The sequence below is a fragment of the Halomonas campaniensis genome (assembly GCF_002211105.1).
Lineage (GTDB): Bacteria > Pseudomonadota > Gammaproteobacteria > Pseudomonadales > Halomonadaceae > Vreelandella > Vreelandella campaniensis_A.
On sequence record NZ_JPUA01000034.1, the window covers coordinates 963,871 to 1,011,735 of the forward strand.

Annotated in this window: 43 protein-coding genes; 25 read left to right on the forward strand and 18 right to left on the reverse strand. The window is 55.9% G+C overall.

The window, feature by feature from the left end; translation table 11 throughout:
• The 3 genes from JI62_RS22965 to JI62_RS16765 all read left to right on the forward strand — a co-directional run.
• Positions 1-354 (forward strand): Hsp33 family molecular chaperone HslO (locus JI62_RS22965; protein ID WP_240513276.1); only part of this gene is annotated, 354 nt, incomplete at its 5' end.
• A gap of 301 nt (positions 355-655) precedes the next feature.
• Complete coding sequence (locus JI62_RS16760; protein WP_088701222.1) at positions 656-2,212, forward strand: phosphoenolpyruvate carboxykinase; 1,557 nt, start codon at positions 656-658, stop codon at positions 2,210-2,212.
• 131 nt (positions 2,213-2,343) lie between these two features.
• Positions 2,344-3,564 (forward strand): alpha-hydroxy acid oxidase, encoded by a 1,221-nt coding sequence (locus JI62_RS16765; protein ID WP_240513277.1) that lies wholly within the window; start codon positions 2,344-2,346, stop codon positions 3,562-3,564.
• A 338-nt stretch (positions 3,565-3,902) separates the two neighbouring features.
• On the opposite strand, the gene JI62_RS16770 is transcribed toward JI62_RS16765, so the two are convergent.
• Positions 3,903-4,763 carry a LysR substrate-binding domain-containing protein gene (locus JI62_RS16770; RefSeq protein WP_088701224.1) on the reverse strand — a complete coding sequence of 287 codons (861 nt, stop codon included), beginning with the start codon at positions 4,761-4,763 and terminating at the stop codon, positions 3,903-3,905.
• A gap of 121 nt (positions 4,764-4,884) precedes the next feature.
• Here JI62_RS16770 and JI62_RS16775 point away from each other — a divergent pair, with 121 nt between their 5' ends.
• The 5 genes from JI62_RS16775 (at position 4,885) to JI62_RS16795 (ending at position 10,775) form a co-directional block, all read left to right on the forward strand.
• Positions 4,885-5,115, forward strand: coding sequence for a DUF1127 domain-containing protein (locus tag JI62_RS16775; RefSeq protein ID WP_088701225.1), 231 nt, complete (start codon positions 4,885-4,887; stop codon positions 5,113-5,115).
• A gap of 87 nt (positions 5,116-5,202) precedes the next feature.
• Positions 5,203-7,584 (forward strand): Tex family protein, encoded by a 2,382-nt coding sequence (locus JI62_RS16780; protein ID WP_088701226.1) that lies wholly within the window; start codon positions 5,203-5,205, stop codon positions 7,582-7,584.
• Between the two features lie 147 nt (positions 7,585-7,731).
• Positions 7,732-9,375, forward strand: coding sequence for a glutamate--cysteine ligase (gene gshA / locus JI62_RS16785; RefSeq protein WP_088701227.1), 1,644 nt, complete (start codon positions 7,732-7,734; stop codon positions 9,373-9,375).
• Positions 9,372-9,872 carry a disulfide bond formation protein B gene (locus JI62_RS16790; protein ID WP_088701228.1) on the forward strand — a complete coding sequence of 167 codons (501 nt, stop codon included), beginning with the start codon at positions 9,372-9,374 and terminating at the stop codon, positions 9,870-9,872. The genes gshA and JI62_RS16790 overlap by 4 nt, the downstream gene beginning before the upstream one ends.
• Before the next feature lie 27 nt (positions 9,873-9,899).
• Entirely contained in the window at positions 9,900-10,775 is an 876-nt protein-coding gene (locus JI62_RS16795; RefSeq protein WP_088701229.1) for an alpha/beta hydrolase, read from the forward strand.
• Between the two features lie 221 nt (positions 10,776-10,996).
• Here the strand turns inward: JI62_RS16795 and JI62_RS16800 are convergent, their stop codons facing one another.
• The 13 genes from JI62_RS16800 to JI62_RS16860 all read right to left on the reverse strand — a co-directional run bounded on the left by JI62_RS16800 (position 10,997) and on the right by JI62_RS16860 (position 23,770).
• Entirely contained in the window at positions 10,997-11,410 is a 414-nt protein-coding gene (locus JI62_RS16800) for a RidA family protein (protein WP_088701230.1), read from the reverse strand.
• Between the two features lie 11 nt (positions 11,411-11,421).
• Positions 11,422-11,829: an acyl-CoA thioesterase gene (locus tag JI62_RS16805; RefSeq protein ID WP_088701231.1), complete on the reverse strand. Its 408-nt coding sequence runs from the start codon at positions 11,827-11,829 to the stop codon at positions 11,422-11,424.
• Positions 11,830-11,843: 14 nt separating this feature from the next.
• The gene (locus JI62_RS16810) at positions 11,844-12,524 is read right to left on the reverse strand and encodes an ABC transporter ATP-binding protein (RefSeq protein ID WP_088701232.1); all 681 of its coding nucleotides are present in this window, start codon (positions 12,522-12,524) and stop codon (positions 11,844-11,846) included.
• A complete protein-coding gene (locus JI62_RS16815; RefSeq protein WP_088701233.1) occupies positions 12,517-13,269 on the reverse strand; it encodes an ABC transporter ATP-binding protein in 753 nt (250 codons plus the stop codon). The genes JI62_RS16810 and JI62_RS16815 overlap by 8 nt, the downstream gene beginning before the upstream one ends.
• Positions 13,262-14,326: a branched-chain amino acid ABC transporter permease gene (locus JI62_RS16820; RefSeq protein ID WP_170938573.1), complete on the reverse strand. Its 1,065-nt coding sequence runs from the start codon at positions 14,324-14,326 to the stop codon at positions 13,262-13,264. The genes JI62_RS16815 and JI62_RS16820 overlap by 8 nt, the downstream gene beginning before the upstream one ends.
• Positions 14,319-15,239: a branched-chain amino acid ABC transporter permease gene (locus JI62_RS16825; protein WP_088701234.1), complete on the reverse strand. Its 921-nt coding sequence runs from the start codon at positions 15,237-15,239 to the stop codon at positions 14,319-14,321. Before JI62_RS16825 ends, JI62_RS16820 begins: the two co-directional genes overlap by 8 nt.
• 63 nt (positions 15,240-15,302) lie before the next feature.
• On the reverse strand, positions 15,303-16,445 hold the full coding sequence (locus JI62_RS16830; protein WP_088701235.1) for an ABC transporter substrate-binding protein: 1,143 nt from the start codon (positions 16,443-16,445) through the stop codon (positions 15,303-15,305).
• Positions 16,446-16,470: 25 nt separating this feature from the next.
• The gene (locus JI62_RS16835) at positions 16,471-18,183 is read right to left on the reverse strand and encodes a benzoate-CoA ligase family protein (protein ID WP_088701236.1); all 1,713 of its coding nucleotides are present in this window, start codon (positions 18,181-18,183) and stop codon (positions 16,471-16,473) included.
• A 127-nt stretch (positions 18,184-18,310) separates the two neighbouring features.
• A complete protein-coding gene (locus tag JI62_RS16840; protein WP_088701237.1) occupies positions 18,311-19,444 on the reverse strand; it encodes an acyl-CoA dehydrogenase family protein in 1,134 nt (377 codons plus the stop codon).
• Complete coding sequence (locus JI62_RS16845) at positions 19,444-20,256, reverse strand: enoyl-CoA hydratase family protein (protein WP_088701238.1); 813 nt, start codon at positions 20,254-20,256, stop codon at positions 19,444-19,446. The genes JI62_RS16840 and JI62_RS16845 overlap by 1 nt, the downstream gene beginning before the upstream one ends.
• Positions 20,257-20,280: 24 nt before the next feature.
• Positions 20,281-20,748 carry a MarR family winged helix-turn-helix transcriptional regulator gene (locus JI62_RS16850; protein WP_088701239.1) on the reverse strand — a complete coding sequence of 156 codons (468 nt, stop codon included), beginning with the start codon at positions 20,746-20,748 and terminating at the stop codon, positions 20,281-20,283.
• Positions 20,745-21,488, reverse strand: coding sequence for an SDR family NAD(P)-dependent oxidoreductase (locus JI62_RS16855; RefSeq protein WP_088701240.1), 744 nt, complete (start codon positions 21,486-21,488; stop codon positions 20,745-20,747). Before JI62_RS16855 ends, JI62_RS16850 begins: the two co-directional genes overlap by 4 nt.
• The gene (locus JI62_RS16860; protein WP_088701241.1) at positions 21,485-23,770 is read right to left on the reverse strand and encodes a bifunctional salicylyl-CoA 5-hydroxylase/oxidoreductase; all 2,286 of its coding nucleotides are present in this window, start codon (positions 23,768-23,770) and stop codon (positions 21,485-21,487) included. The genes JI62_RS16855 and JI62_RS16860 overlap by 4 nt, the downstream gene beginning before the upstream one ends.
• A gap of 390 nt (positions 23,771-24,160) precedes the next feature.
• On the opposite strand from JI62_RS16860, the gene rsd reads away from it, so the two are divergent.
• A complete protein-coding gene (gene rsd / locus JI62_RS16865) occupies positions 24,161-24,649 on the forward strand; it encodes a sigma D regulator (RefSeq protein WP_088701242.1) in 489 nt (162 codons plus the stop codon).
• A gap of 193 nt (positions 24,650-24,842) precedes the next feature.
• Here the strand turns inward: rsd and JI62_RS16870 are convergent, their stop codons facing one another.
• Complete coding sequence (locus JI62_RS16870) at positions 24,843-27,914, reverse strand: efflux RND transporter permease subunit (protein ID WP_088701243.1); 3,072 nt, start codon at positions 27,912-27,914, stop codon at positions 24,843-24,845.
• Complete coding sequence (locus JI62_RS16875; protein ID WP_088701244.1) at positions 27,898-29,016, reverse strand: efflux RND transporter periplasmic adaptor subunit; 1,119 nt, start codon at positions 29,014-29,016, stop codon at positions 27,898-27,900. The genes JI62_RS16870 and JI62_RS16875 overlap by 17 nt, the downstream gene beginning before the upstream one ends.
• 259 nt (positions 29,017-29,275) lie before the next feature.
• Between JI62_RS16875 and JI62_RS16880 the strand changes: the two genes are divergently transcribed.
• The 3 genes from JI62_RS16880 (at position 29,276) to JI62_RS16890 (ending at position 31,013) form a co-directional block, all read left to right on the forward strand.
• On the forward strand, positions 29,276-30,250 hold the full coding sequence (locus JI62_RS16880) for a malate dehydrogenase (RefSeq protein WP_088701245.1): 975 nt from the start codon (positions 29,276-29,278) through the stop codon (positions 30,248-30,250).
• Positions 30,251-30,421: 171 nt separating this feature from the next.
• On the forward strand, positions 30,422-30,655 hold the full coding sequence (locus tag JI62_RS16885; RefSeq protein WP_088701246.1) for a hypothetical protein: 234 nt from the start codon (positions 30,422-30,424) through the stop codon (positions 30,653-30,655).
• Positions 30,645-31,013 carry a type II toxin-antitoxin system VapC family toxin gene (locus tag JI62_RS16890; RefSeq protein ID WP_088701247.1) on the forward strand — a complete coding sequence of 123 codons (369 nt, stop codon included), beginning with the start codon at positions 30,645-30,647 and terminating at the stop codon, positions 31,011-31,013. Before JI62_RS16885 ends, JI62_RS16890 begins: the two co-directional genes overlap by 11 nt.
• Positions 31,014-31,109: 96 nt before the next feature.
• Here JI62_RS16890 and JI62_RS16895 read toward each other — a convergent pair whose 3' ends face one another.
• The gene (locus JI62_RS16895) at positions 31,110-31,766 is read right to left on the reverse strand and encodes an HAD family hydrolase (RefSeq protein ID WP_088701248.1); all 657 of its coding nucleotides are present in this window, start codon (positions 31,764-31,766) and stop codon (positions 31,110-31,112) included.
• Between the two features lie 225 nt (positions 31,767-31,991).
• Between JI62_RS16895 and rppH the strand changes: the two genes are divergently transcribed.
• Positions 31,992-32,483, forward strand: coding sequence for an RNA pyrophosphohydrolase (rppH, locus tag JI62_RS16900; protein WP_088701249.1), 492 nt, complete (start codon positions 31,992-31,994; stop codon positions 32,481-32,483).
• An 88-nt stretch (positions 32,484-32,571) separates the two neighbouring features.
• Entirely contained in the window at positions 32,572-34,833 is a 2,262-nt protein-coding gene (gene ptsP / locus JI62_RS16905; RefSeq protein WP_088701250.1) for a phosphoenolpyruvate--protein phosphotransferase, read from the forward strand.
• Positions 34,834-34,859: 26 nt separating this feature from the next.
• Here ptsP and JI62_RS16910 read toward each other — a convergent pair whose 3' ends face one another.
• Positions 34,860-35,660, reverse strand: a complete 801-nt coding sequence (locus tag JI62_RS16910; RefSeq protein WP_088701251.1) for an NRDE family protein — start codon at positions 35,658-35,660, stop codon at positions 34,860-34,862.
• A 202-nt stretch (positions 35,661-35,862) separates the two neighbouring features.
• Here JI62_RS16910 and JI62_RS16915 point away from each other — a divergent pair, with 202 nt between their 5' ends.
• The 11 genes from JI62_RS16915 (at position 35,863) to JI62_RS16965 (ending at position 47,721) form a co-directional block, all read left to right on the forward strand.
• Positions 35,863-37,110, forward strand: a complete 1,248-nt coding sequence (locus tag JI62_RS16915) for a response regulator (RefSeq protein WP_088701252.1) — start codon at positions 35,863-35,865, stop codon at positions 37,108-37,110.
• 152 nt (positions 37,111-37,262) lie between these two features.
• Positions 37,263-38,057 carry a prolipoprotein diacylglyceryl transferase gene (lgt, locus tag JI62_RS16920; protein ID WP_088701253.1) on the forward strand — a complete coding sequence of 265 codons (795 nt, stop codon included), beginning with the start codon at positions 37,263-37,265 and terminating at the stop codon, positions 38,055-38,057.
• A 353-nt stretch (positions 38,058-38,410) separates the two neighbouring features.
• Positions 38,411-39,229, forward strand: coding sequence for a thymidylate synthase (locus tag JI62_RS16925; RefSeq protein ID WP_088701254.1), 819 nt, complete (start codon positions 38,411-38,413; stop codon positions 39,227-39,229).
• Complete coding sequence (locus tag JI62_RS16930) at positions 39,226-39,765, forward strand: dihydrofolate reductase (protein ID WP_088701255.1); 540 nt, start codon at positions 39,226-39,228, stop codon at positions 39,763-39,765. The genes JI62_RS16925 and JI62_RS16930 overlap by 4 nt, the downstream gene beginning before the upstream one ends.
• Before the next feature lie 20 nt (positions 39,766-39,785).
• The gene (locus JI62_RS16935; protein WP_088701256.1) at positions 39,786-40,631 is read left to right on the forward strand and encodes a ProQ/FINO family protein; all 846 of its coding nucleotides are present in this window, start codon (positions 39,786-39,788) and stop codon (positions 40,629-40,631) included.
• 264 nt (positions 40,632-40,895) lie between these two features.
• Positions 40,896-41,969: a porin gene (locus tag JI62_RS16940; RefSeq protein ID WP_088701257.1), complete on the forward strand. Its 1,074-nt coding sequence runs from the start codon at positions 40,896-40,898 to the stop codon at positions 41,967-41,969.
• A 224-nt stretch (positions 41,970-42,193) separates the two neighbouring features.
• On the forward strand, positions 42,194-43,219 hold the full coding sequence (locus JI62_RS16945) for a porin (protein WP_088701258.1): 1,026 nt from the start codon (positions 42,194-42,196) through the stop codon (positions 43,217-43,219).
• A gap of 284 nt (positions 43,220-43,503) precedes the next feature.
• The gene (locus tag JI62_RS16950) at positions 43,504-43,911 is read left to right on the forward strand and encodes a DVU3141 family protein (protein ID WP_088701259.1); all 408 of its coding nucleotides are present in this window, start codon (positions 43,504-43,506) and stop codon (positions 43,909-43,911) included.
• Entirely contained in the window at positions 43,911-45,644 is a 1,734-nt protein-coding gene (locus tag JI62_RS16955) for a polysaccharide biosynthesis/export family protein (protein ID WP_088701260.1), read from the forward strand. The genes JI62_RS16950 and JI62_RS16955 overlap by 1 nt, the downstream gene beginning before the upstream one ends.
• A 160-nt stretch (positions 45,645-45,804) precedes the next feature.
• Positions 45,805-46,617 (forward strand): ABC transporter permease, encoded by an 813-nt coding sequence (locus tag JI62_RS16960; protein WP_088701261.1) that lies wholly within the window; start codon positions 45,805-45,807, stop codon positions 46,615-46,617.
• 3 nt (positions 46,618-46,620) lie between these two features.
• Positions 46,621-47,721 carry a chain-length determining protein gene (locus tag JI62_RS16965; RefSeq protein ID WP_088701262.1) on the forward strand — a complete coding sequence of 367 codons (1,101 nt, stop codon included), beginning with the start codon at positions 46,621-46,623 and terminating at the stop codon, positions 47,719-47,721.
• The last annotated feature ends 144 nt before the right edge of the window (positions 47,722-47,865 follow it).

Genomic DNA, 47,865 nt, shown 5'->3' on the forward strand with positions numbered 1-47,865 from the left:
GAGTCACAAAACCAGGATGTTGATGCCTGGGATCGCAGCGTACAGCTAGCCGATACGATCAAAACGGAAGAGCTGCTCGGCCTGGAGCAGCGCGAGGTGCTGCATCGTCTCTATCACGAAGAGACCGTGCGCGTTTTTGAACCCAAAGCCCTGCGCTTTGGCTGCACCTGCTCCCGGGAGCGTATGAGCTACGCGTTGCACTCTCTAGGCAAGGAGGAACTGCGCGATATTTTGCACGAGCAGGGGGCTATTGATACCCAATGCCACTTTTGCCACACGAAATATCACTACACAGCAGCGGATATTGAAACTTTGTTGGACGACCCTGAAGCCCCATCGCCTACGATTCACTAACTTTGTAGTCGAAAGCATATGCCAGGGCGACTAACAGCTGTACTGGGAGCGCCATTGTATTCAATGATTTTGACGGTTCTTGCAAACGGCTGTTTGAATTATTACTGCGCTGCAACACAAAATGTAGTGTCTTTGTAGTAGTTTAACTACAAGATATTTGATCTTCGCCCCCGTTTCCTGGGGGCTTTCTTTTTGCCATAATGCGCCGGACTTCAGCGCGCCCAGCCGGTTTTTCAGTGGTTGGGATGAACATTAAGGCGTCGGTGACGCCCGGTAAATCGAGAGAAGCCCAGGAATCGACATGACCACGACTCAAGCCGCTCCCCAATCCCACGTTAATCTCAGCAGCGCCGAACTAGTTGAGCGCGCAGTGGCACGTGGCGAAGGCCGCCTCTCAGCCAACGGCGCCTTGGTAGTCAATACCGGCCTGCGTACCGGCCGTTCACCGAAAGATCGCTATATCGTCGATGAACCCTCCACTAGCAGCCAAATCGACTGGGGTAACGTTAACCAGCCCTTCGACGCCGCCAAGTTCAATGCCTTGTGGGATCGGGTCAATGACTACCTGGTCAACCAAGAGCATTTTGTCTCTGAACTGCACGTGGGCAGTGATTCCACTCACTATCTACCGGTGCGCGTCACCACTGAAACTGCATGGCAAAACCTGTTTGGCCGTACCATGTTTGTGCGCCCTCAGGCCTATAATTCAGCGGTTAAAGACGAGTGGACAATTCTCAACGCCGCGGGCTTTGAGTGCGACCCTTCTCGTGACGGCACCAACTCTGATGGCTGTGTGATCATCAACTTCGCCGACAAAAAAGTGCTGATCGCAGGCATGCGCTACGCCGGCGAAATGAAAAAAGCCATGTTCTCGGTGCAGAACTTCCTGCTGCCGGCCGCTGACGTGCTGCCCATGCACTGCTCGGCGAACGTGGGTGAAGATGGTGAAACCTGCCTCTTCTTCGGTCTCTCCGGCACCGGTAAAACCACGCTTTCTGCGGATCAGGCGCGCTTCTTGATCGGTGACGACGAGCACGCTTGGGGCGACGGCATTGTCTTCAATATGGAAGGCGGCTGTTACGCCAAATGTATCGACCTCTCCGAGAAGAATGAGCCGGTCATCTGGAACGCCATCAAGTTTGGTACCGTGCTGGAAAACGTAGTGCTGGATGACCGCCGTGAGCCTAACTACGCTGACGATAGCCTGACCCAAAACTCCCGCGCCGCGTACCCGCTAGAGCACGTTGAGAAGCGCGTAGCGGAGAATCTGGCTGGCGAGCCGAATGCCATCGTGTTCCTGACCTGCGATATGTCCGGCGTACTGCCCCCGGTTTCTATTCTTTCCAAAGAAGCCGCGGCGTACCACTTCCTATCAGGCTACACCGCCAAAGTGGGCTCTACTGAAATGGGCTCATCTGAAGGCTTGGCCGCCACATTCTCTACCTGCTTTGGCGCGCCGTTCTTCCCGCGCCCGGCCCGTGAGTATGCTGACCTGCTGATCAAGCGCGTCGAGAAGAAAGACGCCCAGGTATACCTGGTTAATACCGGCTGGACAGGTGGTGCTTATGGCGAAGGCGGCGCACGCTTCTCCATTCCGACCACCCGCGCTATCATTAGCGCCATTCAGTCTGGCGTGCTGCGCGACATCGATACCAAGCACATCGATGGGCTCAATCTGCAAGTGCCGGTAGCCGTGCCAGGCGTTGACTCCAGCCTGCTCGACCCGCGTGAGACCTGGCAAGACCGTGATGCCTATGACCGCCATCTAAAAGAGCTGGCGACCAAATTCGTCGATAACTTCAAGAAGTTTGAAGGGGTTAACGAAGCGATCATTAAGGCAGGCCCTCAGCTAGGCTAAGATTCAGCTGAACTAGGTTTATAAAAATAAGTGTCTAAAAAGGGGCAGTGCCAAGGCACTGCCCCTTTTTTTGACGGCGTTTTTTGGCTACTGACGGTATGTTGGTGGTTAAAAAGACTAAGGAGCCTAACGTGCATTTCTGGACTCAAAAAAAACTCGCCACTATTCATAATCTGCACGATGTTGAGCGGCTGGCACGGCGCAAGCTGCCCAGGCCCATTTTTGGCTATATTGACCATGTCGCCGAGGATGGGCGTACCCAGCGCGCGAACCTGAGCGCTTTTGATGAGTACCGCTTTTTGCCCAAGGCGTTTGTTAATGTCTCGCAAATTGATCTGCACACCGAGCTCTATGGCAAACGCTACGCCGTGCCTTTCGGCATCGCCCCCATGGGGATCAGTGCGCTTTCGACTTACCAAGGGGACTTAGTGCTGGCGCGGGCAGCGGCGAAGCGCAACCTGCCAATGATTATGAGCGGGTCGTCTCTGGTGCCTATGGAAGAGGTGGCCAAGGTCGAGGGCGCCGACTGGTTTCAGGCCTATCTGCCGGGAACCCCGGAAGGTATCGAGGCGCTATTGGCGCGTATCCAGCGGGCCGGTTTCAAAAAACTAGTGGTAACACTCGATTACCCGGTACCCCCAAATCCCGATAATTTCCGCCGTGCGGGGTTTTCCTCGCCGCTGGAGCCAAGCCTGCGCCTCGCCTTCGATGGCTTGCTGCGCCCAGGCTGGCTGTGCAACACCTTTCTGCGCACCTTGTGGAAGCATGGTATGCCGCATTTCGAAAACAATTTCGCTGAGCGGGGCGCACCTGTTATTTCCCGCCAGGCAGCGCGGGATTTCTCGGGGCGGCGTCATTTTGACTGGGGCTATCTCGATTTGGTGCGGCGCCTGTGGCCCGACACCCTGATCGTTAAAGGAGTGCTCAACCCTGAGGATGCGGTACGTGCTCAACAGGCAGGGGTTGATGGCATTATTCTTTCCAACCACGGCGCCCGCCAGTTGGATTGCACTATTTCACCCCTCCAGGTGCTGCCTGAGATTAAGCGCAGGGTTAGCGATATTCCGATAATGATCGACAGCGGCTTCCGGCGTGGCACCGATGTGATAAAGGCGCTGGCATTGGGGGCTGATTTTGTCTTTGTGGGGCGCCCCTTCAACTACGCCGCCGCCTGCGCAGGGCAGGCCGGGGTAGAGCATGTTGCCGATCTTCTAAAGCGTGAGGTTGAACGCAATATGGCACTGCTGGGGCTGACCAGCCTCTCGCAGCTAGACTGTACCTGCCTCTACCAACCAACAGCCGGTGAAGTACCGCAGTCATTGTCGTCCATGCACAAAAGCATCAGCGGATGAAACTGAACCACGGTTTAGATCCGTACACCCCCCATTTTTAGTGCCACCGGGCGTCGTGCCGACGCCTCCCGCGGGTGCCTACGAACGCTCGCCGATCTCGCGTTCTTCGTTACCACGCGCTACGGATGTGCACGAAGCAGAATCGATGGATTTTCGTAGCGCGGCGTAAGCGTCAGCGCACCCGCAGCGGCGGCCCGGCGCGAAAGCAGCGCGCAGCGGTGCCGGGTTTAGCGTGGTGCCCACTGGGCGTCGTTCCGCCGCCTCCCGCGGGTGCCTACGAACGCTCGCTGAACTCGCGTTCTTCGTTACCACGCGCTACGGGATGTGCATCTGTCTGATCAAAGCCTAAACCCTTCAACAATATGCTCAGCCAAACTATCAATAATGGGTGACTGTGTAGAAGCGGTGCGCAGTAGCACGATGGAGGATTCGGGTAATTCGGGAAACCCCTCTTTTTCACCCAGTATCTGCATATCGGCGGTAACTAAGCTGCGCATCCAGGCAGAAACGGCCAATCCTGCCCCAACAACGGCTTGCAGCGTTGCCAGGCTGGGGCTGCTGTAAGCGATTCGATACGCTCGGTCTGCGCGATCAAGGGCATTACAGGCATGGCGGCGACAAAAGCAGGGGGCTTCAAACAGGGCAAGCGGCACCGGCGTTTGTAAATGTGTGCAATGACTCTCAGCCGAGACCCACACGGTAGCCTCACGCCTTAAAATAGTGCCAATTTCGTCACCTATCTCCCGGGTCATAATAATTAGATCCAGACTACCTTGCGGCTGCTGTGAAAGCACTGACGAGGGCGCGCAGTGGACATCCACATCCACTAGCGGCCAGGCTTGGGAAAAGGTTTTCAGAATACCAGGTAAAAAACGCATCACGTAGTCATCCGGCACGCCCAGACGAACCCGGCCGACCATATCGGGCTGGCGTAGAAGTGTCAGCGCCTCTCCCTGCAGCGATAGAATTTTACGCGCATAGCCCAGCAGTGTATGGCCTTCGCTGGTCAGCTGCAGCGGCTTACTCTGCCGTACAAAAAGTGGGCGCTGAATCACATCCTCTTCCAGCCGCTTCATCTGCATGCTTACCGCCGATTGTGTGCGGTTCACCGTTTGCGCGGCACGGGTAAACCCCCCTTGGTCGATAATGGCAACAAAGGTGCGCAATAACTCGTGATCAATCGTGGGTAGCAGAGCCATAGGTATCAACCTTATTGATGTCTTGCATAAGGAGTATTCGTTGGATTGATTGTAGTGGTTGCTCAATACTTCTTTCAACGCTTATCTGGTATGCCGCGTTAAGCGGCTAGAGGAGGTTGAAATGGAGTGCTCAGTTGCAGCTCATCAAAACGTACAGCGCCAAGAGGCAGAACAGCGTGCGGGTAAAGTCACCTGGCGGGAAAGGCTCTATCGTTGGCGGCAACTGCGTCGCGAGCGCTATGCACTGCGCCATTTAAGCGACGACATGCTAAAAGATATTGGCCTTAGTCGCGAAGCTATTCAACGCGAAGCGCATCGGCCGTTTTGGGATGACCGAGGCTGGCGCCGCTAGCCGGTGCTCTTTAAGGTCATGCCAGCCGTAGCGGGTTTGTGATACCTTGTTGGCACTTAAAAATGCTGCATGAGTTAGTTGCAATTTATGGATGTCAATCAGCGTATTATTTCCCGCCTGGCCACTGAGCTTGGTGTGCGTCCCGAGCAAGTAGCGGCCACGGTGGAGCTACTGGATGGCGGCGCCACCGTGCCGTTTATTGCCCGTTACCGTAAAGAAGTCACCGGCGCGCTGGACGATATCCAGCTGCGCCAATTGGATGAGCGTCTTCGCTATCTGCGTGAGTTGGAAGAGCGCCGTGCCGCGGTACTTGTCGCCATTGATGAGCAGGGCAAACTCGATGCTACGCTGAAAGCCAGCATTGACGCTGCTGAAACCAAGCAGCGGTTGGAAGATTTATACCTGCCGTTTAAGAAAAAACGCCGCACCAAAGCGCAAATTGCCCGCGAAGCAGGGCTGGAGCCGCTGGCGGATGCGTTGCTTGCCGACCCAAGCCTCGACCCTGAAAGCGAAGCGGCCAACTATCTGCGTCCGGCTGAGGGCGATATTCCCGCCATTGAAGATGCCAAGGCTGCCCTGGATGGCGCCAAGCAGATCTTGATGGAGCGCTTTGCTGAAGACCCAGAGCTGATTGGCCAACTGCGCGAACGGCTGTGGCAAGAGGGCGAACTAAGCGCCCGCGTGCTGGAGGGCAAGCAGCAGGAGGGCGCTAAGTTCTCCGACTACTTTGAACACGATGAAAAGCTCGCCAAAGCGCCGTCACACCGCGCTCTGGCCATGTTTAGGGCGCGTAACGAAGGTGTGCTGAGTCTGTCGATTCGCCTACCCGGCGAAGAAGAAGCCCCCGTCCATCCTGCTCAAGTCGCGATTGCCAAGCAGTTCGGTATCAGCGACCAGGGCCGCCCGGCGGATAAATGGTTAGCCGAAGTGGTGCGCTGGACATGGCGGGTGAAGCTCTACACAGCCCTGGAGACCGAGCTGCTGGGGCGCCTGCGCGAACAGGCCGAATTGACCGCGATAGACGTGTTCGCGGCCAACCTAAAAGACCTGCTTCTGGCGGCCCCGGCGGGGCAAAAAGTCACCCTGGCCATCGACCCCGGCCAGCGCACCGGCTGTAAGGTTGCGGTAATTGATGCCACCGGGCAATTTGTCGATCACACCACTATCTATCCCCATGCGCCGCAAAACCAGTGGAATGAAGCCCTGAGCGTGCTGGCGAAGCTGGTAAAACAGCACGGCGTCGAGCTGATTGCAGTGGGCAACGGCACCGCGAGTCGCGAAACCGATAAGCTAGCGGGAGAACTACTCAAAGCACTGGCCCCCGCGCATCGGTTAAGCAAAGTGATGGTCTCTGAGGCGGGGGCTTCGGTTTACTCCGCCTCTGAGTACGCCTCGCGGGAAATGCCGGATCTCGATGTCACCGTACGCGGCGCGGTCTCTATCGGCCGCCGCCTGCAGGATCCGCTGGCCGAGCTGGTGAAAATCGAGCCCAAGTCGATTGGTGTGGGCCAGTATCAGCACGATGTTTCTCAGGTGCAGCTCTCCCGCAGCCTGGAAGTGGTGATAGAGGACTGTGTTAACGCTGTGGGCGTCGATCTCAATACCGCCTCCAGCGCACTGCTTTCACGAGTGGCTGGCCTTAGCACGGCCTTGGCGGAAAATATCGTTGCCCAGCGTAACGTCAAAGGCGCCTTTAAAAGCCGTAAAGAGCTGTTAGAAGTGAGCCGTCTGGGGGCTAAAACCTTTGAGCAGTGCGCGGGCTTCTTGCGTATTCACAATGCTGACAACCCCTTGGATGCCAGCGCCGTACACCCGGAAGCCTACCCGCTGGTGGAGCGCATCGCCAAACAGAGTGGCCGTGAGGTACGTGGCCTGATTGGTGATAGCGCCGCACTCAAAGCGTTAAAACCTGCCGATTTCGCCGATGAGCGCTTCGGGGTACCCACGGTGAACGATATCCTCAAAGAGCTGGATAAGCCTGGCCGCGACCCGCGCCCTGAGTTTAAAGCCGCTGAGTTCCGTGAAGGGGTCGAAACCTTAAATGATCTCAAGCTCGGCATGGTGCTGGAAGGCACCGTGACCAACGTCACGCATTTTGGCGCTTTTGTGGATATCGGCGTCCATCAGGATGGTTTGGTGCATATTTCGGCGCTATCGGATCGCTTTATCGAGGATCCGCGCAGCGTGGTGAAGGCTGGTGATATCGTTACCGTTAAAGTGATGAGCGTGGATATTCCTCGCAAGCGGGTAGGGCTTTCAATGCGCCTTGATGACCAGCCAGAGGCTGAAAACGATGTTAAGAGCGATGCGAATAGAAACGATACAAACAAGAACAACGGCTCGCCTAAAGATCAGCGTAACGCCAACCGAAAGTCGCCTCGCAGCCAGCGTAATAGCGCCAAGCCCGACGAACCAGCGCCCATGGGCGCGTTGGGGGCTGCCTTGCTAAAAGCGCGTGGCGGCAAATAGTCGCGCTTCTTGAAGCGTATGCGACTTGAAAATAATATCGTTGCCGCCATATCCTGCCTTCTATTTGCAAGACAGCGATGATGGCGATGCCACCTGACTACACCAAGGCCCGCTCACGGCGGGCCTTACTGACAAGGAGTGTTCACCTTGCCTGAACCACTCACTGTGCCATCCGCGCTGACTGCGCAAGTTGAGCGTCTGATCCCCAGTGCGCGCCTTGGTCGGTTGGGCCGCCTGCGGCGTGGGCTTGAAAAAGAGGGGCTGCGGGTTGATGCCAATGGCCACATCGCCCAAACGCCGCATCCGCATGCACTGGGCTCTAAGTTAACCCACCCGCATATCACCACTGACTATTCAGAGTCACTGTTAGAGTACATTACGCCGGTATACTCTCAGCCGGGCGAAGCGCTCTGTTTTCTGTCTGATCTGCACACCTTTACCTACCACCACTTGGAAAACGAGTGGATCTGGCCCGGCAGCATGCCATCAAGGCTCTCTGGCAACGACAGCGTGCCAATTGCCGATTACGGCAGCTCCAACGTGGGCACCATGAAGCATGTCTACCGCAAAGGGTTGGACATGCGTTATGGCCGCATCATGCAGGCAATTGCCGGTGTTCACTACAACGTATCGCTGCCGGATGATATGTGGCATGGCCTGCGTGAGCTTGAGAAAGCCACCAACATCCCGTTCAACGACTACCGCTCCACCCGCTATTTCGGCATGATTCGTCACTTCCGCCGCCATAGCTGGCTGCTGCTCTACCTGTTTGGCGCTTCCCCGGCCATCGATAAGAGCTTTTTGCCTGACGGGCAGAAAGTGCCCGAAAAGCTTCAGTCGCTTAGTGACGATACGTACTTTGCCCCCTATGCAACGACGCTACGTATGTCGGATCTGGGTTATCAAAACAAAGTACAGTCGCAGCTTAAAATCTGTTTTAACTCGCTCTCTAACTACGTGAACACCCTGCGTCACGCCATCTCTTCACCGTGGCCCGACTATGAAAAAATGGGTGTTAACGTGGATGGTGAGTGGCGTCAGTTAAACGCCAATATTCTGCAGATCGAAAACGAGTACTACAGCGATATTCGCCCCAAGCGAGTCGCCAAGCACAACGAAACCCCCAGCCAGGCCCTCGAAGCCCGCGGCGTGGAGTACATTGAAGTGCGCTGCTTGGACTTAAATCCCTTTGATCCTCTCGGCGTCACTGAAGAGCAGATGCGTTTTGTAGACACTTTCTTAATGTGGTGTCTACTCAGCGACAGCCCGTGGATCTCCGACGAAGAGTGTGACCGCCTGGACGATAACCGTCGCTGGGTGGTTGAGCGTGGCCGCGATCCGGAACTGCAGTTATTCAACCACGGTGAAACCACCTCGGTGCGTGAGTGGGGCGAACAGATATTTGCCGAGATGGGCGAGGTTGCCCGCCTGCTGGACGCAGTCGAAGAGGGCACACCTCATGCCGATGCACTGGCAAGCCTAGCGCCACGCCTGGCAGACCCTTCCCTCACGCCTTCTGCCCAGGTACTCGAACGTCTCAAAGCGAACGGTGGATCACTTAGTGATTTGATGCTTAGTCTGGCCAAAGAGCAGGCGGAGCAGCTAAAAGCTGCCCCCATGCAGCGCTGTCGGGAAGCACTGTTAGCTCAGCTGATTGAGACTTCTCACCAACAGCAGCACGATATCGAAGCCGCTGACCAAGAGACCTTTGAAGAGTTCTTGCAGGTCTACTTCACCAAAGCTCGTGAGTCCCGCGCTCTTTCTGCGCTGCCATCTGAGGTTCGTCAATGATTCTGCACTCCTTTCGTTCGGTGGCCCTGGCCGGTTTAGCCTTCTGCGTTCTAATGATGGCGGTAGCCCTGGGCTTAGAGCATATCGGCGGTTATGAACCCTGCCCGCTGTGTATCTTTCAGCGCGTAGCGGTGATCGCCGCTGGTATTGTGTTTGCGATAGCCGCCATTCACAGCCCAGCAGGGCGTGTGGGCAAAGTGATTTACGGTTTGCTGTCGCTGGCGGCCGTTGGAACCGGTGCCTTTATCGCCGGGCGTCACGTTTGGCTGCAAGGTTTGCCCGCCGATGAAGTGCCTTCCTGCGGCCCTGGGCTGGATTACATGATGGATATCCTGCCCATGCAGGATGTCGTTGCCATGGTGCTAACGGGGTCTGGCGAGTGCGCCAATATCGATTTTTCCTTGCTAGGCCTCTCACTACCCGCCTGGACGTTAATCGGTTTCGCCATTCTGGCAATCGCCCCGCTGCGTATGCTGTTGATGAAAAGCCGGGGTTAGTAGGGCGTCAGCGATAAGGAGTGCGCCATGCTTTATCAACATTTTGCGACTCAAGAAGAGATCGACCGCGCCTACGACCCGATGATGGGGCGAGACCCGGCGGTGTTGGTTAAGGCATGGCGTGAGCGTAGTGAAGCGTCGCGGGCGCTTCACCGTACAACGCTCGATTTATCTTATGGCCCCTCACTGGCAGAACGCATGGATATCTTTCATGCCGATGCGCCTGATACCAATAGCCCACACGCCCCCGTACACGTGTTTTTCCACGGTGGCTACTGGCGCTCACTGAGCCACCGAGAATTTAGCTTTATCGTCGATGATTTGGTCAAAGCCGGTATCACGGTGGCCGTGGTTAATTACGCACTCTGCCCCCAGGTTCGTTTTAGTGAGCTAGTGCGTCAGGCACAGGCAGCCGTGGCCTATGTTTACACCCATGCCGCTGAGCTAGGCGTTGACCAAGAGCAGTTGAGTATTTCGGGGCATTCGGCGGGTGGGCATCTATGCGCCATGCTGATGTCTACGGATTGGCAAGGAACCTTTGGCTTACCGAGCCAACTGATTCGTGGCGCGCTATGTGTGAGCGGGCTCTACGACTTGCGGCCTTTTCCCTGGTCGTGGCTGCAACCCAAGCTTCAGCTAACGGGCCGCGATGTACAGGATTTCAGTCCGCTATGGCAGCCGTGCCAAGTGGCTGCACCGATAAAGTTGGTAGCAGGGGCCTTAGAGTCTGACGAGTTTGCACGGCAGATGAGTTGCTATGCTGAGCATGTGAGCGAGCAAGGCCAAACGGTCACCCAGCAGCTACTCCCCAACGACGATCACTTCTCGATCCTTGAGCACTATCTTAACGATGGTTGTTTTGTGGAGTGGATTAAAGCGTTTCACGCTAGCGATAAGATTTGATTAAAATCTAACCCGACTTCTCATTACAGGATCGAAATAGCCTGAAGCGGGGGTCTTTTTCCAGGGCCGGAAAATGTTCCCGACAATTCCGGCATTTCCGCCATCCATGGCGGTCAGATGGAAAAAGTAGCGCCCAAGGATGGGTTCACAGCGCCCCCGCGGAAGGTTGTTTCGATCCGGCGCACCTCTTAGTACTCTGCTAGAGGCACTTTTGATTGTCCTTAACCAGCCGGAATCACAGCGGTCGCTTCGATTTCCACCTTAGCCTGATCCTCCACAAGCCCCGCCACCTGCACCATGGTCATCGCCGGGAAATGCTTGCCAAGTACTTCGCGATAAGCGCCGCCCACCTCCTTAAGCCGTGCCAAGTACTCCCGCTTGTCGGTCACATACCAAGTTAAACGGACGATATGCTCAGGGCCTGCGTTGGCCTCTTTTAAGATCGCCACGATATTCTGCAGCGCCTGGTTCACTTGAGCGACAAAGTCATCGCTTTCAAATACCTGATCGGCATTCCAACCAATTTGACCGCCGACAAAAACTGTCTGGCCTGAAGCGAGCACGCCGTTAGCGTAGCCGATGGCCGGTTTCCAATGGGAAGGGTGAAGAAGCTGATGAAAGTTGGCGTCACTCATGATGGCTATCCTTATTGGTTATCAACGGTAATATGCTGGCGTATTGCCTCTGTCCATGGCATCGGCTTACCGCTACTTAAATCCACAAATACCAAGGTTGAATCACTGGTTAAGCGCTTCTGCTCTCCGCAATAAGCGACAATCTGCAGCGTTAAACTGCTACGACCCATGGACTGAACCCTTAACTCAAAGGTCAGCCGTTCGCCTAATCGGCTAGGGGCATGAAACTGGGTGTCGATAGCTGCCGTGGGTACTCCGGTGCCGGTTTCCACATGCAGTTGGTTAAAGTCGTGGTGCACGACCTCCTCGAACCAATCCTCCACCACCGAGTTAATCATCTCGAAATAGCGGGGATAAAAAACGATCCCGGCCGGGTCACAATGTTGAAAACGCACCTTCCGCTGAGTGGTAAAGGCCACTGTTTTTCTCCTCGCTAAACACCCAGGTAACGGTCACGCACCGAGCTGTCCAGTGCCGCTGGTTCACCAACCCACACGGTGCTGCCCTTTTCAAGAATGGTGCAGCGGTCAGCGATAGGCAGAATTTCACTTAACGACTTATCAACCAGTAGCGTCGATTGCCCCTGCTGCTTAAACAGCCGAATCGCCCGCCAAATCTCCTGACGAATCACCGGCGCTAACCCTTCGGTGGCCTCATCGAGCACCAGCAGGCGCGGGTTGGTCATCAGCGCCCGGCCAATGGCCAGCATCTGCTGCTCACCGCCAGAGAGGGTTTTAGCCATTTGCGCCCGGCGCTCTTCCAAGCGCGGAAACAGCGTTTCCACTTTTTCCAGCGTCCACTCGCCGGGGCGAGCGGTGACCAGCAGGTTTTCGCGGACAGATAAATTGGGAAAGCAGCGACGCCCCTCCGGCACCAAACCCAGCCCCGCTTTAGCAATACGGTAGGCGGGCAGGCGGCGCAGATCATGGGACTCAAACTCAATGGTGCCTCGGCTTGCCGGAGTAAGGCCAAATATTGAGCGAATGGTGGTGGTTTTACCCATCCCGTTGCGGCCCATTAAAGCGACCATCTCCCCGGCGTTTACTTCAAGATTGACCCCAAATAGCGCCTGGGAGGGGCCATAAAAGGTTTCAATGTCGGCAACCTTAAGCATCGGAATCTCCCAGGTAGGCTTCACGAACACGCGGATCCTGCCTAATTGCCTGGCTATCGCCGTGGGCGATAACGCTGCCGGATACCAGCACAGAGATACGATCTGCCAAGCGAAATACCGCTTCCATATCGTGCTCAATCAACAAAATGGGCACTTCCAGCTTCAGCGCTTCCAGCAGCTCGGTCAGTTTGGCCGAGCCTTCCGGGCCCAGGCCCGCCATGGGTTCATCAAGCAGCAGGGCGCGGGGCTTGAGCGCCAGGGCGCAGGCCACTTCGACCTGACGGCGCTCCCCATGGGAAAGCTCAGATACCGGTGTCCAGGCGCGATGACTAAGCTGCATGCGTTCTAGTGCCTCAAAAGCAGGCTCCAGCAGGTGCCGGTCACGGGCGACCGGTTTCCAGAAACGAAAGCTGTGACTCTGCAGCGCTTGAACGCCCATCATCACATTACGCATCACTGAAAGTGGTTCGGCTAACGAGGAGACCTGAAAACTACGCCCCAGGCCCAATCGGGCACGCTGGGCAATGTTCATCCCAGTGATCTCTGTGTCCGCTAGAAAAACCCGGCCCTCATCTGGGCGGATATTGCCAGCGATTTGGCCGATCAAGGTCGACTTGCCCGCACCGTTTGGGCCAATCAGGGCGTGGATTTCACCCTGCTGAAGCTCCAGCGAGACATCGTGGGTGGCCTGTAGCGCGCCAAAGCGTTTATGCAGCTTTTGCAGTGAAAGAACGATATCACTCATTACGCTCCCTCCCGGCTAACCAGCCCATCACCCCGTGTTTAGCAAACAGCACCACCCCAAGCAGCACTAAGCCTAAAAAGAGCTGCCAGTACTGAGTGATGCCACCCAATAGGGTTTCCATCATCACAAACAGCACCGCGCCAGCCAGTGGGCCATAAAGACGCCCCACGCCGCCCAGAATCACAATTACCATCAGTTCACCGGAGAAGTGCCAACTGAGCATGTTGGGGCTAACAAAGCCATTTAGATCCGCATAGAGCGCCCCGGCAAGGCCGGTAATCGCTGCAGAAATCACAAACGCCACCAGGCGAATGGGGTAGGGGCTAATACCTGCGGTGGCCAAACGCACGTCGTTAAGTCGCGCCATGGTAAGGGCCGCGCCAAAGCGGGATTTCATCAACCGCGAGGTGATCGCCATGGCCAGCACCAGCCCGGTGAAGCAGATCAGGAAATAGGTCAATGAGTGGCTACTATCCACCAGCGGTAGCGTATTGCGTATATAAATGGGCAGGCCATCCTCGCCGCCATAGGTTGGCCAGGAGTTGGCAAAGTAGTAAATCATCTGCGCAAAGGCGAGGGTGATCATAATGAAATAGACCCCCGTGGTACGCAGTGAAATAGCGCCGATCATCAGCGCCAGCAGCGCACACAGCAGGGCAGCCACCAGCCACACCACGAGCAGGCTATCGCTGCCCGGTATGCTTAAAGGCCAGGTCATAAACGGCGAGTAATCAAAGGCGTGATAAGCGCTGATACCCGCAACGTAGCCACCCAAGCCGAAATAGGCCGCATGACCAAAACTCACCATGCCCCCATAGCCAATCGCCAGATTAAGGCCTACAGCGGCCATGGCAATGATCGTCATCCGCGAGGCCAGGTTGACGTAGTAGATATGACCCAGTAAGTAAGCCGCCACCGGTACCAAGAGCAGCAGGCCGAGTAGGGCCATCTGCACCAGCCCTTTGCGGTCAAAGTGGCTGTCAGTTTTGGGCGCAAGTGCCGTGTGGGCGGTGGCGGCTTGAGGGGCACCATTAGTCAGGGAAGTGTTATTAGTCATGGGCAGAGAACAGTCCCTTAGGCTTGAAGGCGAGAATGACGGCCATGAGGATATAGATCAGCATGGCGGCTAGCGCCGCACCGACCCCGGTCGCCTCAGAGGGCGGCATAAACGCACGGAAAAAGATCGGCAAATAGACCCGCCCTAATGTATCGACCACACCCACCAACAGGGCACCCAGTAGCGCCCCTTTGATGGAGCCGATACCGCCAATGACGATGACCACGAAGGCCAGAATCAACACAGGCTCGCCCATGCCGACCTGTACAGATTGCAGTGCGCCCACTAACGCCCCCGCCAAGCCTGCTAAACCCGCACCCAGGGCAAACACGACGGTATACAGCTTGGAGATATTGACCCCCAGCGCACCAATCATTTCGCGGTCGCTTTCACCCGCTCGAATACGCATGCCCAAGCGAGTTTTAGAGATCAAAAAGTAAAGGGCGATCGAAATAACAATGCCCACGCCAATCAGCATCAGCCGGTAGATGGGATAGCGGGTGTCGCCGGGCAGCGTGACGAATCCGGTTAACCAGGAAGGCGGGCTAAGCCGCAGAGGCGACGAGCCGAATATCCAGCGCGTGCCTTCGGAAAAAATCAAAATAAGCGCAAAGGTCGCCAACACCTGATCAAGGTGGGGGCGGTGATAGAGTCGGCGAATCACCAGCAGCTCCACCAGCGCACCGACCATTGCAGCGGCTGCCATGCCTGCGCCTAGCCCAATCAGAAAAGAGCCGGTTGATGCAGTCACGGCGGCGGTGGCATAGGCGCCCACCATATAAAAGGAGCCGTGAGCAAGATTGATCAACCCCATGACCCCGAATACCAGGGTAAGGCCGCTGGCCATCAGAAACAGCATGGTGCCAAGCTGCACGCCGTTAAGAAGTTGCTCTATTAGCAGAGTAACGGACACGTTAGGCATCCTTAACAAAGGAAGAAAGCAAAGGCTGGGTGATGACACCCAGCCACGGCGACATTACATCTGGCACTGCTCAAAATAGATGTCCTGAATATCCTCTACCGCGACACCGATCAGACGATTGGTAGGCTCGCCATCGTCCCCCTCCACAACTTCACGTACGTAGATGTCCTGAATGGGGTGGTGGTTGGGGCCAAAGCGGAACTCACCGCGCACGCTGTCAAAGTCGGCGGCCCGCAGCGCTTCGCGGAAAGCGTCTTTGTCATCGGGGTGGGCGGTTTCAAGCGCACTAAGGATCAGGTTAGCGGTGTCGTAACCCTGCGCTGCATAAAGCGTCGGCATGCGGTCATAAGCGGCTTGGAAGCCCTCGACAAAGCGATCGTTAGCGTCGCTTTCTAGATCATAAGCCCACAGCGAGGTATTGCGTGCGCCAATGGCGGCACTGCCTACCGCTTTGATAAGAATTTCATCAAACGAGAAGGCGGCGCCAAAGATCGGCATATCGACACCGGAGCTCTCCCACTGCTTCATAAATGAGATGCCCATGCCGCCGGGCAGGAAGAAGAACAGGCTGTCGGCATCGCTGGCGCGAATCTGGGCAATTTCAGCGGCGTAGTCGGTCTGGCCCATTTGGGTATAAAGTTCGCCGACCACTTCTCCTTCATAAAGGTGCTTAAAGCCCGCTAACGCATCGGTGCCTGCGGGGTAGTTGGGGGCCATGATAATCGGGCGCTCATACCCCTCTTCACGCATATAGGCGCCCATGGCGCCGTGCAGGTTGTCATTTTGATACGCCACGTTGAAGTAGTTCTCGTGGCACATGCGTCCGGCTAGATCGGAAGGGCCAGCATTGGGGGAGAGATAGAAGGTGCCCTGGCGCGTCACGGTGGGCACCACCGCCATGGCCAGGTTGGACCAGATGATGCCGGTCAGGATGTCCACCTCATCGCGCTGCATAAACTCATTGGCCAGACTGCGCGCCAGATCCGGGCGGTTGGCGTCGTCTTGAATCAGCACTTCCACATCGTCACGACCCGACTGCTCAAGCGCCAGCATAAAACCGTCGCGAACGTCCACGCCCAGGTGGGAGCCGCCGCCTGAAAGGGTGGTGATCATGCCAATTTTAACGTCATCGGCATGAGCCGTTACCAGGCTGGAGGAGAGCAGTAAGCCAAGGCCAAAGCGGGATATCGTCTTCATGGATCATTCCTCATTTTTTAGTCGTTTATTGCTTAGAGGGGCATACGTTGGTGCTATTAGTTTTGGTGCTGTTGATGCTAGTGCTATTCACATTGATGCAAGGAGAGCCAGCGCTCGGGTAATGTTCCTGGCTCAGCCGAAAGCGCTGAACCTTACCCGTGGTTGTTTTAGGTAGCGCCTCGATAAAACGTATGGAGCGAGGGTACTTATACGGCGCGATGGTCTGCTTCACGAAGTCCTGCAACATTTGCTGACACTCTTCATCTTGCTGAAAACCATCGTTTAGAACAACAAAAGCCTCGACAATTTGGCCGCGCTCTTCGCTTGGTGCGCCTATCACTGCGCACTCTTTAACGGCGGGGTGGGCCAGCAGCGCTGCTTCCACTTCAGGGCCCGCGATGTTGTAGCCTGCCGAGACAATCATATCGTCGTTGCGGGCGGCGAAATGGAAGTAGCCCTCTTCGTCCTGATAAAACGCGTCGCCGGTGATATTCCAGCCATCAACCACATACTTTTGCTGGCGCTTATCGGCCAGGTAGCGGCAGCCGGTGGGGCCGCGCACGGCAAGCTTACCCACCGTGCCGTGAGGAACATCATTCATCTCGTCATCAACGATTCGTGCTTCGTAACCTCTCACCGGTTTGCCGGTACAGCTGGGGCGATGGTCATCCAGTCGGTTAGAGATAAAGATATGCAGCATTTCAGTGGCGCCGATGCCGTCGAGGATGGGGGTGCCGGTTTGCTTGATCCAGTCATGATAAATCGGAGCGGGCAACGTTTCGCCAGCGGAAACCGCCACGCGTAGGCTGCTTAAATCCTCATGGCGTGTGGGCGCGGAAAGCATCGCCCGGTAAGCCGTGGGGGCGGTAAACATCACCGTGGCCTGATACTCGCGGATAATATCCATCATATTGGGCGGGGAGGCGTGTTCGAGCAGTACGGCGGTGGCGCCAAAGCGCAGAGGAAAGATCGCCAGCCCGCCCAGGCCAAAGGTGAACGCCAGCGGTGGCGAACCGACAAATACATCCTCGGGGGTAACCTGTAGCACTTCCTTGGCGTAGCCGTCGGCAATTACCAATAAGTCGCGGTGAAAGTGCATGGTGGCTTTTGGTGAACCGGTGGTGCCCGAGGTAAACCCTAGCAGCGCTACATCATCGGCGGCGGTATCCACGGCATCAAAGGTAGCGGGTTTGCCCAGTGCCAGACGGTCAAGTTCTGCATCATGATTGGCGGTGCCATCAAAACCGACAATACGCGTGAGGGATGGGCTTAACGTCTGGCACTCACTTAGTTCATCAAGCAGGCGGGTATCACAGAGAGCAAGGCTGATTTCCGCTTTATCGATTACCTGGCATAGCTCTTTGGTGCGCAGCATGGGCATGGTGTTGACCACCACGGCGCCTGCCTTGGTAGCGGCCAGCCAGCAGGCTACCATGGCCGGGTTATTGGCCGAACGAATCAGCACCCGTTGGCCGGGAATGACTCCCAGGTCTTCCACCAGCACATGGGCAAGGCGGTTGGTCCACTCGGTGAGCTCTTGATAGGTGCGACGACGGCCATTGCCCGCTAAGGCAATGCGTTCACCGTGACCTTGGTCGAGCAGTCGATCGCATAACTCAACGCCTGCGTTAAGTCGTTGGGGATAATGGTAGCCCGCGAGTAGGAACTCAGGCTGGCCATCAGTGGGTGGCAGGTTATCCCGCGCAAAAGTATCAGCATGAGCCGACTGGATGTACATGACCAACCTCCGTATTTGGTGTCGTTGTTTATTCCTGGCGACGCCTCTGCATAAGGCGTTATCAGGGATACGGTGTCTGGCGTTGTGTTTTATTGTTTTGGTGACTTGCTATACGGCTTTTTGCTGCTTACTGCTCCGCGAGCATACTGCGGGCGATGACCACTTTCTGGACGTCTGAAGCGCCTTCATAAATACGCAGCGCGCGAATTTCCCGGTAGAGGCTTTCAATAATATGGCCTTTGCGAACGCCGTCGCCGCCGTGAAGCTGTACCGCCTGGTCGATCACCTGCTGGGCCTGATCGGTGGCAAACAGTTTGGCCATCGCGGCTTCGCGAGTGACCCGTTCAGCGCCTTGATCTTTCGTCCAGGCGGCGCGATACACCAGCAGGGCGGCGGCGTCCACATTGAGCGCCATATCGGCTAAGTGACCCTGCACCATTTGTAGATCGGAAAGGGTGGCGCCAAACAGCTCGCGAGAGCGGCTGCGGGAGAGCGACTCCTCCAGTGCACGACGGGCGAACCCCAGTGCTGCCGCGCCTACCGTGGAACGGAAAACGTCCAGCACCGACATGGCGATCCGAAAGCCCTGGCCCGGTTGGCCGATCAAGGCGCTGGCAGGCAGCACCATATCGTTAAAGCCCAGCCGTGCTAGCGGGTGGGGCGCCACCGACTCCAGGCGTTCACGAACCTCCAGTCCAGGCGTGTCAGCGGGTACCAAAAAAGCCGAAAGCCCTTTGGCGCCGGGGCCTTCACCGGTACGGGCGAAGACGGTGTAGATATCGGCAATGCCGCCGTTAGAGATCCAGGTTTTTTCGCCATTTATACGGTAGCTGTCGCCGTCGCGCGCGGCGGTAGTATCCAGTTGGGCCACGTCGGAGCCAGAGCGGGGTTCGCTCAGGGCAAAGGCGGAAATCGCTTCACCTCGGCGGGTTTTGTCCAGCCACTGCTTCTGTTCATCGCTGCCGTATAGGCTGATAGCACCGGTGCCCAAGCCCTGCATGGCAAAGGCGAAATCCGCCAGGCCATCGTGGCGTGCCAGGGTTTCGCGAATCAGACACAGGCTGCGTACATCGATATGCTTGCCCGCAGTGCCTTCCAAAACCCCGGCCTTGCCCAAATCGCGCACCAACTGAATACAGGTAGCATCCACATCGCTGTGGTTCCGGGGCAGCTCTGCGCGGCACCACGCTTCGAGCTGCTCGGAAAGCTCGCGATGTTTAGCCTCAAAGAAGGGCCACGCTAGAAAGCTTTTGTCGCTCATTAGTCCCCCTTAAACTCAGGTTTTTGTTTGGCGACAAAGGCGTGGTAGGCGCGTGCAAAATCGTTGGTTTGCATACAGATCGCCTGGGCCTGGGCCTCCGATTCGATAGCTTGCTCCAGGCTCATGGACCACTCCTGGTTTAACTGGGTTTTGGTAATGCTGTGGGCAAAGGTGGGGCCGTCAGCCAGGCGGGTAGCGTAGGCGATAGCGTCCTCTTCAAGGGCTTCCGGTTCGACTACGCGGTTGTAAAAGCCCCACTGCAGGCCCTCTTCGGCGTTCATGCTGCGGCCGCTGTAGAGCAGGTCAGCGGCGCGGCCCTGGCCGATAATGCGCGGCAGCATGGCGCAGGCGCCCATATCGCAGCCCGCTAGCCCCACCCGGGTAAACAGAAATGCCGTGCTGGCGCGGGGGGTGGCAAAGCGAATATCCGAGGACATGGCAATAATCGCCCCCGCCCCCACGCAGATGCCGTCCACGGCGGCAATTATCGGCTTGCCGCAGTTGAGCATGGCTTTGACCAGATCCCCGGTCATGCGGGTGAATTCGAGCAGGCCCTTCATATCCTTGCCCACCAGTGGGCCGATGATTTCATGCACATCACCGCCGGAGCAGAAGTTCTCACCGTTGGAGGTAAACACCACGGCGTGCACATCGGAGGCGTAGGCTAGATCACGAAAGGTATCGCGCAACTCGGCGTAGCTCTCAAAGGTCAGCGGGTTTTTACGCTCTGGGCGATTGAGCCGAATAACGGCGACACCGCCTCGCATTTCCCAGATAAAGTGCTCGGGGGTTAAGCCAGCCATACTCTTCATATTGTTGTTCTCGCCTGTCGGTGATTAATTGGCATCGTTAGGAGAAGCGGGTAAACGGTGGAGCAACTCGCCGATATGGTGGGCGTCCTCTTCACTCACCCCCTCAAAGAGCGCATTGATCCAGCGCTCATGCTCAACGGCCATGCCTCTAAAGGTTTCTCTCCCCGCGACGGTTAGGCAGACCCGCGTAGCGCGACGGTCGCCCTCAATGGCAATACGCTCCACGGCGCCATCCTCCACCAAGCGATCGATAATCCCGGTGACGTTGCCGTTGGAAACCCGCAGCCGTTTGGAGAGCTCGTTCATTTTCAAACCCTCCTCAGCGGCATATAGCGCGGCCATCACATCAAAGCGCGGCAGCGTAGAGTCGTGCTCGGTACGCAAGCGTTCTCGCAGTTCCGACTCCACCTGACGGGTAACCCGCAGCATGCGCAGCCATAAGCGCAGGCGCTCCTTGCTTAAGCCGTTTTTTCCTAGACCCTCGGCTGTCATACCTCTCCTCCTGAGATTGAAATCGCCTGGCCATTAATCGCGCCGCTGCTGGGGCCGCATAGCCATAGGGCAGTAGCGGTCACCTCGGCGGGCGTCACTAAGCGCCCGGTGGGGTTGGTAGATTGAAAGTGAGAGGTCGCCTGTTCGGTGGACTGGCCGGTTTTGGCCACAATGTTGTCGACGCTGGCAGCCAATAGCGGCGTATCGGTAAAACCGGGGCAGAGGGCATTAACGGTAATATTGCGTGTGGCTGTTTCAGCCGCCAGCGAACGTACCAACCCCACCACGCCATGTTTAGCCGCGCAGTAAGCGCCCACATAGGCGTAGCCTTTAAGGCCGGCAGTGGAGGCCACAGCAATCAGCCGTCCGCCATCGTTCAACTGCTTTAAGCCTTCACGTAGAGTTAGAAATACACCGCTTAAATTAACGTTGAGCATGCGCTGCCACTGCTCAAACGAGGTTTTGGCAAAAGGCGCGCTCTCGGCGGCGCCTGCGTTGGCGATGACAATATCGACCCTGCCCATTCTTTCGAACAGCGCCACCATGGCGGCCTCATCGGTAACGTCGACCACGGCGAAATCAAGTTGAGTGTGCTGATCTGCCACCGCTTGAAGGGCAGCTTCCCTGCGACCGGTAATCGTGACTTTGGCGCCTGCTTCGGCAAAGGCCATGGCCATATCGGCACCGATACCGCTGCCACCGCCGGTAATCACCACGCGCTTATCTGTGAGCTGTGTCATATCCACACCTCGCCACGTTCAGCCAGGCGCTGTAACTGATCCGCGCCCGCCCGGTAGGGCGCAGGCCACTCGACCTCGCTATCACCCAAGCCAGCGGCAACGTGGAGCAGCCAATAAGGGTCTGCTAGATGAGGGCGGGCGATACAGACCAAGTCGGCGCGCCCAGCCATCAGAATCGAGTTCACATGGTCGGCCTGATAAATATTGCCCACCGCCATGGTGGCAATCGATGCCTCGTTTCGGATTCGGTCTGAGAAGGGCGTTTGGAACATACGTCCATACACCGGCTTTGCCTGGGTCGAGGTTTGTCCGGCAGAGACATCAACGATATCCACCTCCGCATCCCGCAGCCGCTTGGCGATCTCCACCGCATCGTCAGGAGTGATACCTTCATCGCCGCACCAGTCATTGGCAGAAATGCGCACCGACAGCGGCTTATGGGCGGGCCACACGCGGCGCACGGCGTTGATGACTTCAAGCGGGTAGCGCAGGCGGTTCTCCAGCGAGCCGCCATACTCATCGTCACGATGATTAGTCAACGGGGTAATGAATGAAGAGAGTAGGTAGCCGTGAGCAGCGTGAATCTCGATCATATCGAAGCCCGCTCGGTCGGCCATCTGCGCCGCGCTAACGAACTCGTCACGCACGCGATCCATATCGCGCCGATCCATGGCTTTGGGCACTTGGTTGCGCACTGACCAAGCTATATCAGAGGCGGCCATTATCGGCCAGTTACCTTCGGCAAGCGGGGCATCCATCTCCTGCCAGCCCAGCTGGGTAGATCCCTTCGCGCCGGAGTGGCCGATTTGTGCGCATAGCTTGGCGCTGGTTTCCGTATGCACGAAGTCACATAGCCGCTTCCACGCCGCTTCATGCTCTGGAGCGTAGAGTCCTGGGCAACCGGGGGTGATACGCCCGGTGGGGCTCACGCAGGTCATCTCGGTATACACCAGTCCTGCACCGCCTTTGGCCCGCTCGGCGTAGTGGCTAAAGTGCCAATCGGTAGGGCAGCCATCCACCGCTTTGTACTGGGCCATGGGCGAGACCACCACGCGATTAACCAGCGTCAAATCACGCAACCGGTAGGGCGCAAACATAGGTGCGCGGGCGCTGCCCGAATTACCCGCCTGGGTTTGAAACCAGCGCTCTGCGCTCTCCAGCCAATTTGGGTCGCGCACCCGTAAGTTTTCGTGGCTAATGCGCTGGGAACGGGTTAACAGCGAGTAGTTGAACTGCACCGGGTCGAGATCCAGGTAGCGCTCGATTTGCTCAAACCACTCGGTGGAGTTGCGCGCCGCCGACTGAAGGCGAAGCACCTCGAAACGGCGGTCTTCTTCATAGCGCGCGACGGCAGCTTGCATGCTGCTTTCACTGTGCAAGCAGTTGGCCAGCGAGATAGCGCTTTCCAGGGCGAGCTTGGAGCCGGATCCAATCGAGAAGTGAGCGGTAGCGGCAGCATCGCCCATTAGCACTACATTCTCATAGCTCCAGCGCTCACAAAGCACTCGTGGAAAGTTAATCCACGCCGAGCCGCGGATGTGGTTGGCGTTGGTCATCAGCGCGTGGCCATCAAGATGCTTGGCAAAGATACGCTCGCAGACGGCAATGGATTCCTGCTGATTCATCTCGCCAAAGCCAAACGCCTGCCAGGTGGCCTCGCTGCACTCAACGATAAAGGTCGCCGTATCCTTATCGAATTGATACGCATGGGCCCACACCCAGCCATGTTCGGTATGTTCGAAAATAAAGGTAAAGGCGTCGTTGAAGGTCTGGTGCGTGCCTAGCCAAACGAACTTGCAAGCACGCACGTCAATATCGGGTTTGAAGTGTTCGGCATAGGTTTGGCGGGTGCGGGAGTTAAGCCCATCGGCAGCCAGTACCAGGTCATACTCTTGCCGGTACTGCTCAATGGAGACTTCCGTTACATCGGTTTCAAAGCGCATCTCAACGCCCAGTTCCCGAGCGCGCTCTTGGAGCAGAATTAGCAGTTGGCGACGACCAATGCCGCAAAAGCCGTGGCCGGTGGAGACCGTCTTTACGCCTTTATGAACAACGGCAATGTCATCCCAATAGGCGAAATGTTCACGAATACGCTCTGCGCTAACCGGGTCATTCGCCGCCAGGTTATCCAAGGTTTCGTCTGACAGCACCACGCCCCAGCCAAAGGTATCGTCTGCACGATTGCGCTCAATGACCACCATCTCGTGAGAGGGATCCTGCAGCTTCATGCTGATAGCAAAATAGAGGCCGGCAGGCCCTCCACCCAGGCAGGCGATTCTCATTATTTTTCTCCACGGGAAAATGCACTCTGTTTTGAAGATAGGAGAGGTATGTATAAAATTCAAGCTTAAAATGTTTAAGTTTAAAATATATTTTAACGCATATTTGACACTTTCCGGGCGCCTATACTCGCAATGGCGCCCGGAAGGTGAGAGCATAAATATAATTAATGTAATGCGAGCGCCAACCGCTTGAGAGCAGTGTTTATGCGGCGTATTCAAAAGCGTTATTAGCAGTGAACGTTAAGTACCAAAGAAACCGTACCCGCTGGGATTGACAGCGGTAGGAGGAGGCGCGAACCTAGGTCTATTGTTATTTTTAGCGGCTAACATAGTCGATAGTTGCGCAGTTAATGTTGCGTAGTCAAAAGGTGAGTTCAAGGAGAAAGCCCCATGCTCGAAGATTGCAAAAATGCCCTGGAGCGCTGGGGTGGCGTGCACACGTTGATCGACCGCTGGCTGGATCAGCGTCGTCAGCTATTAGTTAGTTTTATCGAGCTAAAGGAAGCCTGCGATGCTGAACTGGAAGCAGTGAGCAAAGCGCCTATCGATACCTTCAGCGAAAAGTTAATGGACTACATCAGCGCGGGCCACTTTGAGATTTATCCCCAGCTGTCGGAAGAGGCGAAAGCCTTTGAGGATGAAAGCGCGCTGGCGATCGCTGCTAAACTGCTTGAGCGTTTAGAAATGTCCACCGAGATGGTGTTGGAGTTTGATACCGATTTTGGCTCCACGCTCAGCTGCGAGCAAAATATTGCCCGGCTGCCTGCCTGGATCGACCGCTTAGCCCGCGGCCTTACCGAACGCTTCGCGCTGGAAGACCAGTTGATTGCACGTCTACACGCCGCCCACAGCCCCCAGCATAACAAAGCCCCCGCTTAAGACCTTATGAAACAGGCGCCGCCAAACGGCGCCTTTGCCTCTTGATAAATGCCCCAACCTCCGGCACCGCTGCGCGCTGCTCCCGCGGGTGCGCTGACGCTTACGCCGCGCTACTAAATCACGCGTGCACATAAATCGGTGGGTGCCCAATAATCGATTCACACCTCACACCTCACACCTCACACCTCACCATTTACCTATCACGCCGTAACTTACCCCCAATTACCAACATACAAGGCGTAAGCAGCAGCGTTAGCGCGGTGGCGAAGGTGAGCCCGCCGGCGATGGCGCTCGACATCTGAGTCCACCACTGGGCGGAGGGGGCATTAAAGCCCAGGGCAGGGGTGAACAGGTCGACATTGATCCCCAGTACCATGGGCATTAACCCCAGCACCGTGGTAATCGCTGTTAGCAGCACCGGGCGTAGGCGCAAACAGCCTGCTTCGAGTGCCGCCTCGCCGGGCGTCATACCCTGACCGCGCAGCTCGTTGTAGGTATCGATCAATACGATATTGTTATTGACCACAATACCCGCCAGAGCAATCACGCCCATGCCCACCATCACAATGCCGAAAGCCTGACCGGTAATCAGTAGCCCCATCAAAACCCCCGCGGTGGAGAACACAATCGCCGAGAGCACCAAGCCCGCTTGATAGAAGCTATTGAACTGAGTGACCAGTATCAGCGCCATCAAGCCGATAGCAATCAAGAAGGCACTGGCCAAGAACTGCATCGACTCCTGCTGATCCTCCTGCTCACCCGCCACATTGACCATCAGACCGTCAGGCAGGCTGTCGCTTCCCGCCGCCATCAGGGCGCCCAGGCGCTCATCAGCGAGGTAGCCGGGGGCAAGGTCTGCATCAATGGTAATCGCCCGGCGACCATCGATACGATTAAGAGTGCCCACCTTGGGCGCCGGTTCAAGCGTCACAAAATGCGAAATCGGTACCTGACCCCGCTGGGTATTGATGGTTAGCCGTTCAAGCTGATCCAGCGAACGCCAGTTTTGCGGCAGACGCACGCGGATATCCACTTCATCGCTGACTTCCGGCGGGCGATAGCTCGCCACCTGCAGGCCGGTGGTCAGCAACTGCACCGCGCTACCAATGGTCGTCACATCGGTTCCCATGCGCGCCGCGGCTTCACGATCCACGTTAACCCGCCACTCCACGCCGGGTAGGCTTCGGTTATCCTGAATATCGGTAAAGCCGCCCAGCTCGCGCATTAACTGGCTTAGCTGGTTAACCCCTGCATCGGCAACATCGGGGTTGGTTGCGCTCACTTCCAGCATGATCGGCTTACCGCCACCGGGGCCCATCTCCTGCTCCTGAAACTCCAGCGTGATGCCGGGAATATCCCCTGCGCGTTCGGCCATATCGTCCAAAATAGCCTGGGCAGGGCGGCGCTCATGCCAGTCGATAAACTGGAACTGCAGCATGCCAATCACATCGTTACCCATCTGCTCGTTAGGCACGGCAAATGAGCGTGCATACAGCGCCCGCACTTCGCTCATGCCAGACAGTTTGGCTTCTACTCGCCGCACGATGGCATCGGTTTCCATGGCGGAAAAGTCGCCCCGGGCACGCACCAATACTTGAGCGCTATCGGGCTCCACATTAGGGAAAAAGTCGACGCCATGATTGAAACGGGCATAGCCGGTATACAGCAGTGCCATTAGCAGTACCGTCACCAGCAGCACCCAGGCCGGGTGCATCAGTAGCCGTGCCAGCAGATGGCGGTAGCCGCGACCAAAGGCAGTCGTTGCATCGTCATGATGGGCATTTGATTGCTTGGCATCGCTGCGGGTAAACAAGCGCCCCAGCGTGGGCAAAAACACCAGCGCCATGGCAAGCGACGCCAGCAGGCACAGAATGACCGTGGCGGGCAGGTACTTCATAAATTGGCCCACCACGCCGGGCCAGAACAGCAGAGGAATAAACACCGCCAGCGTAGTGGCCGTCGAGGCAATGACGGGCCAGCTCATGCGAGAGGCAGCGTTAAGCCAAGCTTCGTGGGACGTTTGACCATCCCGTAAATGACGATCGGCCAGCTCACTGACCACGATGGCACCGTCAACCAGCATTCCCGCCACCAGAATCAGCGCAAACAACACCACGATATTGAGCGTAAAGCCAAATGCCCACACCAGCAGGATACCGGTTAAAAAGGCCCCAGGAATGGTCAGCCCCACCAGCAGCGCCATGCGCCAACCCATCACGGCAACCACCACAATCAGCACCAGCACCACGGCGGTCAGTACGTTGTTGAGTAGCTCCGAGAGCATATTCTCAACGGTGGTCGACTCATCCAGAATGGTCGTGAAGCGGAGCTGCTCAGGGAGTAAGTCATCAGCTTCCGCCAAGCGCTCACGGACAGCGCCAATGGTGGCGATGATATTGGCACCAGCACGCTTGGAAACTTCCAGCACCACCGCTGGCTGGCCATCAATGCGGGCAAAGCCCTCCGGCTCTTTATAGGTGGGGTGAATCCACGCCACATCGCCAAAGGTGACCACGCGATCCTCATCGACCTTGACCGGCATATTCATGACGTCTTCAAGGGACTCAATAATGCCGGGGACTTTTAACGCCAGGCGCCCGGCGCCGGTATCCAGGCTGCCTGCGGCTACCAAGCGGTTATTGCGCGATACCTGATTAAACAGCTCGTCAAAATCGACGCCATAGCTCTCCAGCACCAGCGGATCAACGACAATTTCCAACAGATCTTCCCGCTCACCGGCAATGTCGACTTCCAGCACATCGGCGATGCCCTCGATCTCCTCCTGCAAGCGCCGGGCAATGGTCATGCGTTCACGGGTATCCAATTGCCCGGAGAGGCCAATCGTTAACACCGGAAATTCTGACACATTGACCTCAAAGACCCGCGGTTCGTCGGCCTCGGAAGGCAGCTCGCTGCGGGCAATATCCACCCGGTCACGGACGTCGGTTAGCGCGGTATCCGGATCAAAGCCAGGGTCGAATTCCAGCGTGATCGAGCCATGCCCCTCGCTGGATTGGGCGGTAAATTTACGCAGCCCCTCAATACCGCGCAGTTCCTGCTCCATGGGGCGGATCAATAGCCGCTCGCCATCCTCGGGGCTAACGCCCTCCAACGATAGCGAGACATAAATCATCGGGATGGTGACGTCGGGGTTGGCCTCTTTAGGAATCATCTGCCAGGCAGCGATACCCGCCAGTAGCAGGCTCACCAACAGCAGCAACGTCGTACGGGTATGGGCTAGCGCCGCATTAATCAACTGGCGCATGAACGCTATCCTGTTCCGCCGGCTGCGAAATGATGGCTTCCTCCACGGGCACCGGTGTGACCGTTTCGCCGGTGTCTACCATACCGGCACCCAGCGTAATCAAACGCAACGGATCAGGCAGGCCGGTGACATAGGCACGTTGGATATCGGCGCTAACGAGTTCAACAGCGGTCTGCAGTACCTGATCGTTATCATCCAGATGCTTGACCGCCAGCTCTCCTTCGCTGTTCAAGCTCAGCAGCGCGGGCGAAAGGGTATGCACCTGACGGGGCGGCAGGGTAATGGTCAATTCAGCGCTGCCGCCCGCCAAGCGTTTACCGGCGGGGTTATCCAGCGTAGCTTCTATATAGAAGCTACGCGTTGCCTCTTCGGCGCGGTGGCTGATAAAGGTCAGCTCGCCCTCTAAATGGTCACCATTCAGCAGCCGGGCGGTCACTGGCAATCCTACGCTTAAATCACCCACCTGCTGCTGAGAGACCCAGGCGGCGCCTTTCAGACGTCGGTCATTCACCAACTGCCCCCACTCTTCGCCGGGCTGCAGTAGATCGCCTAGCTCTACCTGAACGCGGTTTAGTACGCCATCAAATGGCGCGGTGGGGCGGCTGTCGTCCAGTTGCTTCTGCAGTCGTGCTACCGAAGCGGCGCTGGCGCTTAGGGCACTCTGCAAGCGCAGGAGCTCCGGCTGGGAGATCAGTTCCCGCTGGCGCAGATTGCGTGCCCCGGCATACTCCGCCTCGGCCACCGCCAGCTCATCGCGGGCCTGCTGCAACTGCTCGGGCAGGGCGTCGTTATCCAGCACCAGCAGCGTATCGCCTGCATTCACACGGCTGCCTTGGGCGACGGGCTTCTCCGCCACAAAGCCCGCTACGTTGGCGCGCAGGGTGGTTTCCCGCTCTGCCGTCAGTTGACCCTGGACAATTTGCTGAGGAATAAATGGTGTGCTCTGCTGTACGACAATTTCTACCCGCGATCCTGCTTCGCTACGTGTAGGGGCGTCCGGGGGCGTGGTTTGAAAGCGCTGAAAATTACCAAAAGCGAGCCATATCACCAGTGCCAGCACCAGCAGGCTAGCCAAGGCATAAGAGAACGGAATTTTTCGCATGGAGCGTCCATGTCCTTAGCAAAACAAGAAAAGGAGGGCATAAAACCGAAGATACCATAGCGCAACTCAACCTTTTCAGCGAGTGGCACGCCATTGGGTGGATCGTACGTGTAGCACCGGGTAGGTGTGTTAAATAGCAAGTAGTCTCATGTCTGATTGAGTTTTTGTCCGGCTGGGCATACCATCTTTGCGTCTTGAGTTCTGTTAAGCCACTCCTCAGGCGAGAACCATCCCTAGGCGAACCAATCAAGGAGCAATGATGAAAGATCCAGTACGTATTGCGATTACCGGCGGCGCCGGTCAAATCAGCTACTCTCTCATTTTCCGCATCGCCGCTGGCGACATGCTGGGGCCGGATCAACCCGTCATTCTCCAGCTGCTGGAAATTCCCCAGGCAATGGACGCCCTGAACGGCGTGGTGATGGAAGTTAACGACTGTGCCTTCCCGTTGGTGCAAGACATTGTTGCCACTGACGACCCGAATGTCGCGTTCAAAGACGCTGACTTCGCTCTGCTGGTAGGCGCGCGTCCGCGTGGCCCCGGCATGGAGCGTAAAGACCTGCTGGAAGCCAACGCAGCCATCTTCTCCGTGCAAGGCAAGGCGCTGAACGACCACGCCAGCCGTGATGTAAAAGTGCTGGTGGTCGGTAACCCGGCCAACACCAACGCGCTGATTGCTTCCTGCAACGCGCCGGATCTAGACGCAAGCCAGTTCACCGCCATGACGCGCCTGGACCACAACCGCGCCCTGACCCAGCTGGCTCAGAAAACCGGCAAGCACGTCACGGACGTTGAAAACATGATCATCTGGGGCAACCACAGTGCCACCCAGTACCCGGATCTGGCCCAGTGCAAAGTCGACGGCAAAGCCGCTTTTGATCTGGTCGAGCGCGACTGGTACGAAAACGACTTCATCCCCACCGTGCAGCAGCGCGGCGCGGCGATCATCAAAGCACGTGGCGCGTCTTCAGCCGCTTCTGCTGCCTCTTCCGCCATCGACCACATGCACGACTGGGCGCTGGGCTCCAAAGGCATCGTCAGCATGGCGATTCCCTCTGACGGCAGCTACGGCATCGAAGAAGGCATCATCTACTCCTACCCAGTGCGTTGCCAGGGTGGCAAGTATGAAATCGTTCAAGGCTTCGAAATTGACGAATTCAGCCAAGAGAAGATGAAAGCCACCGAGAAAGAACTGCGCGAAGAGCGTGCAGCCGTCGAGCACCTGCTCGGCTAAACGCGCCCGCTGGCGCTTTTACACTAGCGTTAGTAAACGCAAAACCCCGCAAGCCTGGCTTGCGGGGTTTTTTGTTGGGCTAGTTATGAGGCTTGCTCATAGAGATACTCGAATTTTTGGCAGAAAGAGTGTCAAATGGTTAGACGAGTTATATGGGGCTAGGGGGTTAAAATGCATGCGATTGAATTTGAGGCGGATATTCAGAATGGAATGGTTAAAATTCCCGATGAGTATGCGCATTTGAAGAACAGACATGCCAGAATCGTTGTGTTGTATGAAAATACCTCGGATGAGGCAGACGCTTCTATTAAACAGGTTGGAATAGATTTTAGGTCTGTAAAAGCTTCTTCCTTGGCCGCTCAGGATGGAGTCGAATACCAAAGGAACTTGCGGGATGAGTGGTAATTACCTGCTTGACACCAATGTCTTCATTAATGCCATTGAACGTCAGTTGTGTCTGCCTGCTGCCCATTACGCCTATTCTGTCATCACAGAGCTTGAACTGTTGGCCTTTCCCGGCTTATTACCACAGGAAGAGCACGCCATTAAAGTGATATTAGCTCAGTTAACAAGAGTGGAGCTGGATCATCAGGTCAAAACTGAAACCATCAAGGTGCGGCGTAATACTCAAATGAAACTGCCTGATAGTATTATTTCTGCTTCCGCATTTGTAGCAGCATCTACGTTGGTTACTGACGACGTCAAACTAGCAGCAAAACATAGTGGCAATGTGATCTCGCTTGATGCTCTTCTAAGCCGTTAATCATTTATCTGCATGTGGTAGTCCCCAGCGCGCCTGCGAAGTCGACCCGGTGTGGGAGCAACGCGCAGCGGTGCTGGGGGTTCACCATTCACCAACTCAATCCCGCAAACTCATGATCCGCCATTGGCGTTCTTTGGCGATTTCGCGCAGGGTGTCGTCGGGGTCGACGGCGACGGGGTGCTCGACTATTTCTAACAGTGGCAAATCATTGTGTGAGTCGCTGTAAAACCATGCGCCTTCCATGGTCAGGTCTTGATCTTCCAACCACTTTTCCAAACGAGTGACTTTGCCTTCGCGGTAGCTGGGAATGCCCGACACGCGCCCCGTATAGCGGCCATTTTTGACCTCCGGATTCACCGCGATTAAGTGATCCACTCCCAGGCGTTCGGCAATCGGGGCAGTAATAAAACGGTTGGTGGCGGTGATAATCAGCAGTGTGTCGCCTTTGGTGCGGTGTCGTGCCAGTAGTTCTTCGGCTTTAGGCAGGATATTGGGCTCGATTTTGCTAACCATAAACTGCTGGTGCCACGCAGAAAGCTGCTCAGGAGAGTTGTCGGCCAGTGGCTTAAGTGCCATTTCCAAAAACGCCGCCATATCCAGGGTGCCCGCGTTGTAATCGGCCATAAAACGCTCGTTGGCTTCCCGGTAAGCGATCGGATCAACGGCCCCTTGTTCGAGTAGAAACTCGCCCCAGGCATGATCGCTGTCGATGGATAGCAGCGTATTATCCAAATCGAAAATGGCCAGACTCACGGCGCTCCCCTTTTTTAGTCAGTGAAAGTTGAAGGACAGTAGTGCTGTCCGAGACGCTAGTAAGGCAAATAGCGGACGCGGATTATCGCAGAGTCGCCCTGCCATTCCCACCAGCGATCAGGCTAATACCCAGTAAGCATTCACCACTTAGCGTTATATTGTATTGATACGCTTGTCACCCTTGTGGAAAAATGGGGACAACTGAAAATTTATAAGGTGATGTCCGTGATCGACGCTGACGGCTTTCGCCCTAATGTTGGCATCATCATTGCCAATAGCCAGGGGCAGCTGCTTTGGGCGCGTCGGGTAGGACAAAATGCGTGGCAATTTCCCCAGGGGGGCATCAATGCAAGCGAGACGCCACAACAAGCACTTTTTCGTGAGCTTTACGAAGAGATCGGCCTAACCGCCGACGATGTTGATATTGTTGCCTGCACCCGGGGCTGGCTACGCTACCGTCTGCCACGACGTATGATTCGCACACATTCGCGTCCGGTCTGTATAGGCCAGAAGCAAAAGTGGTTTTTACTTAAAATCCGTTGCCAGGAAAGCCAAATCTGTATGACGGCAACCCCAACACCCGAATTTGATGGGTGGCGGTGGGTGAGCTACTGGTACCCGCTAGGGCAGGTAGTGCCTTTCAAGCGAGAGGTGTATCGGCGCGCGCTAAGAGAACTGTCTCCCCGCGTTCAGCGCCTGGCACAGGATGAAGATTAGGGCAAGGCGCCGCTGCCCAACTTAGGGCGGCAGCAGTTTGCCAGGAAATTCCTCAGCGAGGCAAATAATAGTGAAAAGTAAAACGTCCATGCTTGAGGTGCTGCGCCGGGTAATCCAGGAGGTGAATGGCGCGCGCAACCTCGACGCCGCGCTGTCCACGATGGTACGCCGAATTCGTAAAGCGATGCAGACCGATGTGTGCTCCTTCTACCTTTACGACAAGGAACTCGAGTCGCTGGTATTGATGGAAACCATTGGCCTGCGTACCCAAGCAGTCGGGCGCGTCGTACTGCCGTTAGGCGAAGGCCTGGTGGGCTTGGTGGCCAAGCGCAGTGAGCCGCTGAACCTCGAGGACGCTCAGACCCACCCGCAGTTCCGCTATTTTGAAGCGACCGGAGAGGAACGCTACTCCAGTTTTCTGGGCGTGCCGATTATTCACCAGCGCCATATGCTGGGCGTGTTGGTTGTCCAGCAAGCCGAAAAGCGCCGTTACGATGATGAAGATGAAGCCTTTCTGGTTACCATGGCGGCGCAATTGGCGGGAGTGCTAGCCCACGCATTAGCGACAGGCAACCTGTTGCGTCCGGCGCTTGCTGGTGGTCAAGCAATGTTTAAAGGCGTTGCGGCCTCCCCAGGTATGGCCATGGGGGAGGCGGTGGTCATTACTCCTCCTTCCGACCTTAATAGCGTGCCTGATCTCATTCCAAGCGATCAAGATTACGAGGTGGCGCGCTTAAAGGAGGCCATTGGCAAAACGCGCAGCGAAATTCGCGCCGCGGCCGAGCGTTTGGCAAGCCGTATCTCCGCCCAGGAGCTGGCGCTGTTTGATGTCTACCAGCAGATGCTTGGCGAAGCCGCGCTGGCCGATGAGGTGGAGAAGCGTATTCGCGAAGGCCAGTGGGCGCCCGGCGCCTTGGCCGACGTAGTGCGCCGTCACGTCCAGTACCTGGAGCGGGTGGACGATAACTACCTGCGCGAGCGGGCCGCGGATATTCGCGACCTGGGCCGCCGGGTACTCGCGCATCTGCAGGAAGATACTCCGTCCACGCCGGAAACCTACCCCGATAACGCCATTTTGGTCGGTGATGAGATCAGCGTGGCCATGCTGGGCGAAGTCCCCCGCGAGAAGCTTAAAGGGCTGGTCTCGGTGCGCGGCTCCAGTACGTCTCACGTGGCGATTGTGGCCCGAGCCATGGGCATTCCAACGGTGTTGGGTATGGTGGATTTACCGCTGCCACGCCTAGGCGGTGCACCTGTGGTGCTGGACGGCCACCGTGGCCGCCTGTTTGTGCGCCCGGCGCCTGAACTTACGGCACGTTATGAGAGTCTGATCGCCGAAGAAGAGGCGCTCAGCGAACTGCTTGAGCACGAGCAGGATCTGCCCAGCGCCACGCCCGACGGTCGCACCATGCCGCTTATGGTCAATACCGGCTTAGCGGTAGATGCCACCGCGCTGCTGAAAAGCCGCATTGGTGGGGTGGGTCTCTACCGAACCGAAGTGCCGTTTATGATTACCGAACGCTTCCCTGGCGAGAAAGAGCAAACCAAGCTGTATCGTGAGCAGCTCGAAGGCTTTGCGCCACTGCCGGTAGTGATGCGTACCCTGGATATCGGCGGCGACAAAGACCTGCCCTATTTCCCCATTGAAGAGGCCAATCCGTTCCTTGGTTGGCGCGGGATGCGTGTCACCCTGGATCACCCGGAAGTATTGATGGTGCAACTGCGCGCCATGCTCAAAGCTTCCATTGACCTGGATAACCTCTACGTCCTCTTCCCGATGATCACCAACGTCGAAGAGGTCGATGAAGCGCTGCGTCTGCTGGATCGCGCCATTCTAGAGCTGGGCGAAGAGGGCATCACGGTGGTGAGGCCTAAAGTGGGCGTGATGATTGAAGTGCCGGCCACTATCTACCAAATGGACGCACTGTCCAAGCGAGTCGACTTCTTCTCAGTGGGCAGCAATGACCTAACCCAGTACTTACTGGCGGTGGATCGCAACAACCCCCGGGTATCCAGCCTCTACGATGCCATGCACCCTGCGCTATTAGGTGCGCTGCTGGAATTGGCCAATGATGCTGCGCGGCTCAATAAACCCATTTCACTCTGCGGGGAGCTGGCCGGAGACCCGGCGGGGGCGCTACTGCTGATGGCCATGGGCTTTACCAGCCTCTCCATGAACGCACCAAGCCTGCCCAAAGTGCGTGCGGCTATTCGCCGAGTGCCGTTTAGTGATGCCGAGCAACTGCTTAAGGAAGTGATGGAGCTGGATACGCCTGCCCAGGTACATACTCACCTAGAGAAGCGAATGGATGAGTGGCAGCTTTCGCATCTCATGCCGCCCCGTGACTAGGTTTCCAGGCAAATCTTAGGCGTTGCCTAGGGCGTTGATGCAAGCGAACCGCAGGGCAGCGCCAGGGTGGTTTCACCCTCAAAGCGCCCCAGCGGCCCAAAGCGCTGCTCGGTAATCTCGATTTGTCCGTGGCTGTCCATCGTCAGCCACGAGGTGGCGCGGGTGCCGTAGTGTTCGCCAACAATAAACGCCGCCGAAAGCTGGCGCTCCAGTTCAAGCCCCACGCCGGTATCCGGCAACGCCTCATCAGCCGCTTGTTGCGGATTTTGCATTGCGCGCTGCACGGCGCTGGGCCAAGTCTTCAAGGTGCCTACAGGTAATAAACTCTGCTCAAGCGCATCGCGAACCTGTAAAAGCTTTGGCCAGGGTGAGTTGAGGTCAGCGTTGGATAGGCCATGCACACCGGGAGAGACCTCGCTGAGAGCCAGGCGGTCTCGGCCCCGGTGAAGGTGCCAAAGCCGCTGCGGCGTCGCGACCAGTAAATTAAACCCGGCGTAGCGCAGTGCCTCGCCCTCGTTGAGTGCGGTCAGCCACCCTTCGATATCGTCACTCTGCAAAGCATTGGCAACCAGTTCACCCCGGCTTGGGGCGCCGATAGGCACGCTTAGTTGTAGGTCACGTACATTGGTTAAAGCGGCCACGACGCCACCACGCTTGGCCCCCAGCCACGAGCCACCGGCCTCCAGGTCACGCCCGCCAATAACATCGGGGCTATCTTGCCACGCACCCAGCGGCGCGGTGGGGCGCGCATAAAACTCATCTCGGTTACCCATTAGCCGCAAAGGCGTGGGTGTGCCGGGTTGCCAAGCAAACGATATTAAGCACATAACAAACTCGTAGGCGAAAAGGATGGAAAACGTTCAACGCAAGAGCCGCATGACAGTAACGAAGCGTAGACGTACACTTACATCAGTATCATGTTTGTAGCATAAAACGCCACACGATTGGGTGTGAGTATTGGTGGGCAGTTCTGGGTTTAAACAGCGGTCACGTTATTAGCGGCCATTTGGCCAATAGGAAGGCGAGATCATGCAACGCTATGAAAGGGAACACTTTTGGAACGCCATTGTATGGCCTCTGCTGTGGCCCCTGCTGCTTGTGCAAGCAGCATTAGTCGTCCTTTGTTTGGTGGTTGGCGCCATGATGTGGTGGATGTCGCCAAGCAACGCCTCCTGGAGCACCATGCTGTGGTTGATGGCGGCCCTTCTTATCGGCAGTAGTTTGAATGTCAGCGTCTTCCTCATGCTGGTCAAAACCCGCGCTCGGCATAAAGACGCCCGGTTTATGCAAGAACTCACCGAACTGGAACGGCATAGTCAAGCGCTCTGCGCCACCGCCGCGCGTGCACTACCCGAGCATAAATGCGCCCCGCCGGATGCCGCCGACGAATCTCATCTGCCGCTTCAGCGGTTGGCCAGCGTTAACGAAGTGCTAGCCGGTCTTGAACGCTGCATGCATTGCTCACAAGTAGCCAGCGCTGCCACCAAGAACTCCCGGCAGGAGCATGAGCAAACCCTGCTGGACGACCTTCAACACCAACAGCGCCAACTCAAGCATTTGATGGCTGGAAGGGAAAGGGCACGGGAAGAGTCGCGTTTGAAATCAGGCTATCTAACGCTGCTGCAACATGAAACCGACAACTTGTTAGGCCATTTAAATGCCATGGCGGACAAAGAAATTACCGATAACTGCCGCCAAAATGTCATGGAAGTATACGAACACGTATCGGATATACGCGCACTGTTGACCAACTTAATTCAACAGGATGCCGATGGGCAAAGCGCTGGGCAGGATTCTGGGCAAGGCTCTGGAAAAAGTAGTGGGATGGGAGAGGTGGGAAGTGATGGCGCGCTCGCCGCTTTGCAGCGCAATTTGCGGGTATTAGTCGTCGACGATGGCCCCGTTAATTTGATGCTCGCCCGGCAGATGCTGGAAACCCAAGGCCTGCAGGTAGAGGGCGTTAGTAGTGGTGAGCAGGCGCTGGAGCGCCAAAAAAACGCCAACTTCGATCTGGTGTTCATGGATATCTTTATGCCTATTCTGGATGGTCTTGAAACCACCCGGCGCTGGCGTGAGCACGAGCGTAATCGTGGCGGCGGCAATCAAAGCGTGCTGGTCGCGTTAACGGCCAATGCCGACAATGCCGGGCGCGATGCCTGCCTGGCCGCCGGCATGGATGACCTGCTCGCCAAACCGTATCAGCCCGAAACACTGCTTAATATGATTGCCTACTGGTTCCCTGGTGCGATTAAAACAATGCCGCCTGAAGAACGATAAAGGTGGCTTTCTGAGTAAGCAGACTTATCATTGCACTCGTAACATTGGTGTACTGCTCGCAGCGGCGTAATGGTATGACGATAGTGGCGGTGCTATGTGCCACTGCCGTGAGCAGGCCCCGATATTTTTTTGGTCAGCATTAGAGAGTGTAAATGATTAATTACCCGACGATTGACCCAGTGGCCATCTCCTTGGGGCCGCTGCAAGTCCATTGGTATGGCCTGATGTACGTAGTGGGATTTGTCGCAGCTTGGTGGCTTGGCTGCCGACGCGCATCGCGGATTGGCCTCAATAATGACGACATCGGTGATTTACTCTTCTACTGCGCGATCGGTGTCGTCGCCGGTGGGCGCCTAGGGTATGCACTGTTTTACGGGCTAGGGCAGTGGACAGCCGACCCTCTCTGGATATTCCGCGTGTGGGATGGCGGCATGAGTTTTCACGGCGGTCTACTCGGCGTATTGCTCGCCGCCTGGATATTTGCCCGGCGTAAACAGCTGGCATTTCTAACACTCACCGATTTTATCGCCCCGCTAGTACCGATTGGCTTAGGCGCCGGGCGCATCGGTAACTTTATTAATCATGAGCTACCGGGCCGCGTGACCTCGCTACCCTGGGGCATGCCGTTTCCTGGCATGGGGCCTGAGCCACGTCACCCGTCAGCGCTTTATGAGGCGCTGTTAGAGGGTGTTGTGTTGTTCGCTATTCTCTGGTGGGTCTCGGCTAAACCGACATCGCGGGGCTTTTTATCCGGCCTATTCTTGGTCTGCTACGGCGTGTTCCGTTTTATGGTCGAATTTGTCCGCATGCCCGACGCCCACATCGGCTTTATCGCCTTCGGCTGGGTCACCATGGGCATGCTGCTCACGTTGCCGATGATCGCTCTGGGCCTGGTTGTCATCGCCTGGTCACGCTCACAGCCTGTTGATGTAAAAATCGCAACCTAAGATAAAACGCCGTAAACAAAGGTTTTCGTAGCGCGGCGTAAGCGTCAGCGCACCCGCGGGAGCAGCGCGCAGCGGTGCCGGGGTTGGTTATGTGGCACCGGGCGTCGTTCCGCCGCCTCCCGCGGGTGCCTCAAACGCTCGCTGAACTCGCGTTCTCGTTACCACGCGCTACGGTTCTTGCACTCACTTGAATAGGTGCTTTCGTAGCGCGTGGTAAGCGAAGCGCACCCGCGGAAGCAGCGCGGAGCGGTGCCGGGGTTGGCCCAATAACGCTAACAGGCCGGCACCGCTAGACCGGGCAGCTATGGGCGCCTAGAATAAACCGCTACATCGCCTGTTAACTTGGAAATTCTGTGACTGCTACAACGCCCGCGCTTGAACAGCCTTATTTAGACTTGATGCAAACTGTTTTGGAACATGGCGTTGACCGCCGCGACCGCACAGGTGTTGGCACACGCTCCGTATTTGGCCATCAAATGCGCTTCGATTTATCGCGTGGTTTTCCGCTATTGACCACCAAAAAGCTTCACCTGCGTTCTATCATTCACGAACTACTCTGGTTTCTGAAAGGCGACACCAACATTGCCTATTTGAAAGAGAACGGGGTACGGATTTGGGATGAGTGGGCAGATGAAAACGGCGACCTGGGCCCCGTTTATGGCTACCAGTGGCGCAGTTGGCCCGACCCCAAAGGGGGCAGCGTTGACCAAATTGCCAAGGTACTTGACCAAATTCGCACCTCGCCACAGTCGCGCCGCCTGATTGTCTCCGCCTGGAACCCGGCCCAGGTCGATGACATGCAGCTTCCGCCTTGCCACTGCTTGTTCCAGTTTTACGTCGCCAATGGAAAACTGTCGTGCCAGCTATATCAGCGCAGCGCCGATATTTTCCTGGGTGTGCCATTCAATATTGCCAGCTACGCCTTGTTGCTGACCATGGTCGCCCAAGTGACAGGACTGCAACCGGGTGAATTTATCCACACCCTAGGCGACGCACACCTGTACAGTAACCACCTTGAACAGGCCAAAGAGCAGCTGTCGCGCACGCCCAAGGCAGCGCCTAAACTGGTGCTTAACCCAGCCATAGATGACCTGTTCGCATTCCGTTTTGAAGACATTCACATTGACGCTTACGAAGCGCACCCGCACATCAAAGCCGAGGTAGCGGTATGAGCCAGCAGAAAGATACCTTCGACTCCCTGGTGCCAGTGGCCATGATTGTTGCGATGGCTAAAAATCGAGTGATCGGTGTAGACGGCAAGCTACCCTGGTACTTGCCCGAAGATTTAAAGTTCTTCAAACGTATGACCCAGGCAAAACCGCTGGTCATGGGGCGTAAAACCTACGCCTCCATTGGCAAGCCGCTGCCCAACCGGCTTAATGTCGTGGTCACCCGCAACGCCGAGTTTTCGCATGAAGGCGTGCGCGTGTGCCACGATCTGCCCGCAGCGCTAGAGCTGGCCGACCAGCACGCAACCATAGAAGCGGCAGAAGAGATCATGGTAATGGGAGGCGGGGAAATTTATCGCCAGGCGTTACCCTTTGCCCAACGGCTGTACATAACGGAAGTGGACATTGACGTAGAAGGCGACGCAACGTTTCCTGACTTCGACGCCAACGAGTGGCAGGAAGTGCAGCGCGTAGCGGGGCAGCCAGCAGAAGGGCAGCCAAACTATGATTTCGTGGTCTACGAGCGCGTCGCCGACTGAACAGGGCAAAGGAGAAGGCTATGGCCGCCAGCTTAATGAACATGTTAGATGATTTAGAAGCGCGTCTGGAACGCACACAAGCTGAGCTACAAGCCCTGCGTGACGAAAATCAGCGGCTGAAGCAGCAATTGGCGCAGCAAGACGCCCAAGAGCAAAGCGTGCCAAGTCCAGAGCCCGTCACTGTAGTAGAAGCTGATGCACCCAGCGAAGCAGCTTTCGATACAAAAAAACTCGAAGCAGAGACCCATGACGCGAACACGCTAGACGTCAAGGCGCCTGAAAAGAGTGTGTCTACTGAAGCTGCTCCTGTGGAAGCAGCCTCCGCTGAAACAGAAACAGAAACAGGAACAGAAGAGAAAGCTGAATCATCGGCTAGCCATGAAGCGGCCAAGACACCTTCACCGCACGCCCTTCTTAACCAATGGTACGAGCGTTACCCTAAAGCTTTCTTCAAGGGGCATACCAAACCGTTAAAAGTAGGTATTCACCAAGACCTTGTAGAGCGTGAAGAGTGGCCCAGCAAGTTGATTCGCCGCGCCTTGGCCAACTACGTGAACCTCCCACGCTATATAAAAGCAGTTCGAGAGGGCGCCGAACGGGTAGATCTGGATGGCCAGCCCGCAGGAAAAGTCGATAAAGAAGCGGCACTCCATGCGTCAGCAAAACGCGGTGACCAAAAGGAAGCGAAGCAGCCAGAAAAAGCGCAACCAAAACAATACAAACAAGCGTCTGTTGCTAAAAACACTCGCCGAGAAGCCCCTAAGCAGCCTGATATAGCGCCGAATGCAGAAAAAGTTGAGCCACGTAAGCCGCTTAGCTTGGAAGACAAATTGTTAGACTTGCAGCAGAAGTTCAAAGGCCGCTGAGACCAGGTCTATAGCCGTGGGTTCCATTAAAAAGCACAAATAGTAAGAAAACACTGTTTTTTTCTATTGCGTTCCCTGGAGTCCCAGTATAGAGTTTGTTCTGCGAGCATTGGACTATAACAAGGCTTAGTTGAGGACATGCCGCATACCTCCGGGAAAAACCGGCGGATGGCAAAAGAGCATGGCCCGCAAAAGCCAACTGCCAGCTCATTAAGAGCTGAGCAGCAACGATCGAAACAGTATACGAGTTAAGGAACTTACATCATGAAAAAGACACTTTTAGCGACTGCTATCGTTGGCGCCCTGGGTGCCTCTGCTGCAGCCCAAGCAGCAACCGTTTATGACCAAGACGGCACCAAACTTGACGTCTATGGTCGTATCGCCATGGGTATCGCTGGTGGCGGCCCTGAGTACAACGGCAGCGGCGAAAAAATCGACAATGACGCTGAATTCGTAGACGTTTACTCACGTCTTGGTCTGCGCATGAGCCACGAAGTTTCTCGCGACCTGACTGCTTTCGGTCGTGTTGAGTGGCGTTTTGACGGTGACGAGCGTACCGGTCCTAGCGGTAACGGCAATACTGGCTTCAAAGAAGTTCGTCAGAGCTACATCGGCCTGCAAAGCGACCAGTTCGGTACTTTCCAAGCTGGTAACTTCGACAGCTTCTACAACCAGTTCGTTTCTCTGCCGTTCGATGTTTACATCGACCGTGGTCTAGAATTCGCTGGTCACCCGAAGCAGTCACGTGGCGACTCTATCGGTTACTACACGCCTGACCTGAGCGGCTTCACTGCATTCTTGCAGCTGAAACACTACAGCGAGCGCGGCCTGACCGAAGCAGAGCAATCTTCTGAAGGCGACGTAATCGCACCGCAAGGTGGTGTTCGTTACGCACAAGGCCCTGTGACACTTGGTCTGGGTTTTGTTGAAGATGTAGCACGTGGCGGCGGTAACGCTGAAATGCTGTACGGCCTGATCGGTTCCTACGACATCACCGACCAGTTCTCTGCACGTCTGGGTTACGAAACTCGTGACGACAACAACACTCGTGGCGGTGGTTTCGACACAGTTGGTCTAGGTGGTACTTTCACCACTGGCCCTTGGGCGTTCGCTGCTGACATCTACGACGTAGATCCTGACAATGGCGACAGCCGTACTTCTTGGGCGCTGGGTTCTTACTACAAAGTTTCCAGCAACTTTGACGTATTCCTAGAGCTGCAGCAAGCTGACCAGCAGTCCATCAGCGTAAACGTGTTCGACAACGACGAAATCGTTGGTGTTGATACTGCCGATGGCGACGACATGTACTGGCTGACAGGCGCGCGTTACCACTTCTAAGCCTGGTTTAAATACCACGTTTAAAAGGTAGCTGCCTAGCAGAACCAAATAGAACCGGCCTCTAAGAGGCCGGTTTTTTTTGGCGTCTTATTTTCTTTTTAACGCCAATACAAATAAGAACGTTTTCCCTTTAAGGATCGCTTGATATTGTATAACATTACCTGGCTGTACGGCTTAGGAGCTAAAGCAGCTAATAAAATTAGCGTATCAAGGGATTATTTCTAATGCAGAAGAAGCAGTTTGCGGTAGCGGTAGCTAGTCTGTTAGGTATCTCCTCGGTTCAAGCCACAACGCTTTATGATCAGGATGGCACAAAGCTGGATATTTATGGGCGTATCGCAATGGGGGTTGCGGGCGGTGGCCCCGAGTTTGATAGTGCTGGGAATAAAGTCGATGATGGGGCGGAATTCGTTGATGTCTACTCCCGTCTAGGGTTTCGGATGAGTCACAAGGTCACATCAGATCTAAACGCCTTTGGCCGCTTAGAGTGGCGATTTACCGGCGATGAGCGCAATACTGACCAGGGCTTTAATGAAATCCGTCAGAGCTACATCGGCTTAGCAAGTAAACAGTACGGCACGCTACAAGCAGGTAACTTCGATAGTCTCTACTATCAATTTGTGTCGGCGCCGTTTGATGTTTATCTTGACCGCGGCCTGCTTTTTAATTCAACCGGGCTACAGTCGCGAGGCGACTCAATTGGTTACTACACGCCCGAACTGAACGGTTTCACCTCTTTCCTGCAAGTAAAGCATTACAGTGAGCGCGGATTATCGGCTGCGGAGCAGAGTAGTGAAGGTGATGTCTTTGCCGCACAAGGGGGGATTCGCTATCAGCAAGGCCCGTTTAAAGTAGGCTTTGGCGCAGTGGAAAATGAAGCTCGTGGTGGCGGCAGTGGAAACGGTGAGGTGCTATATGGTCTTATCGGTTCATACTCACTATCTGATCAGTTATCAATGCGTTTAGGTATCGAAAGCCAAGACAATAGCGATACCGACGGAAAAGGGTTCGAAACGGTTGGCCTGGGGGGAACCTACTCCACAGGTTCATGGGCGTTTACCGCAGATTACTACAATGTAGACCGCGACGAAGGCGAAGAGAGCAACGCCTGGGCTGCGGGCGCCTATTACAAGATTTCCAGTGCATTTGACGTGTTCGTAGAGCTAGCGGATGGCGATGCGCCCAGTCTGCGAAAAGAGAGTACCTCAGACAGGACGTATTGGCTGACTGGCGCACGCTATCACTTCTAGTGTCGCTCTAACGCATTAAAAATCATTTGTTTATATTGAAACGGTCTCATTAATGAGGCCGTTTTTTTTTGGATTTTCAACAATAGTTATTTTCACACGAAGAATGAATAAGCTGTACAGGGATTGTCCATGTAGAGCCGCTGGCAGTATTCGCCTACAATGGGCGGCTGGCAAAAGCGCTTTGCGCTTATGCCAACCACTTTCATCCACCCAGAGAAGTAGGGCAAGGGAATACGCCCGTTATAATCCCTGGGCGGTAGCGTGCCTTTTATTTGGAAATAACTATGTCGATATCTCAATGTTCAGTGGTCACTCCAGCACGCATGCTGCTGGCAGCGCTGAGCTTAGCCGTGGTGAGTGGTTGTGCCTCGTACCCCTCCAGCTCAGCTCAGCAAGAAGCGCAATATGTATTGAATAACGACCCGGCCACTCTGCTGCAAGACGAAAATCTCAATGGCTTTTTAACCCAAGCGCCCGCAGGTGGCGTGCTGAATGTACCAGAAAGCCCATGGGGTAATAATGTCGAGGTGGTAGCTGACGCCGCTTACCTTGCCGCCAGTGGACGTGAATGCCGCAAGCTAACAGTGGTAGCGGTTGATTCGAACAATGCGCGTTCAGCACTCGTCTGCAAAACACCCAATGGCTGGGTTAACCAACGCGTTGTGGCACAAACAACACAGGGGCGCAATTAATGAAAGTGACCACACTGCTTGACCGCGCTACGCTAAATCGTTCGTTAGCCGTCGCTTCCATTGCGATTGCCAGCGTCTTGGTAGCGCCCAATACCTGGGCACAGGCGCTGAGTCTTTCCGACAGCATTCTACCTGAGCAGGCCAACCAGCAAGGTAACTTGCCGCAGCAGGAAGTCAACGACACGCCGCGTGCCAACTGGAATAGCGGCACGTATGGCCCGGTTTCGGCCGCCCCGCAAGATCCCGATGTGCTACCGCCATTTGGCGCCAACTTGTTCACTGGTGGGTTTCGCGGCGCAATGGGGGATGGCCTCAACCCTGACTACCGGATTAAGCCCGGCGACCAGGTCACCGTTCGCGCCTGGGGCGCATTTGAACTAGACCGGGTGCTACCCGTCGATGCCCAAGGAAATATTTTCATTCCTGGCTCAGGGCCACTCAACGTAGAAGGGCAGAGCAGTCAACAAGTTGATGCCAGCGTGCGTCAAGCCATTACCTCGGTATACCCAGATAACGTCCAGGTCTATACCAACCTGCAAGGTGTGCAGCCCGTAGCTGTCTACGTCACAGGTTATGTTGAAAACCCCGGCCGTTACGCGGGCACCCCCAACGACTCTCTGCTCTATTTTCTGGATCAGTCCGGTGGCATAGATCAAGATCTGGGCAGTTACCGGCAAATTCGTGTAATGCGCGACGGTCGCAATGTCGCCACCGTGGATCTCTATGATTTCTTGATCAACGGCAATATACCTCGCCCGCAGTTCCAAGATGGCGATACCATCGTCGTTGAAGAGCGTGGCCCCGCAATTGCGGTAGGTGGAGATGTTCACCGTGAATACCGCTATGAAATGACTGGCAGCAGCTTGAGCGGTGCTGAGCTGGTGAATCTGGCGCGGTTAAGAAGCGGTGTTTCACACGTTTTGCTACATGGTGACCGTGAAGAAGGCCCTATTGCCCAATACTTCCCCATCGATATGTTTGCCGGTCAAACAATCCGCAGCGGCGACGAAGTGCTGTTCAGCTCAGATAAGCGCAGTGAAACCATCGTTGTGGAAGTAGAAGGCAGCTATTACGGGCCTTCACGTTACGCATTGCCGCGAGATGCTCGTTTAAGCGAGTTGCTAGACGCAATTGCCGTACCAGAAAACATGACCGCTGTGGAAAGCATCTCAATACAGCGGGAAAGTGTTAAGAAGCAGCAAGCGCAGTCCCTTGAAGAGAGCTTACGCCGTCTAGAGACCACCTACCTAGGTGCGCCTTCCAGCACCAATGAAGAAGCGCAAATTCGTGTTCAAGAAGCGGAGCTGATCCAAGACTTTATCTCCCGGGCCAGCGAGTTAGAACCCAGTGGCCGTCTAGTCGTAGCCTACGACGGGCGTATTTCTGACATCCGCCTGCAAGACGGTGATGTCGTTACTATTCCTGAATTGAGCGACTCCATGCTAATCAGTGGTGAAGTGCTTGTGCCCCAAGCCGCTGTTTATCGCCCAGGCATGAGCGTGATCGACTACATTGAAGGCGCAGGCGGGTTCACTGACCGGGCCGATGACGACCATATCCTTGTAGTACGCCAGAACGGTGCGGTTGAGAACGCCCGCAACGTTAACTTGCGCCCCGGTGACGAAATACTCGTCATGCCCGCTGCTCCCACGCACAACCTTCAGCTAGCCTCTACGCTAACGCAGATCCTCTACCAGATTGCCGTAGCAACCAAAGTAGCGGTTGATCTGTAATAGGAGAAGGGTGAGGAGTGAGGAGTTAGGGGAGGAGTGAAGAGTAAGGAGTGAGGGGGTGAAGAAAGTCCCTCTCACACCTCACAATTTACACCTCACCCCTTACCCCTCACCTCTCACCCCTCACCCCTTACACCTCACTTATTCAAGAAGTAGTGCTATGGATAACGTAAACGGTGGCCCACGGCGGAGTGCACGAACACCGTGGCAAGTCACTCGCAGCGTGTGGTACGCCATGTTCATGCGCGAAGCTATTTCGCGCACCATGTCAGACCGCATGGGCTGGTTCTGGATGATCTTCGAGCCAGTCGCCTTTGTCGCCATTATGGTAGGTATTCGTAGCTTTATTCGCGGCGACCGCCTGGTAGTAAATGCCGAATTTATCCCCTGGATGATTACGGGCTTAATGGGCTTTTTCTTGGTTCGGGAAGGCATGATGCGAGGGATGGGCGCCATTAATGGCAATAAGGCTCTGTTCGCTTATCGTCAAGTGCAGCCCGTAGACCCCGTGCTAGTGCGCAACTTTCTAGAAGGCATGCTGCGCAGTTTTATCTTCCTGATTTTTATAGGTGGCGGATTAATGCTGGGGCTGGACATATACCCAGATAATGCTCTTCGAGCGATGGCCGCTTGGCTTTCTTTATGGAGCCTAGGGCTTGGTTTGGGGCTGGTAACCTCAGTAGCTGCGACCTTGGTACCCGAGCTTGGCCGGGTGATCACCATGCTCTCTTTACCGCTGCTAATAATCTCTGGGGTGATTTTGCCGCTCAATGCCTTGCCCCACTGGTTGCTGGAATACCTGATGCTTAACCCCATCCCCCATGGCCTTGAAACCCTGCGCCTGGGCTTTTTTGACAAGTATCAAGTCGTACAGGGCACCAGCATGCTCTACCTCTGGCTCTTTACATTTACGCTAATCGCCCTGGGGCTATTGATGCACCTGCGCTTTATTGATCGATTGAAGGCACAATAAACTATGCAACGTTCTTTTCGTCATTTTATAAAAACATCGCCACACTGGGCCGTGGCGTTTATCGCGATAGCTTTGGTTTCGTTTTATTGGTTTGTATGGGCGGAAGACCGCTATGTTTCCCGCGCAACCGTGGTGCTAGAAAGCCCACAGCTAGCAACGCCGGAATTTAGCCTATCTTCAATTATGGGTAGCGGTGGTGGGGGCAATACCCACGATCTGTTGCTGCTGCGTGAGCACTTACTCTCTGTAGACATGCTACGCTTACTGGACGAAGAGCTGAATCTGCGAGAGCACTATTCCGAGAACGGAGATATCTTCGCCAAACTACTTAACCGCGATGCCCCTATTGAAGACCTGCACAAATACTACCTGCGCCGGGTAGAGGTCGAGCTGGATGAGTACGCAGGCGTTCTGAATATTCACGTGCAAGCATATACCCCAGAATTTGCCCATGACATGACCACACTGCTACTAGAAGCAGGTGAAGAGCACATGAACGGAATGGGGCACCGCCTAGCGGATGAGCAGGTGAAGTTTCTAGAGCAGCAAATGGTGCGTTTAGACGAGCGCTTTAAAGAAACGCGTGCGGCCCTATTAGAGTTTCAAAATGAACATGGGTTGGTGTCGCCTACCAGCACAGTAGAAAGCATCAACCAAGTAGTCGCCACGTTAGAAGCAGACCTTGCCCGTTTCCAGGCACAGCGTAATGCCTTGGCTAGCTACCAAAGCACTCAGTCAGCTCAGTTGCGTGACGTAGAGCGTAATATTAACGCGCTACGCGATCAAATTGTTGAACAGCGCGACCGCCTCGCACAAGCGGCGGGTGGTTCGCTGAACAGTATTTCCGCAGAGTATGAAACGCTAGAGTTACAGGCGCAGTTCGCTCAGGAGACCTACTCCAGCGCACTCGCTGCCCTAGAAAACACTCGTTTAGAAGCTGCCCGCCAGCTCAAGCAGGTAAGCGTGCTGCAAAGCCCGCTATTCCCCGAATACCCCACAGACCCCAACCGGCTCTACAACAGCAGCGTATTCGCCATCATCACCATCTTCCTTGCCTTTATCTTCAGCATGTTGATGATGATCATCAAGGATCACCGCGATTAAGTTTGGGGTGAAGGGTGAAGGGTGAAGGGTGAATAGTGAGGAGCACTCCACACGATTCACCATTTACCGCTTACAATTCACATTTTGTAGCGCGTGGTAACGAATCTCGCGAGGTACGAGCGAATGAGGCACCCGCGGGAGGCG

Bases quoted from the DNA above. Each gene is read 5' to 3' on its own strand.
- JI62_RS16960 (WP_088701261.1), top strand. From the start codon at position 45,805: ATGGATAACGTAAACGGTGGCCCACGGCGGAGTGCACGAACACCGTGG.
- JI62_RS16760 (WP_088701222.1), top strand. From the start codon at position 656: ATGACCACGACTCAAGCCGCTCCCCAATCCCACGTTAATCTCAGCAGC.
- JI62_RS16870 (WP_088701243.1), bottom strand. From the start codon at position 27,914: ATGCGCCAGTTGATTAATGCGGCGCTAGCCCATACCCGTACGACGTTG.
- JI62_RS16810 (WP_088701232.1), bottom strand. From the start codon at position 12,524: ATGCTTAAGGTTGCCGACATTGAAACCTTTTATGGCCCCTCCCAGGCG.
- lgt (WP_088701253.1), top strand. From the start codon at position 37,263: ATGATTAATTACCCGACGATTGACCCAGTGGCCATCTCCTTGGGGCCG.
- JI62_RS16850 (WP_088701239.1), bottom strand. From the start codon at position 20,748: ATGACAGCCGAGGGTCTAGGAAAAAACGGCTTAAGCAAGGAGCGCCTG.
- JI62_RS16795 (WP_088701229.1), top strand. From the start codon at position 9,900: ATGCTTTATCAACATTTTGCGACTCAAGAAGAGATCGACCGCGCCTAC.
- JI62_RS16930 (WP_088701255.1), top strand. From the start codon at position 39,226: ATGAGCCAGCAGAAAGATACCTTCGACTCCCTGGTGCCAGTGGCCATG.
- JI62_RS16945 (WP_088701258.1), top strand. From the start codon at position 42,194: ATGCAGAAGAAGCAGTTTGCGGTAGCGGTAGCTAGTCTGTTAGGTATC.
- JI62_RS16835 (WP_088701236.1), bottom strand. From the start codon at position 18,183: ATGTACATCCAGTCGGCTCATGCTGATACTTTTGCGCGGGATAACCTG.
- JI62_RS16935 (WP_088701256.1), top strand. From the start codon at position 39,786: ATGGCCGCCAGCTTAATGAACATGTTAGATGATTTAGAAGCGCGTCTG.
- JI62_RS16800 (WP_088701230.1), bottom strand. From the start codon at position 11,410: ATGAGTGACGCCAACTTTCATCAGCTTCTTCACCCTTCCCATTGGAAA.
- JI62_RS16845 (WP_088701238.1), bottom strand. From the start codon at position 20,256: ATGAAGAGTATGGCTGGCTTAACCCCCGAGCACTTTATCTGGGAAATG.
- JI62_RS16830 (WP_088701235.1), bottom strand. From the start codon at position 16,445: ATGAAGACGATATCCCGCTTTGGCCTTGGCTTACTGCTCTCCTCCAGC.
- JI62_RS16940 (WP_088701257.1), top strand. From the start codon at position 40,896: ATGAAAAAGACACTTTTAGCGACTGCTATCGTTGGCGCCCTGGGTGCC.
- JI62_RS16790 (WP_088701228.1), top strand. From the start codon at position 9,372: ATGATTCTGCACTCCTTTCGTTCGGTGGCCCTGGCCGGTTTAGCCTTC.
- JI62_RS16890 (WP_088701247.1), top strand. From the start codon at position 30,645: ATGAGTGGTAATTACCTGCTTGACACCAATGTCTTCATTAATGCCATT.
- JI62_RS16775 (WP_088701225.1), top strand. From the start codon at position 4,885: ATGGAGTGCTCAGTTGCAGCTCATCAAAACGTACAGCGCCAAGAGGCA.
- JI62_RS16950 (WP_088701259.1), top strand. From the start codon at position 43,504: ATGTCGATATCTCAATGTTCAGTGGTCACTCCAGCACGCATGCTGCTG.
- JI62_RS16860 (WP_088701241.1), bottom strand. From the start codon at position 23,770: ATGAGAATCGCCTGCCTGGGTGGAGGGCCTGCCGGCCTCTATTTTGCT.
- ptsP (WP_088701250.1), top strand. From the start codon at position 32,572: ATGCTTGAGGTGCTGCGCCGGGTAATCCAGGAGGTGAATGGCGCGCGC.
- JI62_RS16955 (WP_088701260.1), top strand. From the start codon at position 43,911: ATGAAAGTGACCACACTGCTTGACCGCGCTACGCTAAATCGTTCGTTA.
- JI62_RS16915 (WP_088701252.1), top strand. From the start codon at position 35,863: ATGCAACGCTATGAAAGGGAACACTTTTGGAACGCCATTGTATGGCCT.
- JI62_RS16780 (WP_088701226.1), top strand. From the start codon at position 5,203: ATGGATGTCAATCAGCGTATTATTTCCCGCCTGGCCACTGAGCTTGGT.
- JI62_RS16770 (WP_088701224.1), bottom strand. From the start codon at position 4,763: ATGGCTCTGCTACCCACGATTGATCACGAGTTATTGCGCACCTTTGTT.
- JI62_RS16875 (WP_088701244.1), bottom strand. From the start codon at position 29,016: ATGCGAAAAATTCCGTTCTCTTATGCCTTGGCTAGCCTGCTGGTGCTG.
- JI62_RS16820 (WP_170938573.1), bottom strand. From the start codon at position 14,326: ATGACTAATAACACTTCCCTGACTAATGGTGCCCCTCAAGCCGCCACC.
- rsd (WP_088701242.1), top strand. From the start codon at position 24,161: ATGCTCGAAGATTGCAAAAATGCCCTGGAGCGCTGGGGTGGCGTGCAC.
- JI62_RS16840 (WP_088701237.1), bottom strand. From the start codon at position 19,444: ATGAGCGACAAAAGCTTTCTAGCGTGGCCCTTCTTTGAGGCTAAACAT.
- JI62_RS16855 (WP_088701240.1), bottom strand. From the start codon at position 21,488: ATGACACAGCTCACAGATAAGCGCGTGGTGATTACCGGCGGTGGCAGC.
- JI62_RS16910 (WP_088701251.1), bottom strand. From the start codon at position 35,660: ATGTGCTTAATATCGTTTGCTTGGCAACCCGGCACACCCACGCCTTTG.
- JI62_RS16965 (WP_088701262.1), top strand. From the start codon at position 46,621: ATGCAACGTTCTTTTCGTCATTTTATAAAAACATCGCCACACTGGGCC.
- JI62_RS16885 (WP_088701246.1), top strand. From the start codon at position 30,422: ATGCATGCGATTGAATTTGAGGCGGATATTCAGAATGGAATGGTTAAA.
- JI62_RS16815 (WP_088701233.1), bottom strand. From the start codon at position 13,269: ATGAGTGATATCGTTCTTTCACTGCAAAAGCTGCATAAACGCTTTGGC.
- JI62_RS16880 (WP_088701245.1), top strand. From the start codon at position 29,276: ATGAAAGATCCAGTACGTATTGCGATTACCGGCGGCGCCGGTCAAATC.